Source organism: Pseudomonas sp. NFPP02, from assembly GCF_900119355.1.
Taxonomy (GTDB): domain Bacteria; phylum Pseudomonadota; class Gammaproteobacteria; order Pseudomonadales; family Pseudomonadaceae; genus Aquipseudomonas; species Aquipseudomonas paracarnis.
Map to the genome: position 1 here is coordinate 1 of NZ_FPJI01000003.1, position 57,671 is coordinate 57,671.

Below are 57,671 nucleotides of genomic sequence, written 5' to 3' on the forward strand. Positions count from 1 at the left end.
GTGGACGCAGAGCGTCCATGGCGGCGTTCCCACGCAGAGCGTGGGAACGATCAGCAGCTCCCTCAGGTCAGTCCCGGGCCAGTGCCTCTATCGGGTCCAACCGCGCCGCATTCCGCGCCGGTACAAAACCAAACACAATGCCGATCAACGTCGAACAGGCAAACGCGGTAATGATCGAGCCCACCGAAAACACCATCTCCCACTCCTTCACAAACAGCGAAAACAGGTAGCCGATGGCGTAGGACAAGGAGATCCCGATGATCCCGCCGATCAGGCACACCATCACCGCCTCCACTAGAAACTGTTGGCGAATATCCGATTGCCGCGCCCCCACCGCCATGCGAATCCCGATTTCACGGGTGCGCTCGGTGACCGACACCAGCATGATATTCATCACACCAATACCGCCCACCAGCAAAGAAATCACCGCAATCAATGACAGCAACAGCGCGAGGGAGCGGCTGGTTTTCTGCACCGTCTGCATGATGCTGTCGAGGTTGTTGGTGAAAAAATCCTTGGTGCCATGGCGTTGCAGCATGAGCTTATTGACGTTGTCTTCCACCACCTTGCTCGGCTGGCCGTCCTTGATGCGCACGGTGATGCTGTCCAGATGACGCTGGCCCAGCAGACGGCCCGCCGCGGTTTCGTATGGCACCCACACGTTCAGGGCCTTGCTGGCGGCGAACATGTTTTTATTGTCCGCCGTCACGCCGATCACCGTGCACGGCAGGTTGCCTATCAGGATCACCTGGCCCAGCGGGTCGATGTTGGGCCCGAACAGGCGCTGGCGAGTATTGTGGTCGATCACCACCACCTGGGCCTGGCGCCGCGCATCGCTTTCGCTGAAGGTAATGCCGGCTTCAAGCTTGAGGCCCTTGACCTTGAAGTAGCGGTCACTGACACCATTGACCTGTGCATCCACGTCGATGTTGCCAAAGCGCAGCATCAGGTTGCGGCCCACCACCGGCGTGGCGCTGTCGACGTAATACAGCTGGTTCAGCGCGTCCACATCCGAGGGCATCAGCGTCTGGATCGCCGAGGCTCGACTGTCGCCAAAGCTGGTGCCGGAAAAGATATCGATGGTGTTGCTGCCAATCGCCTGGATGTCCTTGAGCACATAGCGCTTGGCGCCTTCGCCGATGGCCGAAATCGACACCACCGAGGTGATGCCGATGACAATCCCGAGCATGGTCAGCAAGGTGCGCATGCGGTGGGAGATCAGCGCCACCCACGCCATGTTGAACGCTTCCTTGAACAGCCCCAGGCTCGCCACCAGGCGCCGCGCCCCGCTGCGTCGGGGCTCGACCGGCGCCTCGACGGGCAATTCCAGGCCGACGCTGTCGTTGGCCTTGTCGCTGATGATCTCGCCATCACACACCTCGACAATGCGCTGGGCGTTCGCCGCGACCTTGGGGTCGTGGGTGACGATAATCACCGTGTGCCCCGCCGCGTGCAGTTCGGCGAGGATGCGCATCACCTCCTTGCCGCTGTGGGTGTCGAGGGCGCCGGTGGGTTCGTCGGCCAGGATCACTTCACCGCCATTCATCAAGGCCCGCGCGATACTCACCCGCTGCTGTTGCCCGCCGGACAGCTGGCTGGGCCGATGGCTGGTGTGGCCCGACAGGCCCAGGCGTGCCAGCAATTCCCCGGCGCGGCTATGGCGCTGGCTTTGCGGGGTGCCGGCGTAGATCGCCGGCATCTCCACGTTGTGCAAAGCGCTCAGGTGCGCGAGCAAATGGTAACGCTGGAAGATAAACCCGAAGTAATCGCGCCGCAGCTCTGCCAGTTGCTCATCGCCCAGGGAGCGGGTTTCGATGCCATTGATCTTGTAGCTGCCGGCGGTGGCGTAATCCAGGCCACCGAGGATGTTCATCAGGGTCGATTTACCCGAACCGGAGGCTCCGATAATCGCCAGCATTTCCCCGGCATGGATGGTCAGGTCGATGCCCTTGAGCGCGATGAACTCACGCTCGCCGGCCATGAAGCTGCGGGTGATGCCCTTGAGTTCCAACAGAGGCTGGGTCATGACTCAACTCCCCGCCACGGCAGGTGTAGCATCACCGATCACCACGGTGTCGCCCTCGGCCAGGCCGTCCAGGATCTGCACCTTGACGTTGTTATTGATACCGGTCTTCACCGTGCGGGCGACCGCCTTGCCCTTGGCATCCAGCACCCGCACTTCGTAGCGGCCATCGGCATTGCGCACGCCCAGCGCCGCCACGGGCACCATCAGCGCGGCCTGGGCGGTGTCGAGCACGATGCGCACCTGGGCGGTCATGGCGATGCGCAGGCGGTGCTCTGGGTTGGGCACGTCGAACAACGCGTTGTAAAACACCGCGGTGTTTTGCTTCGGCGTGCCGGCGGTCTGGGTTTCCAGGAAGTTCTGCGGCGCCGGCTCGGTGCCGCGCAGCTTGGCGTAATAGCGCTTGTCCGCCTCGCCGAGAATGGTGAAGTACACCTGCTGGCCGGGGCTGATATGAATCACATCCGCTTCCGACACTTGGGCTTTGACGGTCATGGTGTCCAGGTCTGCCAGCTTGAGCAGCACGGGCGCCAACTGGCTGGCGATCACGGTCTGGCCTTCCTGGGTGACAATGCCCACCACGTCGCCGTCGATGGGCGCGTTGATGCGGGTATAGGCCAGGTTGACCTTGGCGGTGTCGATCTCGATGTGCGCGCTTTTGATCTGTGCGTCCAGGGACAGCAGGTTGGCCTGCTGCACCTGGTAGGTCGATTCGGCGTCTTCGAAATCCTGGCGTGACACCGACTCGTCGGCCTGCAAGCCTTTGTAGCGCTCATATACGGACCTGGCCTGCTTGAGCTGCGCGGCTGTCGCCCGGCGTTGGGCCTGGAGGTTTTCTTCATCGACCTGGGCTTTGCGCAGGGTGTTCTGCAGGATCAAGGGGTCGATTTCAGCCAGCCATTGGCCCTTCTTTACCTTGTCGCCGACTTTGACTTTCAGCGACTTGAGCTGGCCAGAGACCTGGGCGCCGACGTCGACTTGTTTGACGCCTTCGAGCAGGCCGGTGGCCAATACCGCGTTTTCGATATCGCCGCGTTCGGCGGTCGCGGTGAGGTATTGGGGGGCGTCGGCGGGGGCGTTTACGGTGTAGATGGCCAGGCCGATTGCGACGGCCACTGAAGCCAGAATGCCGATTTTGCGGAATTTAGACGTTTGCATGGTTGGCTTCTTGATTGAGTACAAATATGGTTGCGCGCTGACGCTGGCCTGGGTAAAGACCTGACAGCCGACCCCTGTCTACCTGACGCTCCCCGGTCCAAATGTGGGAGCTGGCTTGCCTGCGATGGCGGCCTTCTGGTCGACCATTTAGTTGGGTTGGAATGCGTACATATCCATTCCTGCGGTAACGGCCACCTAGGGTTCCGCTCTTACAGCGGCTCACTTTTGAAAAGCGCAAAAGTAAGCAAAACGCTCTTGCCCCACCACTCGGCACCTCGCCCAGGCTCGGTGTGCCCGTAATCCGCCAGTGATTTGGGGGGCCGCCGCCACGCGCCATCCATGGCGCGGGGCGGCTAAACCGGCATCCCTGCCGGTTTAGCCCCCAAATCCCTGTCGAATTCCGGCCAGCGTGGTTTAACGGGGCGCCTAAGATCAAAAGCAGATCAAGATCAAAAGCCGCTCGCTTCGCATCGTGGTTACCGGGGGCAGGCTTGCCCCCAAATGTCTCACTGAGTTCACCCTCAAAAACCGGTCGGCTATAAGGCCGCCGCGCTCTGCTTTTGATCTGAAATCGCCCCGTTAAACCACGCTGGCCGAACGCGGGCTTTGCAGCGTGGGTAACCCGGCAGGACGCCGGGTTAGCCGCACTGGGCCAGGGATGGCCCATTGCGGCGGCCCACGCTGCAAAGCCTGCGTTCGGGCACACCGAGCCTGGGCGAGGTGCCGAGTGGTGGGGCGAAGGCCTTTTGGTTACTTTTGGGCCTTTCCAAAAGTGACCCGCTGTAAGAGCGGAACCATAAGTGGCCGTTACCGCAGGAATGGATATGTACGCAGACAGACCGCTATCGCAAGCAAGCCAGCTCCCATATCTGGATCGGTGCACACCCCTCAAGACACCACCTCCCCAACCCCAACAACTTCCAACCACCACCTGGCCAACCCCAAAACATTCGGCGCCTTGAGCAACGTAAAGTGATTCCCCCCGCCATACCAAACCTCCAACCCACCTCCCAGCCCTCGCCAGCCTTCGATCATCAACCCCTGCTCACGCTGGTTCCCCGCCGAATCCAACGCCGGGTCCTGCGCCAACACCAGGCGCACCACCCCGTCATACCGCCCTTGCGGCTGATACACCGTGCGCAACGCCGCCGCGTAAGTGCGCGCCGGCCCATCCATTGCCTCCAGCGCCGCACGCGCCGGCAACAACCCCACACTCACCATCCCCCCATGCAACGCTTGTCGCTGCGCCACCTCATCGCGCCCGGCAAAGTCCACAGGATCAATCCCCAGCGACTTCCCAGCCGCCAACTGCATCGCCTCGATCAACCGCAACAACGCCGCCGTCGAGGTATATGCCTTGCCCGCACGCTCCGGCGACTCGCTGTCGATCACCGTCAACGACCCCACCTCACGCCCCATTGCCTGCAAGCGCAGCGCCATTTCCAGTGCCACCCAGCCGCCGAACGAATGCCCCACCAGATGCACTGGCCCTTCGGGGCACTCCTGTTCCAGCGCCGCCAGGTAACACTGGGCCGCCGCTTCCACCTGGCTATGGGGCACCGCCTCGCCATCCAGCCCCCGCGGCTGCAAGCCATACAGCGGCCAGTCGCGCCCCAGCGCTTCGCTCAAACCCACAAAGCCGGTGACGCTGTCTCCCGCGCCTGGCACGCAGAACACCGGCGCATAACCGGCGCGCCCGCTCTGGATACGCAGCAAGGATGAGTGCGCCGCGCAACTCACCGGAGTACTCGCCGCCAGCGCTCGGCTCATGGCCTGGCCAAGGCTCTGGATATGCGGCGCCTGCATCATGCTCTGGTGATCCCCCGGCACCTGCACCTGGCGCAGTTGCCCAGGCGCCAGGGCGGTGTCCCAACCCAGCGCGGCACTGCGCCGCGACAGTTCGGTGGGCCGCTGCTCGGCGCTGAACAGGTGCACCGGAATCGGCAGCGGGAACAGGCTGTAGTGGGCCAGGGCATGCCCATGCCCGACTTCCCGTTGCAAAAAGCTCAGCAGGTCGGCGTCCGTCGCCGCTGCCATTTGCGCGTATAGCAAACCTTGATCGCGACAGCGTTGCAGCAGAGCCGCAAAGTCCAGCTGTCCAAGGCCTGCCTCCAGTTGTTCCAGGTTCGCCAGCTCATCCACACCTCCCTGTGCCTTCCAATAGGCCGTGCACTGCAACAACAAATGCCGCTTGAGGGCATCCGGCCCGCTCCAGCGTGACTTGCCCTGGTCGGTCATGCGCGGCACGTAGCTGTCGATCAAGCCCAGAAACGCCACGGCCTCATCCTGCCCCAGCAACTGCATGGCAACTTCATAGGCCAGCACACCCCCAAAGGACCACCCCGCCAGCCGGTAAGGACCGTGGGGCTGGATCTGGCGAATCAGCCCGACCATGCGCGCGGCCAGGCCTTCCATGCTGTCCAGATGCGCCTCGCCCAGGGCCATGCCCGGCAGGCCATAAATCGGGTAATCGCCAGGCAGGTGCTGGCCCAGCGCCGGGAAGTACACGTCCATGCCACTGAACTCATGCACCAGGAATAACGGTGCCTGCGCCCCGCGGCTACGCACTGTGATCACCGCCGCCTCAGGCAGCACATCGTCACCGCGCAGGCGCAGCAGCGCCGCGACCGAGGCCACGCTGGCATGCTCGAACAGCTCGGCCAGCGACACCGGCAACCCGGCCTCGTCCAGCCGATGGACCAGGCGAATCGCCAACAAGGAATGCCCGCCCAGTTCGAAGAAACTGTCATGGCGCCCCACCTGCTCAAGCTTCAATACCTCGGCCCACAGCTGGGCCAAGGTCTGCTCCAGTGCATCGACCGGTGCTTCAAATGTGCCGCTGGCCGAAGCGTCCCACGTCGGTACCGGCAAGGCTTTGCGATCGACCTTGCCATTGGCCGTCAACGGCAGTTGCTCAAGGATCACAAAGGCCGACGGCACCATGTAGGCCGGCAAATGCGCCTGCAGATAAGCACGCACCGGCTCGATGCCGACCGGCTCGCCCGCCCAGGTGAAATAGGCCACCAGGCGTTTGTCCCCCGGCACGTCTTCGCGGGCCAGCACCACCCCCTCGCGGATTCCGGAGAATGTCGCCAAGCGTGCTTCGATCTCACCCAGCTCAATGCGAAAGCCGCGGATCTTCACTTGATCGTCATTGCGCCCGATGCACTCCAGCAGGCCGTCTGCGGTCCAGCGTCCGAGGTCGCCGGTGCGGTACAGCAAGGCGCCTGGGTTGAACGGGTTTTGCACGAACTTTTCCGCCGTCAACTCAGGGCGGTTCAGGTAGCCCTGGGCGACACCGTCGCCGCCGATGCAGATTTCGCCGGTCGCCCCCAGGGGCAGCAGGTGCAACTGCGCATCCAGCACGTAGACCTGCGTGTTGGAAATGGGTCGCCCTACCGGCACGCTGTCGGCTTGAGTGGCAATGGCGCGCACTTCAAAAGTGGTGGCGTAGGTGGTGGTCTCGGTCGGCCCGTAGCAATGCACCAGGCGCAGCCCCGGAGCCAGCCCCAGCAGGTTGCGGAACGCCGCCGGGTCGGCACGCTCGCCGCCGCACAGCAAAATACGCAAGCCGGCCAGGGCCTGGGGAATCAGTTGCACATACTGGTTGAACAGCGCCGTGGTAACGAACAGCACCGTCGCGCCCTTGAGTGCCGCGCCGAACGCCAGCGGGTCGAGCAAGGTGGCGTGGTCAATCACCTGCACCTGACCGCCGTTGAGCAACGGCCCCCAGACGTCCATGGTGCTGGCATCGAAGGCCGGGTTCGAAGCGAAGGCCACGCGGTCATTGGGATTGAAATCGGCGTAGCCGTTGTTGAGCACCAGCCGCGTGATGCCACGGTGAGGCACCAATACGCCTTTGGGCATGCCGGTGGAGCCGGAGGTGTACATGATGTACGCCACGCTCTGCGAGGACTGCAGCAGGCCCGGGTTGTGGTCGGGGTGCGAGTCAAGGGCCAGGGTGTCCAGGTCCAGGCGCTGCGTCGCGCTCTCCACGCTGCAGTCGCTGCCGGTCAATAGCCAGGCCGCGCCGCTGTCTTGCAGCATGAAGCCCTGACGTTCGGCCGGCGCGCTGATGTCCAACGGTACATAGGCGGCTGCGCATTTGAGAATCGCCAGTTGGCTGACCAGCAACGCCACCGAGCGTGGCAGCAGGATCGCCACGTTATCGCCGGGGCGCACACCCAGGCCGAGTAGGTGATGGGCCAGGCGGTTGGCGCGGCGGTTGAGTTCGCCATAGCTTATCCGTTGTTCGCCGTGCAGCACCGCCACCGCGTCGGGGCGCGCCTGCGCCTGGGCTTCGAACACCTGCTGCACGCTGTGTTCACGGGGGAACACACGAGCCGTAGCGTTAAAGTCCTCAAGCAGTTGCTGGCGTTCAGCCAGGGGCAGCATCGGCAAACCACGGAGGGCGATGTCGCTGCGCTCTTCCAGTGCCTGCACCATCTGCGCCAAGGCGTTATGCAGGTAGTCGCCCAAGCGTCGGGCCCCCTGCCCCATGGCCGTGAGGCTGAAACCTTCACCCAGGTCATCCACGCTCATCGACACGCCGTAGTGGGTGTGTTCCTCGGTCTTGATCACCTCGATCCCCTGCCACGCGTCGGCCACGCCCCCGGCCTGGGGCGCACTGTGGCGGTAGTTGAACAGCACGCTGAACAACGGCGTGGCCATGGGTACGCCGCTGCAACGCTGGGCCAGCGCCAAGGGCGCGTGTTCATGGCTGAGCAGTTGGGTCAGGCGCCCATGGGTGGCACGCAGCGCGGTCAGTACCGAGTGTTCACCCAGGTCGACTCGCAGCGGCAAGGTGTTGATAAACACCCCCATGGCGCGCTCGGCACCTTCGCCGCCTTGCAGGCGACCGAGCATCACCGTGCCGAACACCACCTGTTCACGGGCGCAGACCCTGCCCAGCACATGGGCCCAGGCCAGGTGCATGAGGCTGGCGGCGCTGACGCCGGCTTGTCGCGCCTGAGTGCGCAGGCGCCGACTCAACCCGAGGTCGAGGTTCATATGCGCATGCTCATCGGCACCCAGGTGCGGTACGTCGGTGGGTTCGTCGACCTCAGCGAGCATCTCGCGGAAAAACGGCTCGTGGTCCTCAGCGCCCAGACGAGTCTGGGTCACGTAGTTGCGGTACGGCACGGGTGCGGCCAAGGTGTCTTGCGTGCCCAACAGGAAGGCCTGCATTTCGTGTTGCAGGATGTCCAACGCGATGTGGTCCATCACCAGATGGTGGAACAGCAACGTCGCCACCACCCGCTGCGACTCCTCGGCATACACCAGGCGCATCAAGGGTGCCTGGGCGAGGTCCAGGCGTGGCGGCACCGAGCCGTTTTCAACACGTAATGAGGCGGTGCGCCATACCACCTGCACCGGCTCCTCCAGCCCGTCCCAGTGGAAGGATGAACGCAGGATGTCATGGCGCTGGATCACCGCCTGCAAGGCATGGGCAAAGGCGTCCAGGCGCAGGCGGCTGTCGAAGGCAAACTGCGCCTTCAGCACATAGGCGTCGTCACCTTGCACGGCGCGATGCTGATACAGGATGCCGGCCTGCAAGGGTGCCAGCGGGTAAATATCCTGCACATTCGCCGCGCCGCCGGGGATGCTGGCAACGATGCGCTCGATGGCAGCGGGGTCCAGGGTGATCAGCGCAAGCATGTCCGGCGTAATCCGGGTGCAATCGGGCGCAATGCGATTGGCCGGCACCGTCACTTCACGCCCACCGCCCAAGGCCGCAGCCAGGGCGGACAAGGTCGGTTGGCCGAACAGCACTTTCACATCCGCCGACAAGCCCAGGCGGCGCATGCGCCCGATCAGACTGACTGCCAGCAATGAGTGGCCACCCAATTCAAAGAAATTGTCATGCCGGCCCACGCGCTCCACGTTGAGCAATTCGGCCCACAGTGCGGCCAGGGTGATTTCCGTATCACCCACGGGCGCTTCATAGTCGCGCATGCTCAACGCGTCCAGGCCCGGCGCCGGCAGCGCCTTGCGGTCGAGCTTGCCGTTGGGGCTCAACGGCAGCGCCTGGAGGTGCATAAAGCTCGTCGGCAGCATGAATTCCGGCAGGTGTTGCAGCAGGTGGGCGCGCAGGCTTTCGACGTCGCTCGGCACGCCGGTGTAATAGGCGATCAGGCGCTGCTCGCGGGCAATCACGGCAGCCTCCTGCACCGCTGGATGCTCGGTCAGGCGCGCCTGGATTTCCCCCAGTTCGATGCGCAAGCCACGAATCTTCACCTGGTCATCATTGCGCCCCAGGTACTCGAGAGTGCCGTCGGGCAAGTAGCGACCCACGTCACCGGTACGGTACATGCGCCCCGGGGTAAACGGGTCGTCGAGGAAGCGTTCGGCGGTCAGCTCAGGACGGTTGAGGTAACCCCGCGCCACCTGCACGCCGGCGATGAACAATTCACCGACCACCCCCAACGGCACCGGCTGCATCTGCTCGTCCAGTACATACAGGCGCGTATTGGCAATCGGCTTGCCGATGGGGGTGTTATTCGGCACCACAGCGCCTGCGCAGTCCCACGCGGTGACATCCACCGCCGCTTCGGTGGGGCCATACAGGTTGTACAAGCCAACCCCCGGCAATTGCTGTTTGAAGCGCCGTACCAGGCTGCCCGGCAGGGCTTCGCCACTGCACATCACCCGCACCAGCCCGGCGGCCTGGCTGACATCGCCATGGGCCAGGAACACGTCGAGCATCGACGGCACAAAATGCAGCGTCGTGACCCCCTCGGCCTCGATCACCTGGCACAGGTAGTCAGGGTCTTTATGCCCGCCAGGGCGCGCCATGACCAGGCGTGCGCCAGTGAACAGCGGCCAGAAGAACTCCCACACCGACACGTCGAAGCTGAACGGGGTTTTCTGCAAGACCGTATCGCTGGTGGTCAACGCGTATTCGTCTTGCATCCACAGCAGGCGGTTGACCACCCCAGGGTGTTCGTTGATCACGCCCTTGGGCTGGCCGGTGGAACCGGAGGTGTAGATCACGTAGGCCGCCACGCTGGCCGCCTGGGGGTTATGGGTGGGCTGGTGCTGCCAGGTGGGCGAATCCAGGTTTAATACTGGAACGTCGCCCAGTAACGCGAGGGTGGTGGACTGGCCCAGCACTACCGTCGGCGCGCTGTCGTGGAGCATGTAGGCGATGCGATCCAACGGGTAGGCCGGGTCCAGCGGCACATAGGCGGCGCCGGCCTTGAGGATCGCGTACAGGCCGATGACCATGTCCAGGCCACGCTCCACGCAGATCGCCACCCGCGCCTGGGGCTGCACACCCAGGGCTTGCAGGTGATGGGCCAGTTGGTTGGCGCGCGCGTTCAGTTCGGCATAGCTCAGTTGCTGCGCGCCCGCCTTCAGGGCAATGGCCTGGGGTGTACGCAGTACCTGGGCTTCAAACAGGCCGTGCAGGGTCTGGTCGAGGTTGTACTCAACGGCGGTGGCGTTGAAATCCACCAGCAGTTGCCGACGCTCGCGCGCATCCACCAGCGGCACCTGCGCCAGCACCGCCTGGTCGTTATCGACCATGGCTTGCAACACGCGGATGAAATAGCCGACGTAACGCTGCATCGTCGATTCGTCAAACAGGGCCACGGCATATTCCAGCGCACCGAGGATGCTGCCCTGCACTTCCCCCAGGTTCAACGACAGGTCGAACTTGGCGAAATGGCTGTTCTCGACAATGCTCTCCAGGGCCAGGTCGCCCAGGGCCAGGGTCGGCGCGCTGCTGTCCTGCCAGCTCAGCAGGGTCTGAAACAGCGGGCTGTGGGCCAGGCTGCGCGGCGGCCGGGTGATTTCCACCACCTGCTCGAAGGGCAAGTCCTGATGGGCCTGGGCTTGCAGCGTCAGCGCCTTGACCCGCGCCATCAACGCCTCGGTGCTCAGCTCGCCCGAGGTGTCGATACGCAGCGCCAGGGTGTTGACGAACAGGCCAATCAGCCCTTCGACTTCGGTGCGCATGCGGTTGGCCACCGGCGTGCCGATCACCAACTCGGGCTGCCCGGACAAGCGCGCCAACAGTGAAGCCCAAGCGCTCATCAAGGTCATGTACAAGGTGGTGCCATGGCGTTGGCTCAAGGCCTTGAGCCCGGCGGTGAGGCGTTCATCCAGGCGCACTTCAACGCTGCTGCCAGCGTAGTCCTGCTGCGCCGGGCGCGGGCGGTCGGTGGGCAAGGTCAGCAATGCCGGCGCACCGGCCAACGCCTGTTGCCAGTAGCTGCTTTGGCGCTGCAGCACCTCGCCGCTCAGCCACAGGCGTTGCCACACGGCAAAGTCGGCGTACTGGATCGGCAAGGGCGGCAGCGGGTCGGCGTGGCCGTGGCTGAAAGCCTGGTACAGCGCCATCAGCTCGCGGGTCAGCACACCCATGGACCAGCCGTCAGAGACGATATGGTGCAGGGTCAGCAACAGCACATGGTGATCATCGGCCATCATCACCAGGCGCCCGCGCAGCAACGGGCCGCGCTCAAGGTCGAACGGTGCCGAAGCTTCGCCGTGGATCAGCGCGTCCAGGGCCTGTTGCGGCTGCGGATGGCGACGCAGGTCCTGCACTTGCAGCGGCAATACCTCTTCGGCCGGCACGACCAGCACCTGGGCCTGGTCACCCTGCTGGGCGAAGCGGCTGCGCAGGGTTTCATGCCGCGCCACAATGCGCGCCAGGGCCCGTTGCAACGCTTGCACATGCAACTGCCCGCGCAACCGCAAACCGATGGGAATGTTGTAGGCGGTGTTGGCCCCTTCCATCAAGGCCAGGAACCACAGGCGTTGCTGGGCGAAGGACAGCGGCACGTCCTCGTCACGGTTGGCCGGCAAGATATCCGGCAAGGTGCTGCGACCGGCCTGGGCCAGTACCTCGGCGACCGCCGCCAGTTCGGCGTTGGCAAACAGGTCGCCCAGCGCCAACTCGACGCCCAGCCGCTGGCGCACCTGGGACACCATGCGCATGGCCAGTAGCGAATGCCCACCCAGCTCAAAGAAATGGTCATAGCGCCCCACGCGCTGCATCTGCAACACCTCGGCCCAGATCTGCGCCAGCACGGTTTCGATTTCGCCCAGGGGCGCGGCGTACTCGCGGGTAAAGACGGCGGCCATGTCCGGCGCCGGCAGGGCCTTGCGGTCAAGCTTGCCATTGGCGGTCAGTGGCAGTGCGTCGAGCTTCATGAACGCGACGGGCACCATGTAGTCCGGCAGATGCGCCACCAGGTGGACGCGAATCTGGGCCACCGTCAGCGGGTCCAACTGAGGGTTTTCGGTGAAGTAGGCTACCAGCCGTTCTTCACGCACCACCGCCACCGCTTCCAGAATCCCGGGCAACTGGTTGAGCTGGGTTTCGATTTCGCCCAGTTCGATGCGCACGCCACGGATTTTCACCTGGTCATCGTTGCGCCCCAGGTAATCGAGTGTGCCGTCCGGCAGCCAGCGCACCAGGTCGCCGGTGCGGTACATGCGTCCTTCGTTGAACGGGTCGCGCACAAAGCGCTCGGCAGTCAGTTCCGGGCGGTTGAGGTAACCGCGTGCCACGCCCTTGCCGCCCACGTACAACTCCCCCGCCACTCCCAGCGGGACTGGGCGCAGGTGTTGGTCGAGCACGTAGACCTTGGCATTGGCCATGGGCTTGCCGATATGCAACGGCTGGCCCGCCTCGACCTTGCCGGAAGTGGCCACCACCGTGGCTTCGGTGGGCCCGTAGTTGTTGATCAGCTCAAAGCGCTGCGCCCGCCCGAACTGGCGCAGGCGGTCGCCACCGACCAGCAAGGTGCGCAAGGTCGGGTGCTCGATGTTCTGACTGAAGGCGTATTCCGCCACCGGCGTCGGCAGAAAGCTCACATCCAGTGGCTGCGCGCACCACCAGGCCAGCAGTGCGTCGATATCTTCGCCGCCCTCATGGGCCGGTGGCAGGTGCAAGGTGGCGCCCACACACAGCGCCGGCCACACTTCCCAGGCCATCGCGTCAAAGCCGAAACCGGCAACACTGGCGGTATGCCGCCCGGCGCGCAGGTCGAAGGCGCTGCAATGCCAGTCCACCAGGTTGGCGACGCTGTGGTGTTCCACCATCACCCCCTTGGGCAAGCCAGTGGAGCCGGAGGTGTAGATCACATAGGCGAGATTCGTCGGGCCGACGGCGATTGTGGGGTTGCTCGCCGAATGGTGCTGCCAGGTGAATTGGTCCAGGTTGATCACCGGCACTTCCAGCACCGGCAGGCGCGTCAGCAACGCATGCTGGGTGAGTACCGCCACCGGCGCGCTGTCGCTGAGCAAATAGTGGAGGCGCTCGGCCGGGTGGGACGGGTCCACCGGCACATAACCGGCGCCGGCCTTGAGAATCGCCAGCAACCCGGCCAGGGTGTCGAGGCCGCGCCGCGCAAAAATCGCCACGCGGTCGTCGGGCTTGACCCCCAGCGCCAGCAGATGATGCGCCAGCAGGTTGGCTTGCTGGTTCAATTCGGCGTAAGTCAGTTGCCGGCCCTGATGCACAGCGGCAATGGCGTGCGGCGTGAGCGCGGCCTGGGCTTCGACGCGGCCATGCAGGGTGGTGCCTTGGGGGAAAACGGTCTGGGTGGTGTTGAACTGTTCCAGCAGCAAGCGCTGTTCGGCAACGGGCACCACCGAGAGTTGATCAAGCGCGGTATGGGGGGCCTGCTCCAGTGCGCTCACCAGGTTTTCCAGCGCGGTGTGCAGGTAGGCGCAGACGCGCTGAGGGTCAACCAGGGTGCTGGCCAGCAAACTCAGGCCGAAGCCCTCACCCAGGTCGTCCACGCTTAGGGTCAGCGGGTAGTTGGTGCGCTCCTCGGCGCGCAGTGCGGTGATACCGTGCCAGGCCGACACCGCCTCGGCGCTGGCGGCGGGCGCGCTGTGGCGATAGTTGAGCAGCGCGCTGAACAGCGGCGTCGGCGCGAGCACGCCACTGCAACGCTGGGCCAGGGCCAACGCCGCGTGCTCATGGCGCAGCAAGGTAGTCAGGCGTGCGTGGGTGGCCTTGACTGCGGTGCGTACGTCCTGGGCGTCTACGTCCACGCGAAACGGCAAGGTATTGATGAAAATGCCCAGGGCGCGGTCGGTGTCATGGCTGCCCTGCATGCGCCCCATCAATACGGTGCCGAACACCACCTGGGCTTTGCCGGCCAACACCCCCAGCACCTGGGCCCAACCCAGGTGAAACAGGCTGGCGGCGCTCACGCCCAGTTGGCGCGCCTGCCCGCGCAAGCGCTGGGCCAGTGCCGGCGCCAATGGCAGGCTGACTTCAGCGATACCTCGCGCATCACCTTGCACGTCCTGCAAACCGAACGGCAAGGTGGGCTCGCTGATATCGCCGAGCATCTGCCGGAAGAAACGTTCGTGCTCCTGCTCACTGATCCCCAACCGCGCCTGCGCCACATAGTTGCGAAACGGTACGGCCTGGCCCAGGGCCGCGCCTTGGCCCAACAGGCACGCCTGCATTTCGTGGCACACCACGTCCAGGGCGCTGTGGTCGAGCGCCATGTGATGGAACAACAGGGTGGCGACGATGCGCTGGTTGGCCGGGTCTTCAGCGCGCACCAGGCGCAGCAACGGCGCCTGGGTGACGTCGAGGCGATAGTGGCGGGCATCAAACAGGTCATGCAGTTGCGCGGCGATATCGCCATCGGCCGGGTCCAGCATCAAGGCTTGCACCGGCAGGCGTGCCTGGCGCCACACCACTTGCGAGGGTTGCGTCAGGCCATCCCAGACCACCCCGGTACGCAGGATGTCGTGACGGTCCATCACCCGTTGCAGCGCCTGGGCAAACGCATCGAAACGCGCAAGGTTGTCAAAGGCGAACTGCGACTGCATCACATAGGGGTCACCCTGCTCGGCACTGACATGGTGGAACAGGATGCCTTCCTGCAACGGCGCCAACGGGTAGATGTCCTGAATATTCGCCACGCCGCCCTGCACCGTGGCGACAATACGCTCGATCTCGTCCTGGCTCAGGGTCGACAGGGTCAGCATGTCGGGGGTGATGCGCTCGGCATTGGCCGGGATGCCATTGGCCGGCACCTGCACCTCACCGGCCTTGGTCGCGGTGTATTCACCGGCCTTGATCAGCTCGATCAGCGCCGGCTTGTGTTCACGCAAGGCGGCCAAGATCGACGGGTCGCTCAAGGCTTGCTTGTTGCCGTTCACCGACAACTGCTCGCCCTTGAGCGCCAGTTGCACATCCTTGGTTTTCAGGGTTGCCAGCAGCTCGAGGATGTTCACAGGACGATCTCCATTCGTTCGGTCATTGCGGCGTAGCCGGCCAGGGTCGGTTGTTCGAACAAGCCCCGCACATCGGCTTCCATGCCTTCCTGGCGCAGGCGCCCGATCAAGCTCACGGCCAGCAGCGAGTGCCCGCCCAGTTCAAAGAAGTTGTCGTGGCGCCCTACCCGTTCCACCTTGAGCAGCTCGGCCCAGAGCTGGGCCAGGAGGATCTCGGTGTCGCCTTCGGGCGCCGCGTACTCACGTACCTGCAAGGCGTCCATACCGGGTGCAGGCAGGGCCTTGCGGTCGAGCTTGCCGTTGGGGCTCAGGGGCAAGGCGTCCAGGTGCATGAACAGCGCCGGCACCATAAAGTCAGGCAGGTGCTGCAACAGTTGGGCGCGCAGGCTTTCGATATCGGTGGGCGCGCCGGTGTAATACGCGACCAGGCGCTGGTCACGGGCGACGACCACGGCGTCCTTGACCGCCGGATGCTCGATCAAGCGCGCCTGGATTTCCCCCAGTTCGATGCGCAGGCCACGGATCTTCACCTGATCGTCGTTGCGCCCCAGGTACTCGAGCGTGCCGTCGGGCAAGTAGCGGCCCAGGTCACCGGTGCGGTACATGCGCCCGGGGGTGAACGGGTCGTCGAGGAAGCGCTCGGCGGTCAGCTCAGGACGGTTCAGGTAACCCCGCGCCACTTGCACGCCGGCGATGAACAGCTCACCGACCACGCCCAGCGGCACCGGCTGTAACTGCCCATCGAGTACATACAGGCGGGTGTTGGCAATCGGCTTGCCGATCGGGGTGTTGTCCGGCACCTCGGGCCGTGCGCAGTTCCAGGCCGTCACGTCCACTGCCGCCTCAGTGGGGCCATACAGGTTGTACAAACCAATCCCCGGCAACTGCTGCTTGAAACGCCGCACCAGGCTGCCCGGCAAGGCCTCGCCGCTGCACATCACCCGCACCAACCCCGCCGCCTGGCTGACATCGCCGTGGGCCAGGAATACATCGAGCATCGACGGCACAAAGTGCAGGGTCGTGATCTGCTCCGCCGCGATCACCTCGCACAGGTACGCCGGGTCCTTGTGCCCTTCAGGGCGCGCCATCACCAGACGCGCGCCGGTGAACAGCGGCCAGAAGAACTCCCACACCGACACGTCGAAGCTGAACGGGGTTTTCTGCAACACCGCATCGTGAGCCTTGAGGCTATAGGCGTCCTGCATCCACAACAAGCGGTTGACCACCCCCGCATGTTCGTTGATCACGCCCTTGGGTTGGCCGGTGGAACCGGAGGTGTAGATCACATAAGCCGCGTGTTGGGCAATGAGGTCCGGTACTTGCGGGTTGATGGCGGGTTGGTGTTGCCAGGTGCTGTGGTCGAGGTCGACTACCGCCACGTCCCCCAGCAGGCTGCGGGTGGCGCTTTGGGCCAGCACCACCACCGGCGCGCTGTCGTGCAGCATGTAGGCGATGCGCTCTGGCGGGTACGCCGGGTCCAGCGGCACATAGGCACCGCCGGCCTTGAGGATGGCGAACAAACCGACGACCATGTCCAGGCCGCGCTCGACGCAGATGCCCACCCGTGCATCCGGGCGCACACCGCTGTCACGCAGGTGATGGGCCAGGCGGTTGGCGCGTTCATTGAGTTGCTGGTAGCTCAAGGTGTGCTCGCCGGCCTTCACCGCCACTGCCTGCGGGGTACGTACAACCTGGGCTTCAAACAGCCCGTGCAGGGTCTGGTCGAGGTTGTAGTTCACCTCGGTGGCGTTGAACTGCACCAGCAGTTGTTGCCGCTCTTGCAGCCCCAGCACCGGCAGGCGGTTCAGCGCCTGGTGCGGTGCCTGCTCAAGAGCCTCGACCAGGCCGCTCAACGCGTTATGCATATAGCCGCACACCCGTTGCGCATCCATCTGGGCCAGGGCGGTGAATGCATAGCCGTCGCCCAGGTCATCCACGTTCAAGGTCAGCGGGTAATTGGTGCGCCCGTCATTGACCAAGGTCTGCATGCCTTCCCATGCCAACTGCGCATCCGCCGAGCGGGTGGCGGCGCCGCGATGGCGATAGTTGAGCATCGAGCTGAACAAGGGCGCCGGGGCCGCTACGCCACTGCAACGCTGGGCCAACGCCAGGGAGGCGTGTTCATGGCCGAGCAATTCGGTCAGCCGCGCATGGGTGGCCCGCACGGCGGCGCGGGCGCCCTGGTCGTCGATATCCAGGCGCAGCGGCAAGGTGTTGATAAACACGCCCAGAGCGCGGTCGGCTCCCTCGCCGCCTTGCAGACGGCCCACCAGTACCGTGCCGAACACCACCGTATGGCGCGCCGATACCGCGGCCAGCACCTGCGCCCAGGCCAGATGGAACAGGCTGGCAGCGCTGACCCCCAGCAGCCGTGCCTGGCTGCGCAGGCGGCGGTTGAGCTGGCTGTCCAGTTGCAGGGTGTGTTCGTCGATGGCATTGCCGTCGCCGCGCACGTCCTGCCAGCCGAACGGCAACGTCGGTTCGTCGACATCGCCCAGCATCTGGCGGAAGAACTGCTCATGCTCCTGTTCGCTGACACCCAAACGGGCCTGGGCCACATAGTTGCGATACGGCATTGGCGCGGCGGTGGGCGCTGCGTGGCCCAACAGGTGGCCCTGCATTTCGCGCAACACCACGTCGAAGGCGGTGTGGTCCAACACGATATGATGATAGAGCAACACCGCCACCACGCGCTGGTTGGCCGGGTCCTGGGCGTACATCAGGCGGATCAGCGGCGCCTGGCTGATCTCCAGGCGATACCGCCGCGCATCAAACCGCTCGTGCAGGCCGGCGAGTACGTCACCTTCCAGTTGCAGTTCCTGCACGCACAACTGCGCCTGGCGCCACACCACTTGCAGCGGTTGCGCCAGGCCCTCCCACACCACCCCGGTGCGCAGGATGTCGTGGCGGTCGATCACCTGTTGCAGTGCGCGCATAAAGGCCTGCAGGCGCTCCACACCGTCAAACGCCAGGTGTGATTGCAGCAGGTAAGGATCGCCCTGCGCCGCCGTGAGGTAGTGATAGAAAATCCCTTCCTGCAACGGCGCCAGCGGGTAGATGTCCTGCACGTTGGCAGCGCCGCCAGGCACCTGGGCCACCACCTGGTTGATCGCCGACTGGTCGAGGTCCACCAGGGCCAGCATGTCCGGGGTGATGCGCTGGCAACCGGCACTGATGCGATTGGCCGGCACCTGCACTTCGCGGCCACTGCCGACAGCGGCGGCCAGCGCGGCCAGGGTTGGCTGGCTGAATAGCACGCGCACATCGGCGCTGAGGCCGGCTTGGCGCATGCGCTCGATGAGGCTGACGGCCAGCAATGAATGGCCGCCCAGTTCGAAGAAGTGGTCATGGCGACCCACTTGCTCCACCTGCAACACCTCGGCCCACAGCCGCGCCAGGGTGGTTTCGACGTCACCCTGGGGGGCTTGGTATTCACGGCTGAGCAAGGCGCACTGGTCTGGCTCTGGCAATGCCTTGCGGTCCAGTTTGCCGTTGGCGGTCAGGGGCAACTGATCAACCCGCATGTAGGCGACCGGCACCAGCGCCTCGGGAAGTTGGGCCTGCAGGTGCGCACGCAAGGTCTCGATCTGCAGCGGGCGCTGTTCGGTGAACCAGGCCAACAGGCGGCCTTCGCGCACCAGCACCACGGCCTCGCGGATGCCGTCCAGTGCCGCCAGGCGGCTTTCGATTTCACCCAGTTCCACCCGCACGCCGCGCAGTTTTACCTGGTCGTCGTTACGGCCCAGGTACTCAAGGTTGCCATCGGGCAGCCAACGCACCAGATCACCGGTGCGGTACATCTGCCCTGGGTTGAACGGGTCTTGCAGGAAGCGCTCGGCCGTCAGCTCGGGACGGTTCAGGTAACCCCGCGCCACGCCGCTGCCGCCCACATAAAGTTCACCGGCCACACCCACCGGTACCGGACGCAGGTGCGCATCCAGCACGTAGCTGGTGGCATTAGCGATGGGCCGGCCGATATGCAACACCTGCCCGGCCCGCACGCGGCCGGAGGTGGCAACCACCGTGGCTTCGGTGGGGCCGTAGTTGTTGACCACCGCAAAGCGCCGCTCCTGGGTGAACTGACGCAGGCGGTCACCGCCGATCAGCAGGATGCGCAAGGTGGGGTGCTGCTGGGGCAGGCTGAACGCGTACTCGGCCACCGGGGTGGGCAGGAAACTCACGTCCAACGGCTGTGCCAGCCACCAGGCCAGCAGTTCATCGATGTTTTCGTTGCCGATGTCGGCGGGTGGCAGGTGCAGGGTCGCGCCGACGCACAGGGCCGGCCAGACTTCCCAGGCCATGGCATCAAACCCCATGCCGGCCACGCTGCTGGTGTGGCTCACCGCTGTCAGACCAAAGGCCTCACAGTGCCAATGCACCAGGTTCTCCACGGTGCGGTGTTCCACCATCACGCCCTTGGGCAGGCCGGTGGAGCCGGAGGTGTAGATCACATACGCCAGGTGCGCGGGCGTCAGGGCGGGCAGTTGCGGATTGCTGACGGCGTGGCGCTGCCAACCGGGGTCCTGCAGATCGACCACGGCGACGGGCCCCAGCAGCTCCCGCGTGCTGGTCTCGGCCAGCACCGCCACGGGCGCGCTGTCTTGCAACAAGTAGGCGATACGCTCGGCGGGGTACGCCGGGTCGATCGGCACATAGCCCGCGCCAGCCTTGAGAATGCCCAACAGCCCCACCAGCATCTGCGGGCCGCGACGGCAACACAATGCCACGCGGTCATCGGCTTGCACGCCGAGTTCCAGCAAGTGATGAGCCAACTGGTTGGCCCGTTGATTGAGCTGCTGATACGTCAGCGCCTCGCTGCCTTGCTGCACGGCAATGCGATGGGGCTGGCGCTCGGCCTGCACCTCAAACGCACCGTGGACCGTCTGGCCACGGGGGAAGTCGTGGGCAGTGGCGTTGAACTCGCGCAGCACCGTGTCGCGCTCTGCGGCGGGCAGAATCGGTAACTGGCGCAGCGCGCGGTGGGGCGCCGTCTCAAGGGTGGCAACCAGTTGCTCCACGGCGCTGAGCATGTAGTCGCACAGGCGCTGCGCGCCGATTTGCGGCACGGCCAGCACGCTCAGGCCAAAGCCTGCGCCCAGGTCATCCACGCTCAGGGTCAGCGGATAGTTGCTGCGTTCTTCACCGCCCAGCAGTTGCACGCCTTCCCAGATGCCGTGGCCGTCGCGGGCCATTTCGCCTGGGTTGCTGTGGCGGTAATTGAGCAAGGCGCTGAACAACGGCGTGCTGGTCGGCACACCGCTGCAACGCTGGGCCAGGGCCAGTGACGCATGCTCATGCCCGAGCAAGGCGCTCAAGCGTGCATGGGTGGCTTTGACCGCCTGCGCTGCGCCGGCTGCAATATCGACCCGCAGCGGCAAGGTGTTGATAAACATCCCCAGCGCACGGTCTGCGCCCTCGCCGGCTTGCATACGGCCCATCAGCACCGTGCCGAATACCACCTCGTCGCGGCCCGAGACCAGGCCCAACACCTGGGCCCAGGCCAGGTGCATCAGGCTGGCGGCGCTGACCCCCAGTTGGCGCGCCTGCTGGCGTACGCGCTGGGCCAGGCCCGCTTCCAGGTGCACCTCGGCTTCTTCGATTGCACGACCATCGCCCTGCACATCCTGCAGGCCAAACGGCAAGGTGGGCTCGTCGACCTCGGCGAGCATGTCGCGGAAAAACTGCTCATGCTGCGCCACACTGACGCCCAGTCGCGCCTGGGCCACATAGTTGCGAAACGGCGCGGCGGCGGGCAAATCCTGGGCCTGGTTGAACATAAAGGCACGCATTTCCTGGCCGACCACTTCCATGGCGGTGTGGTCCAGCGCCAGGTGATGGAACAGCAGGATCGCCGCGACCCGGTTGTGCGCCGGGTCCTGGGCATAGACCATGCGCAGCAAGGGCGCCTGGGTAATGTCCAGGCGGTAGTGACGCGCATCGAAACGCTCATGCAGTTGCGCCATCACGTCGCCGTGTGCCGGGTCGAGCATCACCTCGTGCACCCCCAACTGGGCGGTGCGCCACACCACTTGCACCGGGCTTTCGAGCCCTTCCCACACCACAGCGGTACGCAGAATGTCGTGGCGCGCCACCACCTGTTGCAGCGCGCCCATAAAACCGTGCAGGCGCTCGGCAGTGTCAAAGGCCATGCGCGATTGCAGCAGGTACGGGTCGCCCTGCTCGGCGCTGATGTGGTGGTAGAGAATGCCTTCCTGTAGCGGCGCCAGCGGGTAGATATCCTGGATATTCGCTGCACCACCCGGCACGCTGGCGACAATCCGCGCGATGGCCTGCGGGGTGAGTTGCACCAGGCTCAGCATCGACGGTGTGATCTGTATGCAGCCGGTGGGGATGCCATTGGCGGGCACCACGATTTCTCTGCCGCTGCCCACGGCTGCCGCCAGCGCGGCCAGGCTTGGCTGGCTGAACAACACGCGCACATCGGCGCTCAGGCCCACCTGGCGCATGCGTTCGATCAGGCTGACCGCCAGCAACGAATGCCCGCCCAATTCGAAGAAGTGATCATGGCGCCCCACGCGTTCAAGCTTGAGCACGTCCTGCCAGATCTGCGCCAGCAGGCTTTCCACCTCGCCTTGTGGGGCTTCGTAGCCACGGCTGATCAAGGCGGCCTGGTCGGGTGCCGGCAATGCCTTGCGGTCGAGCTTGCCGTTGGCGGTAAGCGGCAACTGCGCCAGCCACACATAAGCCGAAGGCACCATGTAATCGGGCAACCGGCCTTGCACATGAGCTCGCAGGGTTGCGATATCCAACGTTGCGTCGGCGGTGTAATAGGCCACTAACCGTTTGTGGCCAGGCTCGTCTTCGCGAACCGATACCACAACGTCCCTGATCCCGGCACAGGCACACAGGCACGCTTCGATTTCACCGGGTTCGATACGAAAGCCACGAATCTTCACCTGCAGGTCATTGCGCCCCAGATACATCAAATTGCCGTCGGCTCGCCAGCAGGCCAGATCACCGCTGCGGTAGAGTTGGCCATCGCCGAATGGGTTCGGGACAAATTTTTCCGCGCTCATCTGAGGCAGATTCAAGTAGCCTTTCGCAACGCCCGCACCGCCGATATAGAGCTCGCCGGTCACACCCACGGGCAGCGGTTGCTGGCGCGCGTCCAGTACATAGGCCTGAGCGTTGGCAATCGGTCGACCAATCGGAATAGCGCCCTCGCCAAGGGTAGTGATCTCAAACGTGGTGGAGAACGTGGTGGCTTCGGTCGGGCCATACCCATTCAGCAGATGCTGGGGTTTGCCGAGCTTGAGTACCCGGCCAATCACCTGAGGGTCAAGCACGTCGCCGCCGACGATCAGGTAGCGCAATTGGCGGAACACCGGCATCAACGCATCGGCGTACTGATGAAATAGCCCGGCGGTCATCCATAACACGTTGACCGTCTGTTCCCGCAACAGCTCGGCGAACGCGGCTTGGGATAACAACTGCACCTGCTCGACCACCACCACACAACCGCCATTGAGCAACGGTGCCCACACTTCGAGGGTGCTGGCGTCAAATGCCGGGTTAGAAGCAAAGGCCACCCGGTCGTGGGCATTGAATTCGGCAAAACCGTTGTTCAGCACCAGCCGCGAGATGGCGAGGTGGGGCACTTGCACGCCCTTGGGCGTCCCGGTGGAGCCGGAGGTGTAGAGGATGTAGGCAACGCTCTGCGCGGATTGGGCCAGGTCGGGATTAGCGGGCGACTGCGTGTCCAGATCCAACTGCGCCAGGTCGTCCAGCACATGGCGTGCGCCGCTGTCTTTGACGATGAAAGCCTGGCGTTCGACAGGCGCGTTGACGTCCAGCGGCACATACACCGCAGCGCACTTGAGGATCGCCAGTTGGCAGACCAGCAGATCCAGGCAACGCGGCAAGGCAATCGCCACGCTTTCGCCCGGCTGCACCCCCTGGCTGATCAGATGATGGGCCAGGCGGTTGGCACGGCGATTGAGGTCACGGTAGCTCAGTGACAGCTCGCCCTGCACCGCCGCCGACGCTTCAGGGCGGGCCAGCGCCTGGGCTTCAAACAGTTGCGAGACAGTAAGTTGCGAGGGGTATTGCCGGGCGGTGGCGTTGAAACCTACCAGCACTTGATGACGCTCGGAAGGCGGCAGGATCGACACCGCCTGCAGCGGCGTGGTCGGCGCATGTTGCAGCGCGCTCACCACATGGCGCAACGCGGTGAGCATGTACTCACCCACGCGTTGCACATCCAGGTGCGCGACGCCTTGCACCGTCAGCGCAAAGCCACTCCCCAGGTCATCAACGTTGAGCACCAGCGGATAGTTGCTACGTTCTTCGGAGCTGAGAATCTCGATACCGGAAGCGGCAAAGGGGTTGTCCCCCGGCGCTTCATCGGCTGCGCTGTGCCGGTAGTTGAGCAAGGTGCTGAACAGCGGCAGCGAGCCCGGCACGCCACTGCAACGCTGGGCCAGGGACAACGAGGCATGTTCGTGCCCGAGCAGTTGCGCCAGGCGCGCATGGGTGGCGCGCACGCCGGCCTGCACGCCGACGCTGCCAACGCTGACCCGCAGCGGCAAGGTATTGATAAACATCCCCAGCGCCCGGTCCGCGCCCTCACCGCCCTGCATACGGCCCAGCAACACGGTGCCGAATACCACCTCCTGCTGGCCAGACACCTGGCCCAGCACCTGGGCCCAGGCCAGGTGTACCAGGCTCGCGGTGCTCACGCCCAGTTGCCGCGCCTGTTCGCGCAAGCCCAGGTTGAGCGCAGGCTCCAGCGGCAGGCGCGCTTCATGGATGCCGCTGCCGTCACCATTCACGTCCTGCAAACCGAAGGCCAGGGTCGGCTCGTCGATGTCGCCAAGCATCTGGCTGAAGAAGGCTTCATGCTGGGCCTGGGTGACACCGAGGCGGGCCTGGGCCACGTAGTTGCGATACTGCACCGCGTCAGGCAGTTGCGCGCTGTGGCCATGCAGGCTGGCACTCATCTCTTTGACCAGCACGTGCAGGGCCGTGTGGTCGAGGAGGATATGGTGCAACAGCAAAATGCCGACCAAGCCGTGGCTGTCCTGCGCATACGCCAGGCGCATCAGCGAGGCGCGTGACAGGTCCAGGCGATAGTGGCGTGGGTCGAAACGCTGTTGCAGATGCTCCAGTGCATCACTGCCCAGCGCATCCAGGCGTTCGATCACCAAGGGTGCCTGGCGTAACACCACTTGCACCGGCTCTTCCAGGCCCTCCCAGAGGATGGCGGTGCGCAGAATATCGTTGCGCTCGATCACCGTGTGCAGCGCGTTGACAAACCCGTCGACGGCGCCCTGGTCGTGAAACCGCAACTGCACCTGCAACACGTAGGGGTCGCCCTCGGTGGTCGCCAGGTGGTGGTAGAGAATGCCGGCCTGCAACGGCGCCAGGCCATAAATGTCCTGCACGTTGGCAACGCCACCGGGCACGGCCTCAAGGATATGGTCGATAGCGGCCTGATCCAGCTCGACCAGGGGCAGCATGCCCGGGGTGATGGCCTGCGTGTCTGCTTGAATAAGGTTGGCCGGCACCTGCACGGTCTGCTGGCCGCCCACCGCCGCAGCGAGCGCCGCCAAGGTCGGTTGGCCGAACAGCACGCGCACATCGGCGCTGAGGTCGACCTGGCGCATGCGCTCGATCAGTTTGACCGCCAGCAGCGAATGGCCGCCGAGTTCGAAGAAATTGTCCTCACGACCGACACGGTCGACGTTGAGCAGGTCTTGCCAGAGCATGGCGAGGGTGGTTTCCACCGCCCCCTGGGGCGCCGCATACTGGCGCCGGGCCACGGCGTCGGCATCGGGTGCGGGCAAGGCCTTGCGGTCGAGTTTGCCGTTGGTGGTCAACGGCAGCGTATCCAGGCGCACGAAGGCGCTGGGCACCATGTGTTCGGCCAGGCTCAGCAGTAGATGGTCACGCAGGGCGGCCACGTTGAGTTCGCCATCGCTGATCACATAGGCCACCAGGCGTTTGTCGCCCGGCTGATCTTCACGGGCGATCACCACCGCATCGCGCACGCCGCTGGCAGTGGCCAGGTGCGCCTGGATTTCACCCAGTTCGATACGGAAACCACGGATCTTGACCTGGTCATCGTTACGCCCCAGGTACTCGACACTGCCGTCGGCCAGCAGGCGGCCGAGGTCGCCGGTCTTGTACATGCGCAAGCCGGTGGCCGGGTCGGCAAGGAAGCGTTCGGCATTCAGCGCCTGGCGGTTGAGGTAACCACGCGCCACCCCGGCACCGCCCACGTACAACTCGCCCACCACACCCAGGGGCAAAGGCTCATGGCACTCATCCAGCACATACAACTGCAAATCGGGAATACGCACGCCAATCGGGCTCACGCCGACCAAGTGCGCGTCGGCCGCTTCCAGCGCACGGTAGGTCACATGCACGGTGGTTTCAGTGATGCCGTACATGTTCACCAGTTGCGTACCGGCATTCACTGCCCGTGCGTACCACGGCTTGAGCATGCCCGGTTCCAGGGCTTCGCCGCCGAAAATCACTTGGCGCAAGGAATGGGACTGGGCACTGTTGCCCTGGGCCGCGATCAACTGACGGAACGCGCTCGGCGTCTGGTTGAGGATGCTCACCCGGGCGTCGCACAACAGCGCGTAGCACTCATCCGGCGAGCGGCTGACCAGTTGCGGCACGATCAGCATCTGGCCGCCGTGCATCAGCGCGCCCCAGATTTCCCACACGGAAAAGTCGAACGCGAAGGAATGGAACAGCGCCCACACATCGTGCGGGTTGAACCCGAACCAGTGGTGGGTGGCGCTGAACAGGCGTGCGACCTGGCGATGCTCGATCATCACGCCCTTGGGCTGGCCAGTGGAGCCGGAGGTGTAGATGACGTAGGCCAGGTTGGCCGGGCTCAGGTGCAGCCCAGGGTTGGTGATGGGCAACGGGCCCAGGTGGTCCAGGTCGATCCGGGCCAGTGCGCCGGCCCGCTGCGCCGTGTTTGCCTGCACCAGCACCACCACCGGCTGGCTGTCGGCCAGGGTGTAGGCGATGCGTTCCTGGGGATAGGCCGGGTCGATGGGCACATAGCCCGCACCGGCCTTGAGAATGCCAAGCAGGCCGATGATCATCTGCGGGCCACGCTCCACGCAAATCGCCACGCGCGCGTCGGGGCACACGCCGTGGGCCAGGAGCGCGTGGGCGACCTGGTTGGCGCGTTCGTTGAGTTGGCGGTAGGTCAGGACGTGGTGCTCGAAGCGCAACGCAATGGCATCGGGCCGGGCAGCGGCGTGGGTTTCGACTTGCTGGTGGATCAGTTGGGTGTCGGCGTAATGCGTGGAGCAATGATTCAAAGTGTGCAGCAAATGGTGGCGTTCAGCGTCAGTCAGGATGTTCAGGCCGCAGAGCGGCATATCCGGTCGTTGTTCAAGGGCTTCGGCCAGGCTTTCCAAGGCCGTATGCAGATAACCCGCAACCCGCTGCGCGCCAATGGACGCATCGACCATCACGGTCAGGGCGAAGTCTTCACCCAGGTCATCGACGTTCAGCGTCAGCGGGTAATTGGTGCGCTCCTCGGCGCCCAGCACCCGGATGCCGTCGGCGACTTCGATCACCGCCGCCATGTCGGTGGCGGCGCTGTGACGGTAGTTGAGTATCGCGCTGAACAGCGGCGTAGGCGCCGCCACGCCGCTGCACCGTTGTGCCAGCGCCAGGGACGCATGTTCGTGATCGAGCAAGCGCGTGAGGCGCTCATGGGTGATCTTGACCGCAGCGCGCACGCCCTGCTCACCCACATCCACCCGCAGTGGCAAGGTGTTGATGAACATGCCCAAGGCCCGCTCACCGCCCTCACCTGCGCCCATGCGCCCGAGCATCACAGTGCCAAATACCACCGCCTCCTGACCGGAGACTGCACCCAGCACTCGCGCCAAAGCCAGGTGCATCAGGCTCGCCACACTCACCCCCAGCGGGCGCGCCATGCTGCGCAGGCGGCGACTCAGAGCGCTGTCGACGGGAATGCGCACTTCGTCGATCCCCTGGCCGCCGCCCTGCACATCTTGCAGACCGAACGGCAGCGTCGGTTCATCGATATCCGCCAGCATGTCGCGGAAGAACGCCTCATGGGCCTGCTCGCTGACGCCATGGCGCACCTGGGCGATATAGCTGCGAAACGCTATCGGTGCACGGGCCTGGGCTTGCTGCCCGGCCAGGTACAGCTGGATTTCATGCCGAACGCCATCCAGGGCCGTGTGATCAAGGATGGTGTGGTGGAACAGCAGCATCGCCACCACCCGCTGGTTGGCCGGGTCGTCAGCGAATACCAGGCGCAGCAGCGGCGCCTGGCCCAGGTCCATGCGATAAGCGCGGGCATCATAGCGAGCGAGCAATTGAGCGAGGCGGTCAGCACCGTCCAGAGGCACCTCTTCGCAGGCCAGCACAGCCTTGCGCCACACCACTTGCAGCGGCTCGTCCAGGCGCTCCCAGACCATCGAGGTACGCAGGATGTCGTGACGGTCGATGACCCATTGCAACGCTTCGGCAAAGGCCTCAAGGCGTGCGCGGCTGTCGAACACGAACTGCGCGTGCAGCACGTAAGGGTCACCCTTCTGCGCCGAAAGATGGTGATAAAGCATGCCTTCCTGGAGCGGCGCCAGGGGGTAGATATCCTGCACATTCGCCGCGCCGCCTGGGACCGCCGCGACGATGCGGTCGATGGCCGGCTGGTCGAGGTTGACCAGGGCCAGCATGTCCGGTGTGATGCGGTAGGCCGGGCTCAGCCAGTCACCGCCATGTTCGGCGACCAACTGCAACAGTTGGGGTTTGTGCGCGATCAATTGATCCCAGAGCGCGTCGTCCAACGCTTCGTCATCGCCCAGGACGATCAGGTCGCCCCCTTCGGTCTGCAGACGGATCGCATGGGTGGAGATCGCTGCCAGTAAGTCGCTGAACTGCATGGGTAACCTGCCTGATAATTCACGGTTGACGAGAATGTCCGTATTCAGTTTTGCCGCTTGGATCGGCAGTGCCGGGCGCCCAGGAAAAAATAGCGGGCGCAGCCGAGGGCCTGGAGTGGCTTCCGGCAGGCTTGGAAAATTAAGGTATCTGTGGGCTGGGGGGTGACATGGGAAGCGGGGACAAGTGCCCGGCTGAAGGGTTCCACCGGACTCTGGCGGTTACCCCTCTCTGTGGATGCCAAGGCGGCCCGGAGCTGACAGCCTCAGGGTAAACAAGGTGCGCGGGACATGGTAAAACAGCGCCGTGCCCTTTTCCGGAGAACGCGGCGATGACGTCCAAACTTGAACAACTCAAGCCATTCACCACTGTGGTCTGCGACACCGGCAATCTGGAAGCCATCAGCCGCCTGCGGCCCGTGGGCGCCACCACCAACCCGTCGCTGCTGCTCAAGGCCTGCGCCATCCCGGAATACGCTGAGCGATTGCGTGCCGAAGGGATCCGACAGTTTGCGCGGGATCAGGAAAAACTGGAAAAGCTGCTGGCCTGCGCATGACTGCACTCTCTCCTTTGGCCCAACCACGCACGTTGGTGTTCCTGACCTACCCGCACATGGGCTTGCTCGACCTGACTGGCGCCCAGACGGTGTTCTGGGCCGCGACCAAGGCCATGGCCGAGCGCGGTTTGCAAGGTTATGTGTTGCACAACGCCAGCCTGGCGGGCGGGCTGATGCCGACCGCCGAGGGCTTGAGCGTCGACACCGTCGCCTTGGCACAGTTTGACCCCGCTGCCATCGACACCCTGGTGGTACCCGGCGCGCCGGCCATTGAGCAAGCCATGCTGGAAAATACCGCGCTGGTGGACTGGTTGCGCAACGCCTCCGGCCAGGCGCGACGGACCGCCTCGGTGTGCAGCGGCACGTTTTTGCTGGCGCTGGCGGGCTTGCTGGAGGGGCGCCGCGCGGCAACGCATTGGGCCATGTGCGAGCTGCTCAAGCAACGTTTCCCGAGCATCGAGGTGGACGTGGACGCGATCTTCGTGCAGCAAGGCCAGGTGTGGACCTCGGCGGGCGTCAGCGCCGGGATCGATCTGGCGCTCGCGCTGGTGGAGGCTGACTGCGGGCGCGAAGTGGCGCTGCAAGTGGCACGCGAATTGGTGGTGTTCCTCAAGCGCCCCGGTGGCCAGGCGCAGTTCAGCCAGGTGCTGCAAGCGCAAACCGCCGACAGCGCCAGCTTTGATGCGCTGCATGCGTGGATCAGCGACAACCTGCGCGACAGCGACCTCAGCGTCGAGCGCCTGGCCGCGCAGAGCCATATGAGCCCACGCAACTTTGCCCGGGTCTATAAGCAAAAAACCGGTCGCACCCCGGCCAAGGCCATCGAACTGTTTCGCATGGAAGCGGCGCGCCGCATGCTCGAAGACTCCCAGCGCAGCATCGACCAGATCGCCGGGCTTTGCGGGTTTGGCGATGAGGAACGCATGCGCTGCACCTTCCACCGCCACCTGGCCATCTCACCGCGCGACTACCGCGAGCGCTTTTCCCGCTAGGCCGGCAGAGGTGGCAGTCATCCAGGGTTATATGTCCTTTCGGACAGACCCTGCTGCTTTTACAGTGATCCGGCAATGCCTTGCGGCTTATCTGGTCTCTGGAGCAACCCCATGAAACAACACATTCTGATCATTGGCGCCGGGTTCGGTGGCGTGTGGAGCGCCTTGAGCGCGGCTCGGCTACTGGATAAACACGACCGCAACGATGTGCACATCAGCCTGCTCGCCCCCCAAGCGGAGCTGCGTATCCGCCCGCGGTTCTACGAGCCCGATGTGCATACCATGCTGGCCCCGCTTGATGCGCTGTTCGACGCCGTAGGCGTGACCTTTGTGCAAGGCGCCGCCGACAGCATCGACGCCACTAATAAGCAAGTGACCTACCGCAACGCGGCCGGCATCCCGGCCACCCTCGCCTACGATCGCCTGGTAGTGGCCGCCGGCAGCCGCTTGAACCGCCCCGGCATGGACGGCATCGAACATGTGTTCGATGTGGATCAGATCGAAGACGCGGCGCACCTTGAAGCCCATATCAACGCCCTGAAAAACCTGCCCGACAGCCCGGCCCGCAATACCGTGGTGGTGGCCGGCGGCGGCTTCACCGGTATCGAGACCGCCACCGAAATGCCGGCGCGCCTGCGTGGCGCACTGGGTGAGACGGCCAACATCCGTGTGATCGTGGTCGACCGCGGGCCGCAGATTGCCGCATCGATGGGCGATGGCATACGCCCATCGATCATCGAAGCCAGCCAGGCACTGGGGCTTGAATGGGTACTGAACACCTCGGTCGCCTCGGTGGATGCCGGTGGCGTGACCCTGGCGGATGGACAGCGGATTGAATCGAGCACCGTGATCTGGACCATCGGCTTTCGCGCCAACCCCCTGACCGAACAGATTGAGGGCACCCGCGATCCCCAGGGCCGCCTGCACGTGGACGCCCACCTCAAGGTCAAGGGCCAGGCTGCCATCTTCGCCGCTGGCGACGTGGCCTACGCCGCCACTGACGCGCTGGGCAACTTCGCTGCCATGTCCTGCCAGCACGCCATCGCGCTGGGCCGCTACGCCGGCAACAACGTCGCCGCCGATCTGATCGGCGTGGCCCCCATGGCCTACAGCCAACCCAAATACGTCACCTGCCTCGACCTCGGCGCTTGGGGCGCGGTGTACACCGAAGGCTGGGACCGTCAGCTCAAGCTGGTGGGCCAGGAAGCCAAGGAACTCAAACAGCAGATCAATAGCGTGTGGATCTACCCACCGATGGCAGAGAGAGCGGCGGCGTTGGCAGCGGCCGATCCGTTGATTCCGGTGGCGTAGGACAGTCAGTCAAGCGAACGCATTGCTCAAGGCAGTGAAGATCAAATGTGGGAGCTGGCTTGCCTGCGAAAGCGGTCGTGCAGCAACAGATGCAGTGGCTGACACACCGCCATCGCAGGCAAGCCGGCTCCCACACTTAGTCTGTAGTTATCCGGTAGATACGGGGCGATCAGCTTGGCATCGGGGCACCACCCTGCCCAAACCGCCGAATCGCCAGGCAATACCCCACCAACGCCAGCCCCGCCAGCAAACCGCCCGCCGCGCCGATCCAGGCGAAGCCGAAGTGGCTGCCCACCCAACTGCCCATCAACGCGCCGCCGCCGATGCCAATGTTGTAGATCCCGGAAAACATCGCCATGGCCACATCCGTGGCATCCGGTGCCAACACCAGCACCTTGGACTGCATGGCCAGGCCAAACCCCATGATCGCCATGCCCCAGAAAATGCTCAGCCCCACCAGGTAAGACTCGGCGCCGCTCAACGGCAGCATCAGCGCCAGGCACGCGGCGAGGATAGACACTGCGCCGATCACGAACAGGTGGGGGTTGAAGCGATGCACCAGGCTGAACAACAACGAGCCGATGATGCCAGCACCACCGAACACCAGCAGGATCAGGGTCACGGCACTGCCGCCCAGGCCGGCGACGCCTTCGACGAAGGGTTCGATGTAACTGTAGGCGGTGAATTGCGCGGTGACGGTCATTGCGGTCAGCACGTAGAGCGCCACCAGCGCCGGGCGCTTGAACAGCAGCGGCAGGCTGCGCAGGGAGCCGGAGTTCTGGCTGGGCAGCAGCGGCAAGGTGCGCGCCAGCCAGAACACCAGGGCGGCGGCGAACGCGGCGATCACCAGAAAGGTGGTACGCCAGCCCATGGCCTCGCCCAACAGACGGCCTAACGGAATGCCCAGTACCATCGCCAGGGACGTGCCGGTGGCCAGCAAACCAAGGGCCTGCACCTGCTTGCCCTCTGGCGCCAGGCGTACAGCCAGCGAAGCCGTGATCGACCAGAACAACGCATGGGCCAGGGCGATGCCGACCCGACTGACCATCAGCAAGCCGAAGCTGGTGGCCACGCTGGAGAGAATATGGCTGGCGATAAACAGACCGAACAGCACAATCAGCAATTTGCGCCGTTCGACGTTGCGGGTCAGCAGCATCACCGGCAGCGAGGTCAGCGACACAATCCACGCGTAGATGGTGAGCATCAGGCCGACGCTGGCCACGGGCATGTCAAAGCTGGCACCAATGGCGCTGAGCAGCCCGACGGGGACGAATTCGGTGGTATTGAACACAAACGCGGCCAGCGCGAGGGCGATGACCGGTTGCCAATTGGCTTGGGGGGTTGCGGCTGAAAGGCTCATTGACGGGCGCGGTACTCTGACAGTGATCAAGCGGCCACCCAGGACAAGCGCCGCCGCCGAGCATTCTATAGGTTTCTCGCACCGCTGTTGCTGCGGATCGTCGCCCCAGGGTTTATGGCGAGGTCATGGTAATCACGTAATTGCCCGACTGAATCAGCTTGCCGGCGCGGTCTACCAGCACGTACCGCTGATCGTAATAGCGCCCCTCGCCGGTGTCCGCTACCAGCCGCACATGGGGTGCGTCGACGCTGACCACCGGCGCGACACTGCGCACCTCGATTCGGCTGCCACGACTGGATTGGGCGCAACCGCGCAGTTCCATTACCGAGCCGCTGCGCGCATTTGTCGCACACCCTGACTCGACAATCGCGCCGCTGAACCTGATGGTGCCCTGCCCCACGGTCTGGGCGGCGCCGCAGGTACTTGCCCACAGGCCCAGGAGGCCAGTCATTACCGCAACACGACGAACGTTCATGCCGACACTCCTTCTTGGGTTAGTTAAGAAGTAAGTCGTCGGCACGCCGGTTAACTTGAGCTTATTTACCCGCGAATGAGAGGTGCATCACGGATCTACCTGCCCCATCAATTCAGGAATGCTCTCCGGCCGCTGGGCATAGCGTTGGGCCAACGCCGCGCAGACCATCAACTGGATCTGGTGAAACAGCATCAACGGCAAAATCAACACCCCCATGCTCGCCCCGGCAAACAGCACCTGCGCCATCGGCACGCCGGTCGCCAGGCTTTTCTTCGAGCCGCAGAACAGGATGGTGATGCGGTCTTCCTGGTTAAAACCAAACGCCTTGCCCAGCAGCGTCGACGCCACCAACACCAGGGCCAGCAACACGCAGCAGGCCACCACCAACCCGCCCAATTCCCACAGCGGGATCTGGTGCCAGATGCCCTCATTGACCGCCTCGCTGAAGGCGCCGTAGACCACCAACAGAATCGAGCCCTGATCGACGAATTTCAGCCAGGCTTTGTTACGCCCGACCCAGCCCCCAATCCAGCGGCTGGCGACTTGCCCGGCAATGAACGGCAGCAACAACTGCACGCTGATTTTGACAATCGCATCGACTGTGGAGCCGCCATCCCCATGCACGTTGAGCAGCAGCGCTACCAGCAGCGGCGTCAGGAAGATGCCGAACAGGCTGGACGCCGCCGCGCTGCAGATGGCCGCCGGGATATTGCCGCGGGCCAGGGAGGTAAAGGCAATCGCCGATTGCACAGTGGCCGGCAAGGCGCAGAGGTAGAGCATGCCCATGTACAGCTCGTTGCCGATCAACGGCGACAGCACTGGCTTGAGCGCCAGGCCCAGCAACGGAAACAGTACGAAGGTCAGGCTGAACACCAGCAAATGCAAACGCCAGTGGCCGGCACCGGCGACGATGGCCTTGCGCGACAGCTTGGCGCCGTGCAGGAAAAACAGCAGCGCGATGGCCAGGTTGGTGACCCAGCCGAACGCCACGGCGGTCTGGCCGCTGGCGGGCAGCAGTGAGGCGAGGATCACCGTTGCGATCAGGGTGAGGGTGAAGTTGTCGGGGAGAAACCGGGGCCGGGTCATAAGCAATTCATCCAGGGGTTGCCAAGAGCGTCGCGACGACTCTAACGTAACCACCTGTTACCGACTAACGCCAATGAGCCAGTAAATGCCGCCTAAAGGACATGAAAAAGCCGTGCGCCGCAGTGTACCTGGGCTTTCCAGCCTGCCGAGGCCGGTGTACGGGCGTACTGAATCCTTGCCCAACCGGGCGCTGACACGACGCCACAGCCACCCGTGGGTGCAGTTGTCCTACGCGATTTCCGGGGTGCTGGAGATCCAGACCAGCGTCGGTCGTTTCGTCGCGCCACCGCAGCGCGCCGTATGGATTCCGGCCGGCATGCCCCATCGTGTGTTCAGTTCGCCCCATACGGAGATGCGCAGCTTGTACCTCGATTGCAGCGTCACCGCGTGGGCCGCCGAGCGTTGCCAGGTGCTGGAGGTGAGCAGTTTGCTACGCGAGCTGATCCGCAACTTCAGCCAATTGCCGGTGGAATATACCGAGGACGGGCCGGACGGGCGCCTGGCTCAGGTACTGCTCGATCAGCTCGCCGCCGCACCCCAGGTGGATTTGATGTTGCCGCTGCCTCACGACCCACGGCTGCGACAGATCTACCGCAGCCTGAACCTGCACCCCGAGCAGCAGACCACCTTGGGCGAGTGGAGCCGCAAACTGGGGGTCAGCGAAAAGACCCTCAGTCGGGTGTTCCTGAGTGACACCGGGCTGACATTCCGCGCGTGGCGCCAGCGCCTGCGCCTGTTGAGCGCCCTGCCCGCCCTGGAACAAGGCGAGCGGGTGACGGATGTGGCATTGGGGTGTGGCTATGAATCGACCTCAGCCTTTATCAATGCATTTCGTCAGCAGTTCGATTCCACCCCCGGTGAGTTCTTCCGCTGACCCTCCCACGACGCAAATAATCCCCAAACCCACGCTCGGCTGGTATTGTGCCGCGCTTTGAAACACAGCAACCGACTGCGAGGAAATGGACGTTGAACACTGACGAAAAAATGACCGGGGACCTGTTCGAGGTTGATAAGCGCCTGTCACTCAAGCCCGTGGTGGACTTCAACGCCTACCTGCGCAGCGCCTTCGGCGACGGCCCTTGCACCTGCGTGCGCTGCACGGCCAACGGCGGCGATGAAAGCGGCTATGAGTTCCAACACACCTTCACCTTCGAGGGTAAGCCGGTGCACCGTCGCTTCGCTTCGACGGCGGGGAGTGATGTGTTGATGGCGTTGAAGAAGGCATGGTTGTCGTACACCAAGGCCGAGCTGCCGCTCAGTGGAACGTTGGCGCTGGATACAGTCAAGGAGTTTGTCGAGCCACAGTGGCACAAACGCCTGGCGCCGCTGTTTGTCGCCAGCGGGTTGGTCAAAGATGTCGAAGGTGAATTGCGCATCCAGCCGCAAGCCGCAGCCTGACACCGGTTAATGTGGGAAACACCACTGTCGAAGCAAAGAAGAACCAGCTCCCACATTGGTCATGCATCGCCCACAAAATCAGCGTCCGGCACAGATCCCCTGTGGGAGCGGGCTTGCCCGCGAAGGCGGCGTGACAGTCACTGAATATTCAACTGAACCACCGCTATAGCAGGCAAACCAGCTCCCACATTTTTCCGGTTATTGGCCTAGAACCCGGGAACGCTTTGTACGCGCAACTCAGGGGTCAGTTCGTCCAGCGGCTCGGTCAGCGGCCGGTCGCTCCCACCCGGCAGCAGGATCACCTTGCGGCATTCCTCCTCGGCTTTATCAAACAGCTCATACCCCCGCGCCGCCTGCTCCAGGGGCAGCCTGTGAGTGATGATCGCCTCCGGATGCAGATGCCCCAGCTCGATGTGCTCCAACAACTCCGGTAAGAACCGCTGCACATGGGTCTGGCCCATCTTGAAGGTCAGGCCCTTGTCGAAAGCATCGCCAAACATGAAGCCATGGATAAACCCGGCATACACCCCGGCGACGCTGACCACACCACCGCGACGTACGGCGGCGATGCACTGGCGCAGCGCCTTGCCGCTGCTGCCCTCGATCTTGAGCGCGGTGAGCAGGGTTTCCGTGGTGCTGCCCTTGGCCTCGAAACCCACCGCGTCCACCACACCATCGACGCCGCGCATACCGGCGGTCTGGCGGATGATGGTGTCCGCCGGGTCTTCGTCTTCTTCGAAGTTGATCGGGATCACGCCGTAGGTTTTCTGCGCGTAGGCCAAACGATACGGATGGTCGTCGACCATGAAGATCTGCTCGGCACCCAGCATCTGCGCGCATGCCGCACTGAGCAGGCCCACGGGCCCGGCACCATAGATGGCCACGCTGGAGCCTTTGCCGATGCCAGCGTTGGTCACTGCCTGCCAAGCGGTGGGCAGGATATCGGAGAGGAACAGCACCTTCTCATCCGCCAGGGTGCCGGGCACCTTGAACGGCCCGGTATTGGCCTTGGGCACCCGCACCCACTCCGCCTGACCGCCGGGAATACCGCCATACAGGCGGCTGTAGCCAAACAGCGCGGCACCCGGTGGGATGGCTTTTTTATTCAGGATCGCACCGCGCCCATCGTTGGTGGTTTCGCAGGCGGCGAATTGCTGGAGCTGGCAGAAAAAGCAATCGCCACAGGCAATCACGAACGGAATCACCACACGGTCGCCGCGTTGCACGGCGGTGACGGCCGGGCCGGTTTCTTCGACGATGCCCATGAACTCATGGCCGAAGATATCGCCGTGCTCCACGGTCGGGATCTTGCCCCGGTACAGGTGCAGGTCCGAGCCACAGATCGCGGTGGCGGTGACCCGCAGAATGATGTCGTCGGGTTGTTCAATGATCGGATCGGGCACGGTATCCACCTGCACCTTGTGTGCGCCCTGGTAAGTCATCGCTCGCATGCTCTGCGCTCCTGCCGTTGAGGGGTTACTGATTAAGGGCGGAGCAAGACCATCAGTGTTCCATCAACCTCGATCAAGACCCGATCAATGGTCGCCGCGAGTCTGGGCCAACAGCAGGTCGACTACCTGGCGCAAGCTGGCAAGCGCATCGGCGCCGCTCGCCTGGGCCTGGGCCTGCAGGCGCAACTGCTCGGCCGCGCTGTTGCCGCGTCGCAGCAGCGCCTGCAGGGTATCGAACAGCAGCGGCTCGCCCATGGCCTCTGCGGTGGCGGCAAAGGTCTGCCGGGCGCACTGCAGCCATTGCTCAGCGCTGCCCAGGGTGCCTGCGTCGTCCAACGCGAAGGTGCCGGCGGCACCATAACGCTTGGCCTGCCAGCGATTTTCCTTGAGCAGCCAGCGCGCCTCGGCACTGAACCTGGCGCCAGGGCGCTGCATCGCGCAGGCATGGGCGATCATTACCCGAAACAGCGTGGCGAGGGCCAAGGCATCCGCCAACCGTGGGCAGGCGTCGGTCATGCGAAGTTCCAGGGTGGGGTAACGCGCCGCGGGGCGGATGCCCCACCAGCCATTGCCATCGGCCTTGATCGCGCCGATGCGCTGCAACATGACCAGGTAGCGCTGGTACTCGGCCCAATCGCTGAAGTGTTCCGGCACGCCCATGCGGGGCCATTCGTCGCACGCGGCCTGGCGGTAGCTCATGAAGCCGCTGGGCGCGCCGTCCCAGAAGGGGGACGAGCAACTGAGCAGCAGCAACAACGGCAACCACGGCGACACCTGGTTCATCACCGCGATACGGTCCAGCGTGTGCGGCACCTGCACATGCACATGCAGCCCGCACAACACACTGCGCCGCGCTACATATTGAATATCGTCGAACAGGTGCCGGAAATGCGCCTGATCGGTTGGCCGCTGCCCACGCCAATCGGCCAGGGGGTGGCTGCCGGCGCACACCACACCGAGGCCGAACTCAGCCAGGGATTGCGCCAGGTTGCCGCGCACTGCCCGGAAGTAGTCCGCCGCTTCGGCGCTGGAGGTGAACACCGGAGAGGCCGCCTCGATCTGGCCCTGGAACATCTCAAACGAGAAGCCCGCGCCAATCGCTTCGCGACAGGCCGCCAGCACTGCCGCCGAGGGCTCGCCGACCATCTGGCGGCTGTGCAGGTCGGTGATGAAGTATTCCTCTTCAATGCCAAAGGTGAGCATCGGGTATTCAGCGCAATCGGGTGACAGTCAGTGCGACCACGGCGATGCGCTCCACCTGCTCATAGCCTGGCTTTTCCAGTTCTTCACCGAAGACGTCCGGGTCCAGTTCGCGGTAGGTCCAGCCGTAGGCGTCGCTGCCCAGCAGCGGCTTGACGGCCTCCAGGAAGGGATCGCTGCCGGCCACCATCGCCACCCCGGTATACAGCAACAGGCTACCGCCCAGGGCCAGGCGCCCGATGGACTCACTGACGATGCGCAGCGACAACTGCTCCCCCAAGGCGCCGCCGCCATGGCGATAGGCGCGCTGGCGGTCATCTTTCATGTACGGCGGGTTAGCGACGATCAGGTCGAATTCGCCCTCCACACTGGCCAGCACATCACTGTGGTACACGCTGACGTTATTCAGCGCGGCCAGCTCGGCATTCACCGCGGTCATGCGCAGGGCACGGGGGTTGATATCCACCGCCAGCACCTGGGCGTCATGCCGGGCTTTAGCAATCACCAGCGCACCGACGCCGGCGCCACAGCCAATGTCTACAGCGCGCTTGAGCGGCTCGAAACGCTGTTGCAGATAGGCTTCGATCACGTGGGCAAAGCGGTAGCTGTCGGGGCCGAAAAACACCGCGTCCGCCTGGTCGGTGGGATAAGGCGAATGGGCGAACAGCAGCCCGTCGAGGCTCGACCAACGCACTGCGCTGCGCCATAACGCGCCGTGCTTTTCGATCACATCCGCTTGCTGCAGTTCTTCGCGCAGGGCCTCGGGCAACAAGCCTTGATCGAACGGCATCGACCAACCGAACACATCGCGCAGCGTCATTGCCAGGGGCGTCGCCAGCCGCCGATAGACACGCTCATGGGTCAAGGGCGTTGGCGTGATAAAGCGATAACCACCCTCCTTCAACCCCCGGCCCAAATTCAACAAGGCACGATCAGCCAGTTGTTGCGCAGACATAGGCACATTCCTTAGCGCAGGCGCGCACGCAGTTGGATAAAGCGGCGAGTGGCATACAGCCCGGCAGGCGTGCAGTGACGGCGTGCCGACAGCCACGGGATCAGTGCATTGAGCTGCTGCACATCGGGCAAGTTGCACAATGACTCCGCCAGGGCCTGGGTATCAGGATCCGCGGGACGATGCTGCTCGCGGGAAAACCGGCTGCCGCGTCCCGGCCGCACGGGCGGCACGCGTTCGCTGGTAACCCATTCACCCGCAATCCAGTCATGGATCAGTTGTTTTTCATAACCGCTGAACACCCCGAACATCGCGGCGCCAGCGCCCTCGATCAATTGCCAGAAGCGGCTGTTGGCGGGGTCCTGGTTGTGTTTGATCCAGCCTTTGTCTTCGAGGGCCTTGAGGAACGCGCCGATCTGCCCAGGCTGGGCCAGCCATTGGTTCACGGTCTGCCCTTCGAAGCGGCAATAGTCCGAATGCATGTGCTGGCCGAAGGCGCGCTTGCGCTCAAGCATCGCCACCACCTCGTCCTGCAAGTTGAATTGTTTGATGATAGACGTGGTACCCAGGCCCAAATCATTCAGACGGTAGCCTGCCGCCACACGGCGATAGAAGTCTGCCCTGCCCTCGCCCAGCGGCAACAGGTTCAGCACCGATTGTGCAGCTTTGCACGCGTGGCCACTGCTGGCGTTGTCGATGGTGACATGCAGCGTGAAGTAATAAGGGTCGATGCCTAGCTCACTGAGTTCATAGGCGGTGATCAACAGGTGCAGCGGCAGTTGCTCGTAACCCAGGTTGAAGCCAATGACCTCCGGCAGGAACTCGTCGGCGCACACGCCAAGCGCCAGTTGCAGCGCGCCTTGCAGGTAATGGTCATCCTCAAGGCCGGCTTCGCTGTCGGCATCGTGTTCGCTGAGCAACTTGCGGTAGATCACCACATGGTTCTGCGCGGCTTCACCGTCGCCCAATTCTTCCAGGTAAGTGGTGAGCAGGCCGTCGAAGCGCTGGTCTTGCCAATAGCGCAGCAAGCCATAGAGCCAGGCGCCGTCGACCTGTTTGGTGGGTGCCACGCGCTGCAGAAAGTACAACGCATGGGCCTTGTTCTGGAAATACCGTCGTGGCCCCCCTTGCTGGCGCTGCTCAAGGTAGTCGGCATAGGCCTGGGCCACCTCGGCGCAGCGTTGCTCGACCCAGGCCATCAGCTGTTCGGGCGCCTCAGGCAAGTCGCAGTCGGTGTCCTCTACCAGGGCCAATTGATCGTGCAGGTATTCACGCGCCAGTTCGGTGGCGTCTTGGGTTTCGCCATGCAGCTGTTGGTAGACCCGTTGATGGCGGCCCTGGGCCGAGTCGGTGAGAGAGGCCGGCTGGCCAGACAGCGCTGTAAGGAGTGTCATGATGGCAGTTTCCGCAAAGTCCGTTACAACGGGCCTCCCACAAGGTGGCCCCGCAAGAGCGCTCAACATCACGCGCTTCTAAAATGCAGAGCCTCGGGGCGTGCGGAAAATTCAAATGAGGTTGGGTTGGGAGGGATAAGCGGTCGTTTGTCAGGGCTCACAAAACCAAAAAATGCCTGTAGGAGCGAGCTTGCTCGCGAAAAACGTCAACGATAACGCGTGCTTCCTGAATAAACGCGGCGTCGGTGAGTTCTTCGCGAGCAAGCTCGCTCCTACAGGGGTTGAGATGGCGCTGTTACTTACGCGCCGCCTCCCACTGCTTGAGCAGGTCGTTGTAGTTCACGGTTTCGCCCTTGGGCTTTTCGTTGGCCAGTTTCGGCTTCGGTGCACCCGGCTGGTCGAACCAGTATTGCGCGTCACGCTCGGGGTTCATTTTCGGGCCGCACACCGGTTGCACCTTGGAGCGTTCCAGGCGCGTCATGATCGCATCCTGCTCCTTGGCCAGGTTGTCCAGCGCCTGTTGCGGGGTCTTCTCGCCGCTGGCCGCTGCGGCGATATTGCTCCACCACAGTTGCGCCAGGCGCGGGTAGTCCGGCACGTTGGTGCCCGTCGGGGACCACTCGGTGCGGGCCGGGCTGCGGTAGAACTCCACCAGCCCCCCGAGTTTGGGCGCCATGTCGGTCATGGCCTGGGAGTTGATATCGGACTCACGAATCGGCGTCAGGCCAACGATGGTTTTCTTCAGCGACACCGTTTTTGAGGTCACGAATTGCGCGTAGAGCCAGGCCGCGAGTTTCTGCTTTTCGGGCGTGGACTTGAGGAAGGTCCAGGAACCTACGTCCTGATAGCCCTTCTTCATGCCCTTTTCCCAATACGGCCCGACTGGGGACGGTGCCATGCGCCATTTCGGCGTACCGTCGGCATTCACCACCGGCAGGCCCGGTTTGACCATGTCGGCGGTAAACGCGGTGTACCAGAAGATCTGCTGGGCGATGTTGCCCTGGGACGGCACCGGGCCGGATTCGGAGAAGGTCATGCCCGCCGCTTCCGGTGGCGCGTAGGCTTTCATCCAGTCCACGTATTTCTGCGTGGCGAATACTGCCGCCGGGCCGTTGGTGTCGCCGCCGCGGGTGACGCTGGAGCCCACCGGGTGGCAATCCTCTACACGGATGCCCCACTCGTCCACCGGCAAACCGTTGGGCAAGCCTTTGTCGCCGCCGCCGGCCATGGAGAACCAGGCATCGGTGAAACGCCAGCCCAGGGACGGGTCTTTCTTGCCGTAGTCCATGTGCCCATAAATGCGCTTGCCGTCGATTTCCTTGACGTCTTCGCTGAAGAACTTGGCGATGTCTTCATAAGCCGACCAGTTCACCGGCACGCCAAGGTCGTAGCCGTATTTCTCCTTGAACTTGGCCTTCAGCTCCGGCCGCTCGAACCAGTCGGCGCGGAACCAGTAGAGGTTGGCGAACTGCTGGTCGGGCAACTGGTAGATCTTGCCGTCCGGCGCGGTGGTGAAAGATAGGCCGATAAAGTCCTTGAGGTCCAGGGTGGGCGAGGTGAAATCCTTGCCTTCGTTGGCCATCAGGTCGGTGATGGATTCGGTCTTGCCGTAGCGAAAGTGCGTACCGATCAAGTCGGAATCGTTGACCCAGCCGTCATAGATGTTCTTGTCGGACTGCATCTGGGTTTGCAGCTTCTCCACCACGTCGCCTTCCTGCAGCAGGTCGTGGGTCAGCTTGATGCCGGTGATTTCACTGAAGGCCTTGGCCAGCACCTTGGATTCGTACTCGTGGGTGGTGAGGGTTTCCGACACCACGTTGATCTTCATCCCACGGAACGGCTCCGACGCCTTGATAAACCACTTCAACTCTTCAAGCTGCTGGGCTTCGGTAAGGGTCGAGGGTTTGAACTCGCTGCCGATCCATTTTTTCGCGGCATCTTCATACGCATCGGCCCAGGCCGAAGCGCTCAAACCACTGAGGGCCAGTACGGCGGCCAATGAAATGCTATGTCGCAGCTTATTGTTTTTATTCAACATAGAGACCTCCAGGTTAATTTCAAACGGGGCTTGTAGGAGCGAGCTTGCTGTGGCGAGGGAGCTTGCTCCCGCTGGGCTGCGAAGCGGCCCCAAAATAGATATCCGAGTCGGTTATCGGTTTGGGAGTGCTGCGCACTCCAGCGGGAGCAAGCTCCCTCGCCACACAAGCCCGTGCACAGCTAGCCCCAACGCATCACACTCAACAGCCATACCAGGGAGAGCGCGGACGCCACCCAGATGCTCCAGTCGGTAACGCCGATCACCAGCAAATGCAGGTAGGCGCTGCCGAGAAGACCGATAAACAAGCGATCGCCACGGGTGGTGCTGATCGGCAGCAGCCCGCGCCGGGGGATGCTCGGCGAGCGCAGCTCCCAGGTGGTCATGCCCGCCAGAATCAGGGCGATACCGCCAAAAAACAGCGCAGTGGGGGTGGTCCAGGCCATCCATTCCATCATCGATTCCTCTAGACCCGGCCCAGGGCAAAGCCCTTGGCCACATGGTTGCGAACAAACCAGATCACCAACATGCCAGGGAGGATAGTCAACACGCCCGCTGCCGCCAGGACGCCCCAATCAATCCCCGATGCTGACACCGTGCGGGTCATCACCGCCGCGATGGGCTTGGCGTTGACCGAAGTCAGGGTGCGCGCCAGCAGCAGTTCGACCCAGGAAAACATAAAGCAGAAAAACGCCGTGACGCCGATGCCGGAGCCGATCAACGGAATAAAAATCTTCACAAAGAACTTGGGAAAACTATAGCCATCGATGTAGGCGGTTTCGTCGATTTCCTTGGGCACGCCGGACATGAAACCTTCCAGGATCCACACCGCCAACGGCACGTTGAACAGGCAATGGGCCAACGCCACGGCGATGTGCGTATCGAACAGGCCAATGGATGAATACAGCTGGAAGAACGGCAGCAGGAACACCGCCGGCGGCGCCATGCGGTTGGTGAGCAGCCAGAAGAACAAGTGCTTGTCACCGAGGAAGCGGTAGCGCGAGAACGCATAGGCCGCCGGCAACGCCACACTCAGGGAGATCACCGTGTTCAGACTCACGTAGTACAGCGAGTTGAGGTAGCCCGTGTACCAGCTTGGGTCGGTGAAGATCACCTTGTAGTTGGCCAAGGTGAAATCCTGCGGAAACAGGGTCAAGCCGCCGAGGATTTCGGTGTTGCTCTTGAAGGACATGTTCAACAGCCAGTAGATCGGCACCAGCAGGAACAGGATGTAGATCAGTAATGGAATTAGCTTGCGTTTGCTCATGCTGGCGGCCTCAGCGGTTGGCGTCGGAATGGGTCATGGCGGTGTAGAACAGCCAGGACACCAACAGGATGATCAGGAAGTACACCAGGGAAAACGCCGCCGCCGGGCCCAGGTCGAATTGGCCGACGGCCATTTGAGTAAGCGTCTGACTCAGGAAGGTGGTGGCATTACCCGGTCCGCCGCCGGTGAGCACGAAAGGTTCGGTGTAGATCATGAAGCTGTCCATGAAGCGCAGCATCACCGCGATCAGCAGCACGCTTTTCATCTTCGGCAACTGGATATGTCGGAACACCGCCCAGGCCGATGCACGATCAATCCGCGCGGCCTGGTAGTACACGTCCGGAATGGCCCTTAAACCTGAGTAGCACAGCAGCGCCACCAGTGAGGTCCAGTGCCACACGTCCATCACCAGCACGGTGACCCAGGCGTCCATGGTGTTGGCCGCATAGTTGTAGCTGATGCCCATGGCGTTGAGGGTCGAGCCCAGCAGGCCGATGTCGGCACGGCCAAAAATCTGCCAGATAGTGCCGACCACGTTCCACGGAATCAGCAAGGGAATGGCGAGGATGATCAGCACCAGCGAGGACCAGCGGCCCTTGGTGGGCATGGTCAGGGCGATGGCGATGCCCAGCGGGATCTCGATCAACAGCACGCAGGCCGAGTAGATGAACTGGCGCAGCAGCGAGTCGTGCAGGCGTGGGTCGAGCAGCACCTGCTTGTACCAGTCGGCCCCGACGAAATAGCGGCTGGATTGGTCGAAAATGTCCTGCACCGAATAGTTGACCACGGTCATCATCGGGATCACTGCACTGAACGCCACCAGCAGGAACACCGGCAGCACCAGCCACCAGGCCTTGTTGTTCTGCACCTTGTTCATGGCGCCACCTCCAGCAAATAATCGTCGGCGTAGAGCATCAGCCATTGCGCGGGGAAGCTGACGGAGGCCTTGCCTTCCGGTACCGGTTTGTCCTCGGCCAGGCGCACCTTGAGGGTGGCGCCATCGAGGTTGAGGGTCATGATCTTGTAGGTGCCGAGGTCTTCCACATGTACGACGTCGGCTTGCAGGGCGTCAGGGTTGTACTCGTCCCACACGTGGATAAATTCCGGACGAATGCCGACCTGGAGCTTTTTGTAGTCGGTGGTGTCGAGACGTTGCTGCATCGCTTCGGACAGCGGCAACAGGGTATTGGCGAACCCTACACCGCCAGCCTTGGCTTGCACCTCGATCAGATTCATCCCAGGGCTACCGATGAAGTAACCGACAAAGGTGTGGCTGGGCCGCTCAAACAATTCACGCGGCGTACCGAACTGCACAATCTGCCCGCCGTACATCACCGCGATCTTGTCGGCGAAGGTGGAGGCCTCCAGTTGATCGTGGGTGACGTAGACCATGGTGATATTGAACTGCTCGTGAATCTGCTTGAGCTTGCGCCGCAGTTTCCACTTCAGGTGCGGGTCGATCACCGTCAGCGGCTCGTCGAACAGGATCGCCGACACGTCATCGCGTACCAGGCCACGGCCCATGGAGACTTTCTGTTTTTCGTCGGCGGTGAGGTTACGGGCTTTTTTGCTCAGCAGGTTTTGCAAGTCGAGGACTTCGGCGATCTCCTGCACCTTGCTGTGAATTTTCGCTTCGGCCATGCCCTGGTTGCGCAGCGGGAACGCCAGGTTGTCGAACACCGTCATGGTGTCGTACACCACCGGGAACTGGAACACCTGGGCGATATTGCGCTTTTCCGGGGTCAAGTCGTTGACGACTTGGGTATCGAACAGCACCTGGCCTTCGGACGGGCTGAGCAGGCCGGAAATGATATTGAGCAGCGTGGACTTGCCGCAGCCCGACGGCCCGAGCAAGGCGTAGGCACCGCCCTGCTCCCACACATGATTCATTTCCCGAATGGCGTAGTCTTCTGGCCCTGTAGGCGTAGGGCTGTAGCTATGGGCCAGGTTGCGCAAATGGATCTCGGCCATCAGGCAACCCTCGCGACACGGCGTCCGGGGGCCTGGACCAAGCGGCCCTGACCATCGAACACAAACAGTTTATGGGTGGGGATATACACGCGGATCGGCGCGTCGACATCGTATTCATGCACCCCCGGCAGGTGCAGCACCAGCAGGAAATGCTCACTGCGCACATGCAGGAAGGTTTCCGAGCCGCTGATTTCGGCGACTTCCACGGTCACCGCCAGCTCCAGGTCATCATCGTTGCTGGGCACCAGGCTGATATGGCTGGGACGCACGCCAAAGCGGAATTCGCCTTCGCCGATAGGACGCAGGTCAACATTGAGTGGGAAATGCACGTAATTGGCGAAGCTCACTTCGTTGCCGCTGATGCGCCCTGGCATCAGGTTGATCGGCGGCTCGGAGAACAGTTCAGCGGCAAGGACGGTTTGCGGCTGGTGGTAGACCTCGGCGGCCTTGCCGCTCTGAATCACTCGCCCCTCGTGAAGAATGGTGGTGGTGCCACCCAAGGCCAGGGCTTCGTTGGGCTCGGTGGTGGCATATATCGCGATGGTGTGGCGCGCCTTGAACAGTTCGCGCATTTCCTGGCGCAGCTCTTCGCGCAGTTTGTAGTCCAGGTTGACCAGCGGCTCATCGAACAGAATCAGTTCGGCATCTTTCACCAGGGCGCGGGCCATGGCGGTGCGTTGTTGCTGGCCACCGGACAATTCCAGGGGGTGGCGCCGCAGGAATTTCTCGATGCGCAGCATCTTGGCGGTTTCCAGCACCTTGCTCTGGATCACCTCCTGGGACACACCGGCCTGGCGCAACGGCGAGGCGATGTTCTCGAACACGGTCATGGTCGGGTAGTTGATGAACTGCTGGTAGACCATCGACACATTGCGCAGGCGTACCGGCTTTTGCGTGATATCCACACCGTTCATCAGGATGCGACCGCTGTCGGGCTTGTCCAGGCCGGCCATCAGGCGCATCAGGCTGGTCTTGCCGGACAGGGTGCGACCGAGCAGGACGTTGAAAGAACCGGCTTCGAACCGCAGGTTGGCGTCGTCGATCCAGGTTTGGCCGTCGACAACGCGGGAGACATGTTCCAGGGTCAATGACATGACACGACCTTTTTTATTATTGGAATGAATCTGGTGCGTTGTCAGAGCGAGTTTCGTGCCAAAACCGCAAGCGCTTGATGTGTAAGGAGATGGGTGAATCATGATGTTCAGGAGTGAACAATCCGGCTGAACAACTGAACACTGCCGGGGTTGACAATGAACAGTTGTGAACAACACTTTATGCGCGACGAAGATCAAATGTGGGAGCGGGCTTGCCCGCGATGGCGGTGCATCAGTTTGTAGATGCTGTGCCTGACCCTCTGCCATCGCGGGCAAGCCCGCTCCCACATTGTTCGATGTCCGACATTAGATGGCGCAAGACCCGACAACAATAATAAAGAAGGTCGCACGATGGCCGAACCCTTGACCCACGACACCCTTATCCAGGAATCCTGGCGCCGTTGCCGCGCCTACGGCCTGGACCACCAGAGCGCCCCCAGCTTTGACCAACTGCCCGCCGAAGGCATTCGCCAGCTCCTGGAAAGCCAGCATTCTCTGGTGCAGACCACCCACCAGGAAGTATTGCCCTACTACGAGAACATCCTCAGCAATTCCAATTGCCTGATCATGCTGGCCGACAATCAGGGCCAGGTGCTGACCTCGTGGGGCACCCAGCGGTTTATCGAACCCACGCTGGCCCGTGGCTTCAGCCCCGGCGCCAGTTGGATGGAACGCGCCAGTGGCACCAACGCCATCGGCACCGCACTGGCCTGCGCCCAGGCCGTGCATATTGAGCACGATGAACACTTCCTCAAGGCCAACCGCTTCATGACCGGTTCCGCGGCACCGATTTTCGACGCCCAGCGCGAAATCATCGCGGTGCTGGACGTGTCCAGCGACAGTTACCTGCCGCCCTCCCACACCCTGGGCATGGTCAAGATGATGAGCCAGACCGTGGAAAACCGGCTGATCCTCAACCTGTTTCGCGGCGAACATTTCCAACTGACCTTCAACACCGGCCTGAGCAACCTCGACAGCCAATGGGCCGGCCTGCTGATCTTTGATGAAAGCGGCCAGGTGCTCTCGGCCAATCGGCGTGCGGATAACTTGCTGGGCATCAGCCTCTCGCGGGTGATGATCGACGGTCTGTTCAAGGTGTCGCTGCTGGAGTTGCTCAACCAGCCGGAAGGGCTTCCCTTTGCGTTGCAAGCGGCGGGACGCAATCGGTTCCAGTGCCTATTGAAGCGCCCCAGGCAGATGCCGGTGCAGGCCCGGGTGTTCAGCCAACCGCAGCCGCCAGCACCGACCTCGATCAACCTCCAAACCCTGCATTTTGGCGATGTGCGCGTGGAAAAAGCCGTGCGCCAGGCCGAGCGCCTGCTGGAAAAGGACATTCCGTTGTTGATTCACGGCGAGACCGGCGTGGGCAAAGAGGTGTTCGTCAAAGCCCTGCACCAGGCCAGTTCCCGCAGCCGGCAGGCGTTAATCGCAGTGAACTGTGCGGCGATTCCCGCAGAACTGGTGGAATCGGAACTGTTCGGCTACGAAAAAGGCGCCTTCACCGGCGCCAACCAAAAAGGCAGCATCGGTCTGATCCGCAAGGCCGACAAGGGCACGCTGTTTCTCGACGAAATCGGCGATATGCCGCTGCCCACCCAGGCCCGCCTGTTACGGGTATTGCAGGAGCGCTGTGTGCAGCCGGTGGGCAGTAGCGAGGTGTTCCCGGTGGACTTGCGCATCATCTCGGCGACCAACCGCGCACTGCGCGAGCTGGTGCAGGCCGGGCGCTTTCGCGAGGACTTGTACTACCGCATCGGCGGCCTGACCCTGGAATTGCCGCCGTTGCGCGAGCGTACCGACAAGCAGGCGCTGTTCCAGCAACTGTGGCAGCAACACCGCGAGCCGACGCAATGGGCCGGGCTGAGCGCCGAGGTGCTAAGGCTATTCGAGCAACACCCGTGGCCGGGGAATTTACGCCAGGTGAGCAGCGTGTTGCAGGTGGCGCTGGCGATGGCCGAGGAGCAGCCGATCCGCGCAGAGCACCTGCCCGATGATTTTTTTGTGGATTTGCAGGCGACAGTGCCGCTGTCTAAACCTGAACACCTGGATGAAAGTCTCGACCTGAGCCAGCGCCTGGAAGCCGTGGGCGGGAATATTTCCCACCTGGCGCGAGAGCTGGGGGTGAGTCGCAACACCCTGTACAAGCGCCTGCGCCAACACGAAGGTTGATTTAACGCCAGCTCCAGGAAACGCCGGTGTAGATACCACGCCCATCAGCGGGGGTGGAGCGTGCAGCGTCCATGCCTTTGTCGTCGTAGCCCGGCGTGACGGTGTTGGCGTAACGGCGGTTGGTGAGGTTGCGCAGGTCGACCCAGGCTTGCCAGTCCTGCTTGGGCGCGTCGTAGCCGAAGGTGGCGCCGAGGGTGGTGTAGGCCGCCGCGTAGTAGGAATTGGCGTAGTCCACCGCTACCCGTGATGCATGTTCGGTATTGAGGCTGGTGTAGAAACCCGTCGGGTGGCTGTAGCGCAGTTGCGCCTGGTAGTAGTGCTTGGGAATGCCGGGCAAGGTGTTGTCGCCGAAACGCTCGTCGTCGCGGTAGTGGAAGTCGCTGAAGGTGTAGGCCTGGCGCAGCTCGAGCTTACCGCTGCCGCCGCCGTCCCACAGCGGGCTGAGCAGGCTCAGTTCCACGCCCTGGTGCACGGTGGGGCTGGCGTTGGATTCGGCGATGATGGCGTTGCTGGTGGCAGTCTGGGCCTGGGTCTCTACAGAAAGCAGCTCGTGGCGAACTTCCGAGCGATAGAGCGCCAGGTCCCATTGGCCGAGCCAGGCTTCACCGCGCCCGCCGACTTCCAGGGTGGTGGCGGTCTGATTACGCAGCTTCACGCCTTCGCGCTGCAACCCCGTGGCTGCCCCACTGCCCGGGCCAAAGTATTTGTTCGAGCCCCAGATCATCGACCACGCGTGCGGTGGCTCTACCGAGCGGCTCAGGTTGCCGTAAATCTGCAGCTGCGGGGTGAAGTCGTAACGCAGGCCAATGCGCGGCGCGTAGTCCCAATCATGCTGACTGAGCGGCGCCTGGCCGTCGGGGTAAGTGACCTGGGTTTCGCGGCGCGTATAGATGGCGGCAAGGCCGGTGGTCAGCCACAGATCCTCCACCAGTTCCAGCTCGTTGCCTACATGCAGCACGGTATCGGAGCCCAGGTAGCTGTAGTCGCGGGTCTTGGTGCCGGGGGCATAAATGGCAGTATTGCCCGCAGGGATGCGCACGTATTCCGACGCGCCATTGTTCGGCATCGCCTGGGTAGTACGCAGGCCGAGAGTGGTGGTGCTGGCATGGCCGAACAGGCTGTCCTGCCGGATGTAATTCAGGGTGCCGCTGATATCGGTGTAGGCAACTTTGAGGCGGTTGGTGCCTTCGCGCAGGTCCATGGGGTAATCGTGATAGGCCAGCCCGACCTCGACCCGCGCATTATCGTCCAACCGCAAGGTGGTCTTGTTGGCAATCCAGGTAGAGCCCGGTTGCAGGCGCTTTGAATCGCGGGCGGCATTGAGGCTGTTGGCGGCACGCGGATCATGGCTGATCTGGTCACGCGTGAGCCTGCCGGGTGAATCGTTGGTGGTTTCGCGGTAACGCAAGTAGAAGCGCGTTTCCAGGTCCGGGCTAAAGCGGTAGCCGAAGTTCGCGGCGATGCCCTTGCCGCTGCCGGCGCTTTGGTGCTGATAACCGTCGGACTCCGAATCGGTGAGGCTGATGTAATAGTCGGCGTCCCCCAGCACTTGCCCGGAACTGACTTCACGTTGGGCATAGCCGCGACTGCCGACCTCATAGCGTACCTGTAGCTTGGGCGCGTCCAAGCCGGTGCGGGTGACGTAGTTGACCGCACCGCCCAAGGCCAATGCACCCTGATCGAACCCGTTGGCGCCACGCAGCACCTCTACCCGGCTTTGCCACAGCGGGTCCTTGAGCTCATAGGGCGTGCCGCCTGGGCCGGTAAGCGGCAGGCCGTCGAACATTTCATACAGGCCGGAGGCATGGGCACCGGGGGCGCGGTTCAGGCCCGAGCCACGAATGGACACCTTCACCCCTTCGTTATTGGCCGCCTTGGCGTACACACCGGCCTGGTACTTGAAGACATCCTCGTTGGTGCTGACCCGCCCCTGCTGCACGCTGTCCATATCGATGTAATTGGTGCCACCGGGCACGCTTTTGAGCTGTGCCTGGGCGATTTCTGCGGCGCTGGCCTCAGCCGTGGTGACTTCAACCGGCGCCAATTGCAGGCTTTCAGCCTGTACCAGCGAACTGAGGGTCAAGGCGGCAAAAATAAACGGGGGGTGGCGCAGCAGCATGTGGGCAGGTCCTTGGAATCCGGGAACGTGCCAGGCCAAACCCACCACGCGAACAGTGATGGGAAGGCAGGCATGCCCGTCAGGTCACTCCTTGATGACGGACAGGGGCGTTTTAAAAACAGGATGAATCAGGTTTGGTCGTCAGGCATTGCCAATGCCCGCATCAGGTCATCGGCATCCGACCCCGGCGGAAAGCGGAAGCCATACATTTCGTCAGTGGCGAGAATCTCCCCCAAGGTGTCGCGCAACTGGACTTCCGTGGGCGAGTCACGCAATAACTTATGCGCCGGCAGCAATAACTCGGCAGACACGCCCTGGGCGGTCGCGGCGTCAATCACCGCATAGAGGATAAACCGCAAGCGTATTTCGCGATCCGTGGGCCAAACCGTTTTTCGTTTACCCAAGGGAGGGCCTCGTGTTTAAGAAAAATCCGAGGCTATTGCCCGCAGGCAAGCCTTTCAAGCCGCCGGAGGCAAGATAGGCCGCTTCCTACAGCGGAAAGGGAAACACCGCACCGATTGGTCGATGCGATGGGCCTCACTGCACCGGCAGGAAATTCATCAGCAACAGGCTTTGTGCGTAATTGAGGCCAATGCGCCGGTAGCGCTCATCAAGGATTTGGGTCAGCAGGTCCAAACGCGCGACGATCTTGCCGAACTCAACGGCAAAACTGAGGTTACTGCCCTCCTCTGATATCTCGTTGGAAAACAACAGCAGCACGCCATTGGCATCCTGACGCTGACTGAGCAGCCAGGTGGCCTTTTCGATATTGCGCGCGGCATTGCTGACAAACTGCGGGTTGATCGAGTCGGTCACATAAAACTGCGTACGCCCGCCGTGAGCGGTCACGAGCATGCTGCCAATCGCGTAGATGAACGCGCCGACGCGGTCGCCGCGAAAGTCAGGGCTCAAGGAATAACTCAGGGCAGCCAGGTCACTACGATCTCCCAGTGCGGGCAAGGGACGGCGATTTTCGATGGCCTGACGGATTTGCCGGGCGGCGGTCACTGCATCCGGATACCCCGATTGACGCCACTGGTTGGGGTTGCGCAGGTAGAGCTTGCTCATCAGCAAGTAGAGGCTTTGCAGGTTGTCACGCATCCCCAGGGTGGCCATGCGGTCGACGCTGGTCTGGAAGAATTCATCGGGCTTGCCATCGCTGAACTGCCTGGCGATATCGCGGCCCTGTTGTTGGCTGCAACCTGCGGCACACAGCGTTAATATCGCAGCCAGCAGCAGCGGCCATCGGGAGGTGGAAACAGTTGACGTTCGATCCATCGGCACCGGGTCTGATTCTGTTGGCCACCCGTGGGAGTCGGGTGGCTGGGACAGGGTAGATCAGCAGAATGGAAAAAAGTGCAGCGGTGCGGGTCAGATCAGCATCGGACTACAGACGCTGATCTGACCCGACACTTGATTCCCCGGCGTGCTAGAGCACTACCGTCGCAAGCATCCCCAAGGCGCCCAGGCAGAACCCGATCAACGCGCCCCGCCCTGGAGCTTCATGAAACAGCGCCCAGACCACCACAGGCTCCAGAAGCAATAACGAAGTGACCGAGACTACCGTGACAATCCAGATATCACCGACAACCACAAACCCCAGCCAATAGGCGCCCAGCAGGCAAAGCCCGGCAAAACACATCAAGACCACGGGAAGTACAAAGACCTCCCAGGAACCACTGCCGGCCTGGGCCAACTTGGCGGTCACCACCTCACTGTAGATTGCACAAAACTCACCGACCACCATCAACCCTAGAGCAAAAACTCCGAGTAATTCTTTGGACATATCAAAAACTCCTTCGTATTCAGCGCACTGTTTTTCAGCTCCCAGTCGGCAGTGCTGCAGCCGTCGTGAGCGTCGTTGCCTTGATACGAAGGGTTCTTGAAAAGGCCCGAATTACCGAAATGCTTGTCCATGCTCATGTCCTTCAAAGGGTTGAGGCTCAGCGATCCAATACAGTGCGTGCTGATCATAGAGGCATCGTGAAGCCATTCACAATTATGCGATGCCAATACTTAAGGATTACGGTTAATTAAATGCGCCGAAAACCGCAATAAAAACCCGGCGCTGGGCCGGGTTTCATTGATCGGGAGGTCTTCAGGTAGCGGGGTGCTCACTTGCTACGGAGTCCGCCGCGTCTACATCCGACATGTCCTCCTCGATCGGGGCCTCGTCATCCGGGGGTAGCGGGATATCGTCCTCATCGCGCCTCGGGTCATGTCCCGTCTCATTATCGGTGTTACGAGTAACCGCTTGCTGGGAAATGTTGCCTGGGGCTTTCTCGTTGATTTCCATGCTGGCTCTCCGTGTATCGCTCGGGATATCCGTGCTTAAGATTGAGAGGAAGCAACGGATGGAGAGTGCCGGATGTTAGACGAATGGTGGTTCGTCTTTGAAAGGTATGAATGCGACAAACAGCATTTGTTTGATTATCAGCACACCCAAACCCAAGAAACGCAAAAGCCCCGCTTTCGCGAGGCTTTTGTGTAAATCTTGGCGGGAAACCAGGGATTCGAACCCTGGAGACGCTATTAACGTCCGCCGGTTTTCAAGACCGGTGCATTCAACCACTCTGCCAATTTCCCTTGTGCATCACGGGATTATAGTAGCCCATCCCGTGTCAGCGGGCGCCATAATACCCGAATGAAACACACTGTCAAACTCTCTGCATCGCTTGTTACAAGGCGTCTGTTATGATCTTTGCGACTGAACGTTTCAAAACTGAAGGAGTGTCGCCATGCGCGAACAGAATTACGCAGTGAATGGCAACGCGCAGGCTGAGCAGCTTGAAGTCAGCCGCGTGTTGCGCAACACCTACGGCTTGCTCGCCCTTACCCTCGCATTCAGCGGCGTGATGGCTTACGTGGCCCAGCAGATGCGCGTCGGCTACCCGAATATCTTTGTCGTGTTGATCGGCTTCTATGGTCTGTTCTTCCTGACCAACAAGCTGCGTGACTCGGCCTGGGGCCTGGTGTCGGCGTTTGCCTTGACCGGTTTCATGGGTTTTATCCTCGGCCCGATCCTCAACCGCTACCTGGGCATGGCCGGCGGCGCGGAAGTGGTCAGTTCGGCGTTTGCCATGACGGCCCTGGTGTTTGGTGGTCTGTCGGCCTACGTGCTGATCAGCCGTAAGGACATGAGCTTCCTGGGTGGCTTCATCACCGCAGGTTTCTTCGTACTGCTGGCGGCGGTGGTGGCCAGCATGTTCTTCCAGATCAGCGGCCTGCAACTGGCGATCAGCGCGGGTTTTGTGCTGTTTTCCTCGGTGTGCATCCTGTTCCAGACCAGCGCCATCATCCACGGCGGTGAGCGTAACTACATCATGGCGACCATCAGCCTTTATGTATCGATCTACAACCTGTTCATCAGCCTGTTGCAGATCTTCGGCATCATGAGCCGCGATGACTGATCAATCGCAGCAATAAAAATGCCCCGTATCGCGAGATACGGGGCATTTTCATTTTCAGAGCAGATAAAGCTCAGTACTGATTGGGTTCCATTTCCAGCTCGACCTTGAAGCGCTTGAAGATATCTTGCTGGATGCGTAGCGCAAGCTGGGCAATCTCTTGCCCGGTGGCGGTGCCGTAGTTGACCAGTACCAGCGCTTGCATCTTGTGCACGCCCGCATCGCCCTCCCGGAACCCCTTCCAACCGGCCTTGTCGATCAGCCAGCCGGCGGCGAGTTTCATTTGGCCGTCTGCCTGAGGGTAGGCCACCAGGTCCGGATACTGGCTTTGCAGTTCAATCGCCAGGGCCTGGGACACCAGTGGGTTCTTGAAGAAGCTGCCCGCATTGCCCAGCTCTGCCGGGTCTGGCAGTTTCTCGCGGCGAATGCTGCAGATCGCGCGGCTCACATCGCTTGGCGTGGCGTGGGTGATGCCCTGCGCAACCAGACGCTGTTGCACCGGGCCGTAGTCGAGTTTCAGGTGAGTGGCACGGCTGAGGGAAAAGCGTACCCGCAGGATCAGCCAACGCCCGACTTCGTGCTTGAACAGGCTGTCACGGTAGGCGAACTTGCATTCGTCGAGACTGAATTCCCGCAGCTCGCCCGTCTGGCGATCCAGGGCAGTGAGGCCGGCGAAGACATCCTTGATCTCTACACCATAGGCGCCGATGTTCTGCATCGGCGCGGCACCGACAGTGCCGGGGATGAGGCTGAGGTTTTCCAAGCCGCAGAAGCCGTGTTCAAGCGTCCACAGCACAAACGGATGCCAGGCTTCGCCCGCTTCGGCTTCGACCACCACGTGCGTGCCATCATCGCTCAGCACACGAATGCCTTGGGTCGCCATACGCAACACCAGCGCCGGAACGTCCTGGGTCAGCAGCAAATTGCTGCCGCCACCGATCACCAGCAACGGCACCGCATGTGCGGCGGCATAGGCGATGGCCTCGCGCACGTCAGCATCACTGTGGGCCTCGGCAAATAATTGCGCGCTCACATCAATGGCAAAGCTGTTGAATGGCTTGAGCGATACCTGCGCACGCACTTGCAAGGTCATAACCGCCCCTTCAATTCGATCACCAATAAGTCACAGGCGCGTTCGATCAGGTCAAGGACCCGTTCGAAACCTTGCTCACCTTCATAGTAAGGGTCTGGCACCTCGTCCACTTCGCCATCAAAGCGACGCAGGAACAAATCCAGCTCCGCCTTGCCCTGCCCTGGCTGCATGGCTTTGAGGTTGCGCAGGTTACTGTTGTCCATGGCCAGGATCAGGTCATAGCGGGCAAAATCAGCACGGGAAACCTGCTGGGCACGCTGGCCCGACAAGTCATAGCCGCGCGCCAGCGCCGCACGCTGGCTGCGCTGGTCCGGCGGGTTGCCGATATGCCATTCTCCGGTGCCAGCAGACGCCACCTCAACCTGGCCAGCCAAGCCTGCTTCACGCAACTTATGGCGCAAGATGCCTTCAGCGGTTGGCGAGCGGCAGATATTGCCCAGGCATACAAACAGAACTTCCATCAGGCGCCCAGCAGGCGACGGACGCGTTCGAGGTCTTCCTGGGTATCGACACCCGCTGGCGGTGCTTCCAACGCATCGCCCACGTGGATACGCACCCCGTGCCAGAGGGCACGCAGTTGTTCCAGGGACTCGGTATTCTCGAGCCAGCAAGGGCCCCAACTGACGAAGTCGTGCAGGAAACCGGCGCGGTAGGCATAGATGCCGATATGGCGGCGATATGGCACGCCCTCCGGCAACACGTCGCGATTCTTGGCAAAGGCATCCCGCGCCCACGGCAAGGTGGAGCGACTGAACGTCAGTGCCAGGCCGTTGATGTCGCTGACCACTTTCACCACGTTCGGGTTGAACAGCGTCTCGATGTCTTCGATCGGTTCGGCCAGGGTCGCCATACGCGCCTCGCCATGGGCCGCGAGGTTGGCAGCGACCTGATCGATGACACCCGGCGGTATCAATGGCTCGTCACCCTGCACGTTCACTACGATCGCGTCGGGTGCCAGACCCAACTGAGTGGCGACTTCGGCCAGGCGATCAGTGCCGGAGTTATGGTCTTCGCGGGTCAGGACCGCTTCGGCTCCAAAACCTTTGCACGCCTCGATGATACGCGGGTCATCGGTGGCCACCACCACGCGCTCGGCGCTGCTCTTGCACGCTTGCTCCCACACCAGCTGGATCATCGGCTTGGTGCCGATCATTTGCAGCGGCTTGCCCGGCAGGCGGGTCGAGGCATAGCGCGAGGGAATGACAACGGTAAAGGCGGTGGTCATTTATCCAGGCGCTCATCGGTGGTCAGGGTGCGGGCTTCGCTTTCGAGCATGACCGGGATGCCGTCACGGATAGGGTAAGCCAGGCCGGCACCTTTGCTGATCAGCTCGGTTTTGTCGGCGCTGAGCTTGAGCGGGCCTTTGCAGATCGGGCAAGCGAGGATATCGAGCAGTTTGGTGTCCATGAATGTTTCCTGGAAAAAAGCGTTTTAAGGCAAAAGACGGTTGGGCAACAGACGCATCAGCTGCGTGTCGAACCAGGCGACGAACGCCGGCGACGGTACCGCATCCACCGCAAGGTACCACCAGTCGGGCTGGGCAAAGGCGCGGCACTTCACCGCGTCCTTTTCGGTCATGACCAGCGGCAATGACGGGGTAAAATTCAAGACCTCGGCGCTGTAGGGCGCGTGATCGGCAAAAGCATGGGGTATCGCCTGCCAGTGTAGCGTTTCAAGGGTATTGAAGAAACGTTGCGGATTGCCTATTCCGGCCACCGCATGCACCTGCTGGCCCTGCGGAAAATAGGTGACCGGCTGGCGTTCGCCGCTGTGCAGGTTGACCAGCGCTGTGGGCTGCAGGCGGAAGGCAAAGCCATTTTCACGGTCTGTAACGGCACCGTTATAAAGCACCCCGTCCACACTCTGCAGGCGCTCCACCGGTTCGCGCAACGGCCCGGCAGGCAGGCACCGGCGGTTACCGAGGCCACGGGCGGCATCGATCAGCACCAGTTCAAGATCGCGGGCCAGGCGGTAGTGCTGCAGGCCGTCATCGGAGAGGATCAGGTCCAGGGGCTCGCAGGCCAGCAGGGCCTTTACC

33 protein-coding genes, 1 tRNA gene and 1 pseudogene (1 of these 35 running past the window's edge) are annotated in these 57,671 nt (G+C 62.9%); 7 read left to right on the top strand and 28 right to left on the bottom strand.

Annotated elements, in window-relative coordinates; all coding sequences use genetic code 11:
• Positions 1–67 precede the first annotated feature (67 nt).
• The 4 genes from BT204_RS06145 to BT204_RS06165 all read right to left on the bottom strand — a co-directional run bounded on the left by BT204_RS06145 (position 68) and on the right by BT204_RS06165 (position 28,305).
• Entirely contained in the window at positions 68–2,026 is a 1,959-nt protein-coding gene (locus tag BT204_RS06145; protein WP_057974884.1) for a MacB family efflux pump subunit, read from the bottom strand.
• A gap of 3 nt (positions 2,027–2,029) precedes the next feature.
• Positions 2,030–3,181 (bottom strand): macrolide transporter subunit MacA, encoded by a 1,152-nt coding sequence (gene macA, locus BT204_RS06150; RefSeq protein ID WP_072445987.1) that lies wholly within the window; start codon positions 3,179–3,181, stop codon positions 2,030–2,032.
• A gap of 888 nt (positions 3,182–4,069) precedes the next feature.
• A complete protein-coding gene (locus BT204_RS06160) occupies positions 4,070–15,397 on the bottom strand; it encodes a non-ribosomal peptide synthetase (protein ID WP_072445989.1) in 11,328 nt (3,775 codons plus the stop codon).
• Positions 15,394–28,305, bottom strand: coding sequence for a non-ribosomal peptide synthetase (locus tag BT204_RS06165; protein WP_072445991.1), 12,912 nt, complete (start codon positions 28,303–28,305; stop codon positions 15,394–15,396). Before BT204_RS06165 ends, BT204_RS06160 begins: the two co-directional genes overlap by 4 nt.
• Before the next feature lie 329 nt (positions 28,306–28,634).
• Between BT204_RS06165 and BT204_RS06170 the strand changes: the two are divergent.
• The 3 genes and pseudogenes from BT204_RS06170 to BT204_RS06180 all read left to right on the top strand — a co-directional run.
• Positions 28,635–28,793: pseudogene (locus BT204_RS06170) on the top strand (transaldolase family protein); the annotation flags it as partial.
• A 62-nt stretch (positions 28,794–28,855) separates the two neighbouring features.
• Entirely contained in the window at positions 28,856–29,851 is a 996-nt protein-coding gene (locus BT204_RS06175) for a GlxA family transcriptional regulator (protein ID WP_072445993.1), read from the top strand.
• A 111-nt stretch (positions 29,852–29,962) separates the two neighbouring features.
• Positions 29,963–31,162 carry an NAD(P)/FAD-dependent oxidoreductase gene (locus tag BT204_RS06180; RefSeq protein WP_072445995.1) on the top strand — a complete coding sequence of 400 codons (1,200 nt, stop codon included), beginning with the start codon at positions 29,963–29,965 and terminating at the stop codon, positions 31,160–31,162.
• Between the two features lie 169 nt (positions 31,163–31,331).
• On the opposite strand, the gene BT204_RS06185 is transcribed toward BT204_RS06180, so the two are convergent.
• From BT204_RS06185 to BT204_RS06195, 3 genes are all read right to left on the bottom strand, one after another.
• Entirely contained in the window at positions 31,332–32,522 is a 1,191-nt protein-coding gene (locus tag BT204_RS06185; RefSeq protein WP_047711121.1) for a sugar transporter, read from the bottom strand.
• A 112-nt stretch (positions 32,523–32,634) separates the two neighbouring features.
• A complete protein-coding gene (locus tag BT204_RS06190; protein ID WP_034127749.1) occupies positions 32,635–32,997 on the bottom strand; it encodes a type 1 fimbrial protein in 363 nt (120 codons plus the stop codon).
• 87 nt (positions 32,998–33,084) lie between these two features.
• The gene (locus tag BT204_RS06195) at positions 33,085–34,083 is read right to left on the bottom strand and encodes a bile acid:sodium symporter family protein (protein ID WP_034127750.1); all 999 of its coding nucleotides are present in this window, start codon (positions 34,081–34,083) and stop codon (positions 33,085–33,087) included.
• An 85-nt stretch (positions 34,084–34,168) separates the two neighbouring features.
• Between BT204_RS06195 and BT204_RS06200 the strand changes: the two genes are divergently transcribed.
• Positions 34,169–34,957: an AraC family transcriptional regulator gene (locus tag BT204_RS06200; protein WP_032896737.1), complete on the top strand. Its 789-nt coding sequence runs from the start codon at positions 34,169–34,171 to the stop codon at positions 34,955–34,957.
• Positions 34,958–35,049: 92 nt separating this feature from the next.
• Positions 35,050–35,481: a hypothetical protein gene (locus BT204_RS06205; protein WP_072445997.1), complete on the top strand. Its 432-nt coding sequence runs from the start codon at positions 35,050–35,052 to the stop codon at positions 35,479–35,481.
• Between the two features lie 206 nt (positions 35,482–35,687).
• Here the strand turns inward: BT204_RS06205 and BT204_RS06210 are convergent, their stop codons facing one another.
• The 10 genes from BT204_RS06210 to BT204_RS06255 form a co-directional block, all read right to left on the bottom strand.
• Positions 35,688–36,932: a zinc-dependent alcohol dehydrogenase gene (locus BT204_RS06210; protein WP_072445999.1), complete on the bottom strand. Its 1,245-nt coding sequence runs from the start codon at positions 36,930–36,932 to the stop codon at positions 35,688–35,690.
• Between the two features lie 84 nt (positions 36,933–37,016).
• Complete coding sequence (locus BT204_RS06215) at positions 37,017–38,135, bottom strand: carboxylate-amine ligase (protein WP_072446001.1); 1,119 nt, start codon at positions 38,133–38,135, stop codon at positions 37,017–37,019.
• 7 nt (positions 38,136–38,142) lie between these two features.
• On the bottom strand, positions 38,143–39,087 hold the full coding sequence (locus BT204_RS06220) for a methyltransferase (protein ID WP_038450491.1): 945 nt from the start codon (positions 39,085–39,087) through the stop codon (positions 38,143–38,145).
• Between the two features lie 11 nt (positions 39,088–39,098).
• Positions 39,099–40,478 carry an iron-containing redox enzyme family protein gene (locus tag BT204_RS06225; protein WP_072446009.1) on the bottom strand — a complete coding sequence of 460 codons (1,380 nt, stop codon included), beginning with the start codon at positions 40,476–40,478 and terminating at the stop codon, positions 39,099–39,101.
• Positions 40,479–40,773: 295 nt separating this feature from the next.
• Positions 40,774–42,516, bottom strand: a complete 1,743-nt coding sequence (locus BT204_RS06230) for an ABC transporter substrate-binding protein (protein WP_003192009.1) — start codon at positions 42,514–42,516, stop codon at positions 40,774–40,776.
• Positions 42,517–42,695: 179 nt separating this feature from the next.
• On the bottom strand, positions 42,696–42,968 hold the full coding sequence (locus BT204_RS06235) for a DUF2160 domain-containing protein (protein ID WP_014718862.1): 273 nt from the start codon (positions 42,966–42,968) through the stop codon (positions 42,696–42,698).
• A gap of 11 nt (positions 42,969–42,979) precedes the next feature.
• Positions 42,980–43,780, bottom strand: coding sequence for a carbohydrate ABC transporter permease (locus BT204_RS06240; RefSeq protein ID WP_003232361.1), 801 nt, complete (start codon positions 43,778–43,780; stop codon positions 42,980–42,982).
• A 10-nt stretch (positions 43,781–43,790) separates the two neighbouring features.
• The gene (locus BT204_RS06245; protein ID WP_005789024.1) at positions 43,791–44,657 is read right to left on the bottom strand and encodes a carbohydrate ABC transporter permease; all 867 of its coding nucleotides are present in this window, start codon (positions 44,655–44,657) and stop codon (positions 43,791–43,793) included.
• On the bottom strand, positions 44,654–45,751 hold the full coding sequence (locus BT204_RS06250) for an ABC transporter ATP-binding protein (protein WP_054898271.1): 1,098 nt from the start codon (positions 45,749–45,751) through the stop codon (positions 44,654–44,656). The genes BT204_RS06245 and BT204_RS06250 overlap by 4 nt, the downstream gene beginning before the upstream one ends.
• Positions 45,751–46,845 (bottom strand): ABC transporter ATP-binding protein, encoded by a 1,095-nt coding sequence (locus BT204_RS06255; RefSeq protein WP_072446011.1) that lies wholly within the window; start codon positions 46,843–46,845, stop codon positions 45,751–45,753. Before BT204_RS06255 ends, BT204_RS06250 begins: the two co-directional genes overlap by 1 nt.
• Before the next feature lie 351 nt (positions 46,846–47,196).
• Here BT204_RS06255 and BT204_RS06260 point away from each other — a divergent pair, with 351 nt between their 5' ends.
• Complete coding sequence (locus tag BT204_RS06260) at positions 47,197–49,014, top strand: sigma-54-dependent Fis family transcriptional regulator (RefSeq protein ID WP_057974894.1); 1,818 nt, start codon at positions 47,197–47,199, stop codon at positions 49,012–49,014.
• A 1-nt stretch (position 49,015) separates the two neighbouring features.
• On the opposite strand, the gene BT204_RS06265 is transcribed toward BT204_RS06260, so the two are convergent.
• The 6 genes from BT204_RS06265 to BT204_RS06295 form a co-directional block, all read right to left on the bottom strand.
• The gene (locus BT204_RS06265) at positions 49,016–51,133 is read right to left on the bottom strand and encodes a TonB-dependent receptor family protein (RefSeq protein ID WP_057974895.1); all 2,118 of its coding nucleotides are present in this window, start codon (positions 51,131–51,133) and stop codon (positions 49,016–49,018) included.
• Between the two features lie 128 nt (positions 51,134–51,261).
• Positions 51,262–51,537, bottom strand: coding sequence for a hypothetical protein (locus BT204_RS06270; protein WP_057974896.1), 276 nt, complete (start codon positions 51,535–51,537; stop codon positions 51,262–51,264).
• Between the two features lie 133 nt (positions 51,538–51,670).
• Positions 51,671–52,411 (bottom strand): hypothetical protein, encoded by a 741-nt coding sequence (locus tag BT204_RS06275; protein ID WP_057974897.1) that lies wholly within the window; start codon positions 52,409–52,411, stop codon positions 51,671–51,673.
• Positions 52,412–52,562: 151 nt separating this feature from the next.
• Positions 52,563–52,919: a hypothetical protein gene (locus BT204_RS06280; protein ID WP_083544052.1), complete on the bottom strand. Its 357-nt coding sequence runs from the start codon at positions 52,917–52,919 to the stop codon at positions 52,563–52,565.
• Between the two features lie 312 nt (positions 52,920–53,231).
• Positions 53,232–53,429 carry a hypothetical protein gene (locus tag BT204_RS28065; protein WP_032900739.1) on the bottom strand — a complete coding sequence of 66 codons (198 nt, stop codon included), beginning with the start codon at positions 53,427–53,429 and terminating at the stop codon, positions 53,232–53,234.
• A 199-nt stretch (positions 53,430–53,628) separates the two neighbouring features.
• Positions 53,629–53,719: transfer RNA gene (locus BT204_RS06295), tRNA-Ser, on the bottom strand.
• Positions 53,720–53,871: 152 nt separating this feature from the next.
• On the opposite strand from BT204_RS06295, the gene BT204_RS06300 reads away from it, so the two are divergent.
• Positions 53,872–54,543 carry a Bax inhibitor-1/YccA family protein gene (locus tag BT204_RS06300; RefSeq protein ID WP_003192030.1) on the top strand — a complete coding sequence of 224 codons (672 nt, stop codon included), beginning with the start codon at positions 53,872–53,874 and terminating at the stop codon, positions 54,541–54,543.
• A gap of 70 nt (positions 54,544–54,613) precedes the next feature.
• On the opposite strand, the gene murB is transcribed toward BT204_RS06300, so the two are convergent.
• The 5 genes in view from murB to lpxK are tightly spaced (at most 24 nt apart) and all read right to left on the bottom strand, a layout consistent with a single transcriptional unit that may run on beyond the window.
• Positions 54,614–55,633 (bottom strand): UDP-N-acetylmuramate dehydrogenase, encoded by a 1,020-nt coding sequence (murB, locus tag BT204_RS06305; protein WP_060773014.1) that lies wholly within the window; start codon positions 55,631–55,633, stop codon positions 54,614–54,616.
• Entirely contained in the window at positions 55,630–56,094 is a 465-nt protein-coding gene (locus tag BT204_RS06310) for a low molecular weight protein-tyrosine-phosphatase (protein ID WP_054917236.1), read from the bottom strand. The genes murB and BT204_RS06310 overlap by 4 nt, the downstream gene beginning before the upstream one ends.
• Positions 56,094–56,858 carry a 3-deoxy-manno-octulosonate cytidylyltransferase gene (gene kdsB, locus BT204_RS06315; RefSeq protein ID WP_054898278.1) on the bottom strand — a complete coding sequence of 255 codons (765 nt, stop codon included), beginning with the start codon at positions 56,856–56,858 and terminating at the stop codon, positions 56,094–56,096. The genes BT204_RS06310 and kdsB overlap by 1 nt, the downstream gene beginning before the upstream one ends.
• The gene (locus BT204_RS06320; protein WP_003174668.1) at positions 56,855–57,040 is read right to left on the bottom strand and encodes a Trm112 family protein; all 186 of its coding nucleotides are present in this window, start codon (positions 57,038–57,040) and stop codon (positions 56,855–56,857) included. Before BT204_RS06320 ends, kdsB begins: the two co-directional genes overlap by 4 nt.
• Before the next feature lie 24 nt (positions 57,041–57,064).
• Positions 57,065–57,671, bottom strand: the 3' portion of a protein-coding gene (gene lpxK / locus BT204_RS06325; protein WP_072446017.1) for a tetraacyldisaccharide 4'-kinase. It continues 404 nt past the right edge of the window; 607 of the gene's 1,011 nt are visible here — the last part of the coding sequence; the start codon falls outside the window, past its right edge; it ends in the stop codon at positions 57,065–57,067.

Coding starts and splice junctions, on each gene's coding strand:
- macA (WP_072445987.1), bottom strand. CDS start 3,181: ATGCAAACGTCTAAATTCCGCAAAATCGGCATTCTGGCTTCAGTGGCC.
- BT204_RS06175 (WP_072445993.1), top strand. CDS start 28,856: ATGACTGCACTCTCTCCTTTGGCCCAACCACGCACGTTGGTGTTCCTG.
- BT204_RS06200 (WP_032896737.1), top strand. CDS start 34,169: ATGCCGCCTAAAGGACATGAAAAAGCCGTGCGCCGCAGTGTACCTGGG.
- BT204_RS06250 (WP_054898271.1), bottom strand. CDS start 45,751: ATGGCCGAGATCCATTTGCGCAACCTGGCCCATAGCTACAGCCCTACG.
- murB (WP_060773014.1), bottom strand. CDS start 55,633: ATGACCTTGCAAGTGCGTGCGCAGGTATCGCTCAAGCCATTCAACAGC.
- BT204_RS06180 (WP_072445995.1), top strand. CDS start 29,963: ATGAAACAACACATTCTGATCATTGGCGCCGGGTTCGGTGGCGTGTGG.
- BT204_RS06215 (WP_072446001.1), bottom strand. CDS start 38,135: ATGCTCACCTTTGGCATTGAAGAGGAATACTTCATCACCGACCTGCAC.
- BT204_RS06230 (WP_003192009.1), bottom strand. CDS start 42,516: ATGTTGAATAAAAACAATAAGCTGCGACATAGCATTTCATTGGCCGCC.
- BT204_RS06300 (WP_003192030.1), top strand. CDS start 53,872: ATGCGCGAACAGAATTACGCAGTGAATGGCAACGCGCAGGCTGAGCAG.
- BT204_RS06235 (WP_014718862.1), bottom strand. CDS start 42,968: ATGGAATGGATGGCCTGGACCACCCCCACTGCGCTGTTTTTTGGCGGT.
- BT204_RS06210 (WP_072445999.1), bottom strand. CDS start 36,932: ATGCGAGCGATGACTTACCAGGGCGCACACAAGGTGCAGGTGGATACC.
- BT204_RS06220 (WP_038450491.1), bottom strand. CDS start 39,087: ATGTCTGCGCAACAACTGGCTGATCGTGCCTTGTTGAATTTGGGCCGG.
- BT204_RS06255 (WP_072446011.1), bottom strand. CDS start 46,845: ATGTCATTGACCCTGGAACATGTCTCCCGCGTTGTCGACGGCCAAACC.
- kdsB (WP_054898278.1), bottom strand. CDS start 56,858: ATGACCACCGCCTTTACCGTTGTCATTCCCTCGCGCTATGCCTCGACC.
- BT204_RS06260 (WP_057974894.1), top strand. CDS start 47,197: ATGGCCGAACCCTTGACCCACGACACCCTTATCCAGGAATCCTGGCGC.
- BT204_RS06195 (WP_034127750.1), bottom strand. CDS start 34,083: ATGACCCGGCCCCGGTTTCTCCCCGACAACTTCACCCTCACCCTGATC.
- BT204_RS06225 (WP_072446009.1), bottom strand. CDS start 40,478: ATGACACTCCTTACAGCGCTGTCTGGCCAGCCGGCCTCTCTCACCGAC.
- BT204_RS06265 (WP_057974895.1), bottom strand. CDS start 51,133: ATGCTGCTGCGCCACCCCCCGTTTATTTTTGCCGCCTTGACCCTCAGT.
- BT204_RS06145 (WP_057974884.1), bottom strand. CDS start 2,026: ATGACCCAGCCTCTGTTGGAACTCAAGGGCATCACCCGCAGCTTCATG.
- BT204_RS06310 (WP_054917236.1), bottom strand. CDS start 56,094: ATGGAAGTTCTGTTTGTATGCCTGGGCAATATCTGCCGCTCGCCAACC.
- BT204_RS06165 (WP_072445991.1), bottom strand. CDS start 28,305: ATGCAGTTCAGCGACTTACTGGCAGCGATCTCCACCCATGCGATCCGT.
- BT204_RS06245 (WP_005789024.1), bottom strand. CDS start 44,657: ATGAACAAGGTGCAGAACAACAAGGCCTGGTGGCTGGTGCTGCCGGTG.
- BT204_RS06190 (WP_034127749.1), bottom strand. CDS start 32,997: ATGAACGTTCGTCGTGTTGCGGTAATGACTGGCCTCCTGGGCCTGTGG.
- BT204_RS06275 (WP_057974897.1), bottom strand. CDS start 52,411: ATGGATCGAACGTCAACTGTTTCCACCTCCCGATGGCCGCTGCTGCTG.
- BT204_RS06185 (WP_047711121.1), bottom strand. CDS start 32,522: ATGAGCCTTTCAGCCGCAACCCCCCAAGCCAATTGGCAACCGGTCATC.
- BT204_RS06240 (WP_003232361.1), bottom strand. CDS start 43,780: ATGAGCAAACGCAAGCTAATTCCATTACTGATCTACATCCTGTTCCTG.
- BT204_RS06320 (WP_003174668.1), bottom strand. CDS start 57,040: ATGGACACCAAACTGCTCGATATCCTCGCTTGCCCGATCTGCAAAGGC.
- BT204_RS06280 (WP_083544052.1), bottom strand. CDS start 52,919: ATGTCCAAAGAATTACTCGGAGTTTTTGCTCTAGGGTTGATGGTGGTC.
- BT204_RS28065 (WP_032900739.1), bottom strand. CDS start 53,429: ATGGAAATCAACGAGAAAGCCCCAGGCAACATTTCCCAGCAAGCGGTT.